Source organism: Pandoraea aquatica, from assembly GCF_902459565.1.
In the GTDB taxonomy this organism is placed as follows: Bacteria; Pseudomonadota; Gammaproteobacteria; order Burkholderiales; family Burkholderiaceae; genus Pandoraea; species Pandoraea aquatica.
The window spans coordinates 1-57,671 of record NZ_CABPSN010000014.1; the positions used below are offsets into that span (position 1 = coordinate 1).

A 57,671-nucleotide genomic window follows, 5' to 3' on the forward strand; every position below is an offset into this window, starting at 1 on the left:
ATCAACGACAGCGCATCAACGACAGCGCATCAACGACAGCGCATCAACGACAGCGCATCAACGACAGCGCATCAACGACAGCGCATCAACGCGACGTCTCCGGCACGAGATGCAGACGCGACTCTGTCGCCGCTTCTACTGCCTCGCGTGAGTACGGCAGCTTGAAGTACTCGCCATCAAGCCACTTCTGCGCCAGATCGCGATAGTGCGGGCTGTCGGGGTTGCCCGATTCCCCCGGCAAGTTCATCGCACGCGTGTTGTCCCAGTTCCCCACGTCGACCACGATCCGGAACGACGGCCCGTTCGTCTGACGGAAATCGCTCACGCGATACGTCGACTGGTTCGGCGTGAACGGACTGCCGCCCTTCGGCAACGGACCGACGTTGAGCTTGGCGCGCATGTCGGCGTCCACGGCGTCGGCGAGCGGGTGGGCATTCAGGTTCGTCTGGAGCTTGCCCCACTGCCACGCGCCAGGGTCAGTGCCTTGCAGTTTGACCATCTCGTCCCACGCATCGCCAAGGCTCGCGAGCAGTACGGCATCGCGTTTGGCCGCAGCGTTCTCGCCGAAGCGGGCGGCGGGTTGTTCGAGGGCGTCCAGCATCGAGGCCGGGTCGGGCGCACCGAACGTGTCGGCTGCGGCCTTCGGCAGCACCGCGTTCTTATAGGCGCGACCCAGATGACGGCTGAACCAGACCTCTTCCAGCGCAGCCTGCGCCGAGTCCGCGCCCATGTGCGCGTCCCATCCCTTCAGGAGATTGAGCGCCGAAGACGTGCGCGGATCGTTACTCGACAGCGGTGCGAGCAGCGCCATCAGACGCCGCGCCGGAATCGACACGATGTCGTTCTGCAACTGCTCCGAGTCTTCCAGCGAGACCTTGTCCTTCGCCTTCAGGACTTCGTCGATGCGTGCGTGCCGTGACCCGTTCGTCCACTCGAAGCCGAGCTTGCGCTGTGCATACGGATATCCCGCAGGCATGTTCATTTCGTTGGACGTCGTGAAGTAACCGCTCGTCGGGTTGTACGCGGACGGCAACTGATCGCGACGCCAGAAGCCTGCCCACTCATAGCGTCCGTCGCCGGGCACGGGCATCAGGCCGTCCCAGTTCGGTCGAATCGGTGCCATGCCGCTCGGTACCCAGCCGATGTTGCCCGAGGTGTCCGCGTACACCTGATTGACGGTCGGCGCGCCCCATGTGTCGAGCGCTGTCTGGAATTGGGCGTAGGTTTTCGCACGCATGTAGCGCATGGCGTCGAAGTACGGCGACATGCCCGGCTCCAGCCACGCGGTACGCACCGCGTAGGCGCGATGCTTCGCGGCGTCCACATAAATCACCGGGCCGTGCTTCGTAAACTTGAGATCGGTCTGCACCGGTGCGCCGTCGCGGACGTCGATCGTCTCGTGCACGGTGCGCATCGGCACCCACTTGCCGCGGTAACGGTACTGGTCGGGGTTGGCCGGATTGAGTTCGTAGACGTAGAGATCTTCCTGATCGATGTTGAAGATCGTGAGACCGAAGGCGATGGTGCCGTTGTGTCCGATAGCGACGCCGGGAATCGCGGGCTCGCCCGCGCCGATCAGGTTCAGTGTGGGGGTGCTGACCTGCACGATGTAACGCAGACTCGGCGCGGCATAAGCGCGGTGCGGATCGTTGGCCATGATGGCGCGACCGGTGGCCGACTTTTGCGGCGAGACGACCCAGTTGTTGCTGCCTTCCGCCGATTCGGTGGAGACGTCGTAAGGACCGTTCTCGGCGAGCTGGACGATGTCGGCGTTGGCGTGTTGCAGCGAATCCTTCGTGATCTTCACGCCCTGCGTGGCGAGGTCGAAGACTTTGAGCAGATCGTCGGGCAGGCAGGGATCGAGTCCATCAGGCACCTGCGTCTTCCACGTGGGTTGCAGACCGACACGCACACTGTCGGCGTCGAGCGATGCGCGGCACACGACCTTGGCGCGCGCCACTTCGCTCTTGAGGTTGCGCGTGAGGCCGTGGCTGCGAATGCGCACAATGTCCTCGGCCGACCATTTAGCCGGCCAGTAGCCGACCTTGCGGAACTCGTACGGCATCTGATCGGGGTTGCGCGCGAGCCAGTCGATGTACGCGTTCACCCCGGCGGCGAACGCTTCTGCTGCCGGTTTCGCGTCGGGGCCGTAGCGACGCCACTCCGTCGCCATATCGCCCCGGTAGACGAAACGTCTCGCCGCATCGTCCTGCGCCACGTACGCGCGGCCGAACACTTCGGAGAGTTGGCCGAGCCCGCGGCGACGCCAGAGGTCGATCTGGAACAGACGATCGCGCGCGGCATTGAAACCTTGCACGAAGAAGCCGTCGCGCTCATTGGCCGCGAAAATATGCGGCACGCCGTTGCGATCGATCAGAATGTCGGCGGGTTGCGACAGTCCGGCAACGGTCAGCGTTTGCGAGGGAGATGAGGCGGATGATGCCGTAGCATCGGCAGCATGCAGGGACGCGCTCCACGTCGTGACGGCAAAGGCCAGCGCACCGGCGGCGTGAATGGCATTGGGGCGTTGCATTGTCTTCCTCCTGTTATTGGACGGCTTCTTGTTGTTGCGACATCTCACGTGGCATAGCTCGCGGAATACCTCGCAATCCTAGACGTCTCGTTCAGGTGCGCAACCCGAATTGCTCGGAAATGGCATAAATTCTTAATCGTCCAACCCTGACGGGCACATGCGCCGATGTTGCACTGCAAACTATTTGCAGGTTGAAGTGCTTGTGCTGGTATCGTCAGGCGAACCGCCTTCGTCGTCTTCCTCAGTGAGTCAGTCCCGATGCCGGATTTGCGTCAGACATCTTCCGACAGACGTGCGCCTGTAACGCGCGCGCAACGCTGGCGTGCGTCGCCATTCATGCGCACGCTGCTCGTGCCGCTCATGCGTTTCGGGGTCTCGGGGGTGATTTCGACGGCCGTGCACGTGATCGTGGCGATCACGCTCATCGAAGCGTTCGGCGTAGGTTCGGTGCCCGCAAACGCGGTGGCGTTTTGCGTGGCGACGCCATGCTCCTATCTGCTCAATACGCTATGGAGCTTTTCGGCGCGCGTGCATCGCACGAGTCTCGCGCGATTTCTGCCGGTGTCGATCTTCGGTTTGCTGCTCACGACATGCGTCGCACGAACGGTCGAGCACCTTGGCGGGAACCACTGGATCGGAATCGCGGCCGTGGTGCTGACTGTGCCGCCGACGACTTTCCTGCTTCACCGTTACTGGACATATCGAGGCGCGTGATCTTGCCAGAGAGATGGCGCCCACCCGAGCGCGCCGGCAGGTGACTGATCTTGACGCTGGATTGATAGCGTCGCCGTACGAGATAGAGCGGCCGTCCCTTCGATTCGTAATAGATGCGTCCCACGTATTCGCCGATGACGCCGATGCCGACCAGCTGAATGCCGCCGAGAAACAAGATACCGACGAGCAGCGACGCATAACCGGGCACGTCTACACCGTGAATGATGGTGCGCAGCGCGATGTAGCTACCGTAGGCGAGTGAGAGCAGCGCGAGAGAGACGCCGATGTACGTCCAGCATCGCAACGGGACCGTGCTGAAACTGGTGATGCCTTCGATCGCGAAATTCCACAACCGCCAGCCGGAGAACTTCGACTCCCCGGCGGTGCGAGGATCGCGCACGTACTCCACGATTTCCGTATGGAAGCCGACCCACGCGAACAGACCCTTCATGAAGCGGCGGCGCTCGGGCAGTCGTTTGATGGCGGTCACGACGCGCCGGTCCATCAACCGGAAATCGCCGACGTTCTCCGGCAACTTCACCTCCGACAGCCGGTTATGAACGCGGTAATACAATCCCGCCGCCACGCGTTTTGCGACGGTGTCGCTCGCGCGATTGGTGCGCTTGGCGAGCACGACTTCAGCGCCGTCGCGCCAGCGTTCGATCATCACGGGAATGAGCGCGGGCGGGTCCTGAAGATCGGCGTCGATGGGGATGACCGCATCGCCCTGCGCTTCGTCGATACCCGCGCTCAGGGCGGCTTCCTTTCCGAAGTTACGCGTGAAATCGATGATGCGGATGCGTGCGTCGGCACGTCGCAAAGCAAGCAGGCAACTGAGCGTGTCATCGGTGCTGCCGTCGTTCACGCACACGATCTCGAAGCGCGCGTTGGGCACGCTGTCGAGGACGGCGACGACGGCCCGGTAGAACTTGTCGAGCGCAGGGGCTTCGTTGTGGCACGGCACGACGAGGGAGATGAGTGGCGTGCCTGAAGTGCCCGACGCGCCTGATGTCCCGCGATGCGCGGTCGGCGAGTGGGAGATATCGGTACGGGGAGCGGCGGCGCGGGGCATGGCGATTACCTCGTGAACGCGGGCGTGGTGTCCGTGCGGGGTGCGCGGGCAGTGGCGGGGCGGTCGTCTCCCGACGACGTTGCGTCGTTGCCGTGATGGACGTCGGGCACGTGGGCGAGGCGACGGCGGCGTCGCCACAGCATCGCGAGTGTGCCGAGCGTGATGAACGGCAGGAACTGGAAACCGATCTGCAACGAGCCGAGCAGACCGAGCGCGGGCGTGATCCACAGCAGCACGAGCCATTCGCGCTCGCCGCGCAACCAGCCGCGTGCGATGCCGTCGCGCACGTACCACGCGATGACGAGCGCGAGCAGCGTGAGGTCGTAGTCGTAGAGGTACGGACTGACGAGCGTTGTTGCGCACACGAGGGTTGCCGCACGCAGGGCAAAGACGCCCGGACGCCGCCAGAAGTCGATCAGCACCGCGACCGTGCACAGCGCGATCACCCCGTGCACGATGGCCGCCACTTCGACGGAAGCGCCGAGCATGCGCGCCGTGATGAAGAACGTCGGCACGCGTGCGATCTGCGCCGTCCCGTTGACGATGCTCTGCCGCGCGAACTCCGAGGCGTGCAGGAAGGTCGCGTAGACATCGATGCCGAAGACTGCGGCGGCTAGCACCGTTGTACCGATCACCGTCGCGATGCATGCGCCGAGCGCGCGCCACTCGCGGGCGCAGAGGAAGGCCAGCGGGAAGAGCAGGGCGACATGCGGTTTGACGAAGAGCAGGCCCGCGAACACACCGGCCCACACCGGGCGTTTGCGCAGCATAACCAGAGAGAAGCCCGCGAGTGCGGTGGTGTAGAGCGCGATTTGTCCGGCGATGATCACCAGTAGCACGCCGGGGAAGCCTAGCGTCGGGAAGCGCGCGCCCGGCCACGGGGCGGTGCGTCGCAATGCGGCGTAGTAGAGCCCGAGGCCGACGCAGGCATACAACGTGTACGCGTAGGTGAACGGCAGGAGCGCGATCGGCGCGAGGAACACCATCATCACCGGCGGGTAGAGCCACGGGAGTACGCCGCCGATCTTGTCTGCCCACGGTTGTTCGGCGATCTGCACCTTCGTCATCAGATCGACGTTATAGGCGTCGAGCGCATGCCCTTGCAGTACGAAGTGCGACGCGCCCCAGAACGGCAGGAAGTCGAGACCGATGGGGCTGATGGTCGGGGTCGCGCTCCATGCATATCGGTATCCCCAGATGCCGAGCACGGCGAGCGCAAGCACGATGGCCGCCACGCTGTACAGACGAATGCGCGCCGGGTCTTCCGACCAGTGGCGTCGCGCGCGTGGCCGGCTGGATGCGACTTCGGCGACATTAGTGACGTTAGCGACGGCGGACGGCTTCGATGTCATGCAAGGTCCTCCCCCTGGCTGCATGAAACGGCGTTGCTCTATTGCGCTTCTACGATTTATTGATATTAGACGAGCCGTTCTCCGAAAGGATCAATGCGCACTATCCTGAGTAGCCAGCGTACGTCCGATGGTATCCCGCCGGGGATATCGCAAACCAGCGTTTGAAATAAAACCTCGGAATGTTAGGACTCGAAGAGGTGAATGAGACCGATGGCTTGCCACCACAGTGCGGTGAGCGGCACGACGGTGACGAGGGCGACGACGGCGGTCGCCAGGCAATAGCGCGTGGCATCTCGAATGCCGATGCCCGCCAGCGCCATCGCCAGCACAAGGGGGGGCGCTTGGTACGGTAGCGCGATGGTCGAGATGCCGACGGTCTGCGCGAGCAACACCGCCTTCACACTCAATGGTGCGCCCAGCGCGAGCGCAGGGACGAGGGGGGTGTAGAGCGCTGGTGCCGCGTTTGAGGTGACGAGGAACGTCAGCGCGATCGACAGCGCGACCAGTGTCAGAAATGCGGGCATCGTCGACATCTGCGCCAGATCGAGTCGTGCCAACACTGGACGCAAGGCGCTCGCTAGTCCCGCATGATCGACGGCAGCCGTCAGTCCGATGATCGCCGCCACGAACCACAACGGGGCGAGTTTGACCTGTTTGAGGAAGGCGTCCGGATTCACCAGTCGCAGCGGTCCGAGACACAGCAGCGCCACGCCAAGCCCCACCCAGCCTGCCGCGATGTGATGCCACGGTTCTGTGAGCCACAGTGCGAGCATCAGCGTGAGCGCGCCGAGCAGGCGCTTTTCGTCGGGGCGCATCGGGGTGTCCGCCACGGTTGACGTGTCCGTGCGCCCGCTGCCGAGCGTCGTCAGGCGATCCGGGAAGAGGCGGCTCGCCACGATCACGAGCACGATGCCGCGTGCGATGGCCAGTGTCGGCACCAGCGCCACGGCGTACTCGCCATAGCCGAGACGCAGACCGAGCACGGTTTCGGCCGTGCCCGCCATGACGAGATTGGGCAGATTGGCCGGAAGGATCGCCGTCGACAACTCGCAACTGGCGAGCGCGGTGGCGAGCATCAGACCGGTGCGTCCCGGGCGGCCCTGCACGAGACCGACACGGTCGCAAAAGCTCAGCACGATGGGCGTGAGAATGGCGATGCGCCCGAGCGTCGAGGGCATGACGATGCCCAGCGCGAACGCGATACCGACGAACCCCGCGAGCGCGAGACCGTACGCGTGACCGCAATGATCGGCGAGCCGGGAAGCGACCCGTTCGCCAAGCCCGGTGACGCTCAGGGACATACCGATGACCGCGCCGCTGAAGACCAGCCAGAACGCGCTCGATGTGAACCCCGAGAAGACGACGGTCGCGCCGAGCGAGGTGCACGTGGCCAGCAGGAACATCAACAGAAGCGAGACGAGGAAGTCCGGCAACCAGCCCGTCGCCCAGTAGCTCAGGCAGAGCAGAACGATGACGGCCACGGCGAGCGTGTCGTCACGCAGGCCGACGGCGTACAGCGCGAATCCGACGAGCAAGCTGATCGTGACCAACAACCCGTGTCGCCAGAGGTGGCTGGGATGAAAGGCGTCCGACGTAGAGACGGCGGAGTTCGAAGGGCCGACGGACGAGACAGCCGGGGGATGGAGGTTGGGCCGGTCGGGTGTCGGCGAGGGGCTGGCAGAAGTCATGGACGTCACCTGTCATCAAATAATATATAATTTTATTCAATTATATATAGTTAACGGAAGGAGCCAGTCAATGCGCCAGTTGATGCGGCCGGAAGCGGGCACGGGCACGGCGGTTGAGCGAACGTATGAGGCGTTGCGAGAGCAGATCGGACGTGGCGAGTTGAAGCCGGGTGAGGCGTTGCGTCAGGACCATCTCGCGGCGGCGCTCGGGGTTAGTCACGTGCCGGTGCGCGAGGCGCTGACGATGCTCGCGTCGGACGGGCTGGCCACGAGCCGGACGAATCGCGGCACGGTCGTGACGGCGCTCACGGAAGACGACGCGCTCGAACTGGCCGACTTTCGTGCGTTGCTGGAAGGGCGTCTGATGGCGCTGGCGATGCCGAATCTGTCGCGCGCGGATCTGACGCGGGCTCGGGCTGCGCTGGATGCGCTGGAGGCGGCCACCGATCTGACGGACATCGTCACGCGTAACGCGGCCTTCCACGGCATGCTGTATGCGAAAGCGGAGCGTCCGTACTTTCAGCGGGCGGTGGCAACGGCGCGACTGAATCTCGGCCGTTATCTGTTCCTGACGTGGCAGCAGAAGGGCAACGCGACGCGCTCGCACGACGAGCATCGCGAGTTGCTGCGTCTGTGTGAGGCGGGTGACGATGCCGGTGCCGTAGCGCTGGTGCAGGCCCACAACCGCGCGACGGGTGAACAGATCGCGCGCATCATCCGCGAAGGGTGGGAGGGATGACAGGGCGCCCGATCGTCATTGCGCCCGCGACGCCGAACGACGTCCCGACGCTTGCCCGCATTTACTACGAAGTCCGTCTTGCGACGATGACGTGGGTCGATCCGTCGATGTACCTGACGGATGATTTCGCCTCGCACGCGGCGGGCGAAGACGTCCTGACCGCGAAATCTCTAGACGGCCAAATCCTCGGTTTCATCTCCGTCTGGCCTGCCGACGACTTCATCCACATGCTCTACGTCGAACCGTCGTCCCAAGGTCACGGTGTCGGCACGCGTCTGCTGCAAGCGCTCCCCGATTGGCCAACCCGCCGCTATTCGCTCAAATGCCTGATCCGAAACACGCGAGCGAAGACGTTCTACGAACGCCGCGGCTTTCGTGTGGTCGGCAGCGGTGTGTCGGAGGAGGGGGAGTATGAGGAGATGGCGAATGTGGTTTGAACAGAATTTCGCACCGCGCACATTCTGATAATTCTAGTTTGCTGTTCGTGAGCGACTTCGCTCTTTGCAACGCTCGACGGGGTTTGCTGAGCAATAGACGGTCCCGCCATTTCTTCCCTGAAGCAACCAAGCCGACTCCTGTCGCCATACTTCGCGTTCAGTGTTTTGAACAAGCGCGATTTCTAGCGTAGCTCTTTGGAGTTGGCATGAAGCCGAAGGAAATGAATAGCAGTAAGCGAAGGTGGGTCACTGACAACGACGAGGCACTTGCCTTGCTGCACATACTGGCGTGTGGGGAGCAGGAAGTCGCGATGGGCAAGGTTGTATCGTTAAGTGAAGTTTCTCTTCGACTTAGGAATGCGGTGCGAAAGAATGTTGCGGATCGACGCGCGACGAACGCACGCAGGTAAGAACGCGCAATTGGCGCGGCTTGAATCCGCGCTTTCCAACACCCCAAAACAAAACACCCCAGCACATCGGCTGGGGTGTTTGTCGTTTTGGCAGACGGTGGCGTCAGACGTTGAACAGGAAGTTCATCACGTCGCCGTCGTGCACCACGTATTCCTTGCCTTCGGCGCGCATCTTGCCGGCTTCCTTCGCGCCTTGTTCACCCTTGTACTGGATGTAGTCGTCGAAGGCGATGGTCTGCGCGCGAATGAAGCCGCGCTCGAAGTCGGTGTGGATCACGCCGGCCGCTTGCGGTGCCGTGTCGCCCACGTGGATCGTCCAGGCCCGCACTTCCTTCACACCTGCCGTGAAGTACGTCTGCAAGCCGAGCAGCTTGAAGCCCGCACGGATCACGCGGTCAAGGCCCGGCTCGTCCATGCCCATGTCGGCCAGGAACTCGGCCTTGTCGGCATCGTCCATGTCGCCGATTTCGGCTTCGATAGCAGCACACACCGCCACGACCGGCGCGTTCTCGGCTTCAGCGTACTTGCGCACCGCTTCCAGATGCGGGTTGTTCTCGAAACCGTCGTCCTTCACGTTGGCGACGTACATCGTCGGCTTGGCCGTGATCAGGCAGAACGGCTTGATGAGCGCCAGTTCGTCTTCGGAGAGCTTGAGCGAGCGCACCGGACGGGCTTCGTTCAGCACCGGCACCACCTTCTCCAGCACCGCCACGAGCTTCGCCGCTTCCTTGTCGTTGCCCGACTTGGCCGCCTTCGTATAGCGTTGCAGCGCCTTCTCGACGGTGCCCAGGTCAGCCAGCGCCAGTTCGGTGTTGATGACTTCGATGTCCGAAATCGGATTCACCTTGCCCGCGACGTGGATGACGTTCTCGTCTTCGAAGCAGCGCACGACGTGCGTGATGGCGTCCGTTTCGCGGATGTTGGCGAGGAACTGGTTGCCCAGACCTTCACCCTTCGAGGCACCGGCCACCAGACCGGCGATGTCCACGAATTCGACCGTCGCCGGCATGATGCGCTCGGGCTTCACGATCTCGGCAAGCTTGCCCAGACGCGGGTCCGGCACTTCCACCACGCCGACGTTCGGCTCGATGGTGCAGAACGGGTAGTTTTCGGCCGCAATGCCCGCTTTGGTCAGCGCGTTGAAAAGGGTCGACTTGCCGACGTTGGGCAAACCGACGATGCCGCATTTGAGGCTCATGCTAAATCCTGTGTGGCTTGGTAAATGCGCGCCGTCAAATGCACCGGAGATGCCGGCTAACCGGCCAGTGCGGCCAGTGATTGCGTCGCGGAAAGTCCGCTATTGTACCCGTTCTGCCGCCAAAAGCGCCTGAACGGGACGCCCGCCGACATCGGCTCAGCTCAGTTGCTTGGCCGAAAACGTGTCGCACTTGCGCATGTCGCCCGTTTGCAGCCCCTGACGCAGCCAGTACACCCGCTGCGCACTCGTGCCGTGGGTGAACGACTCCGGCACCACGCGTCCCTGCGACTGCTGTTGCAGACGGTCGTCGCCGATGGCGGCTGCCGCCTTCAGGCCTTGTTCGGCGTCGCCCGGCTCAAGCAACTGGTCGTTCGCCTTGGCCGCGTTGGCCGCCCAGACACCCGCGAAGCAGTCCGCCTGCAACTCCAGCCGCACCGACAGCGCGTTCGCCTGCGCTTCGCTCACGCGGCGGCGCGTCTCGTCGAACTTCTGGGAGATGCCGAGCAGATTCTGGATGTGGTGGCCGACTTCGTGCGCGATGACGTACGCCTGCGCGAAATCGCCGCCCGCGCCGAAACGTTGCCGCAGCTCGTCGTAGAACTGCAAGTCGATGTACACCTTGCTGTCGCCCGGACAGTAGAACGGGCCCATCGCCGTCTGGCCGGTGCCGCACGCCGTGGGCGTCGCGCCCGAGAACAGCACCAGCTTCGGCGGCACGTACTGACGGTTGATTTGCTGCGGGAAGACCGTCGTCCAGGTGCGCTCGATGTTGCCGAGCACCTTGCGGGTGAAAACAGCTTTCGGGTCGTTGATCTGCGCTTGCGTGGGCGCAGATTGGGGCTGGGACTGCGTCTGCCCCTGAATCATCTGCGAGCCCTGAATGATGACGCGCGGGTCGATCCCGAAGAAGTAGGAGGCGGCGAGGGCGACCACGATCGTGCCGATGCCGATGGTCGTACGTCCGCCAAATCCACCGCCTCGGCGGTCTTCGACGTTCTGGCTTTCTTGTTCGTTGTCGAGGCGCACGGTGTCGGGCTCCGCATGAGATATGTCTGAATCGGCGCGGGCGGCGGACGCCGCCTCGCTTCGATTGGGAGTATAGCAACGGCGCGACGGCGCATTCAGACCTTCCCGACGTGAGGGGACGGCACCGCAGTGGCTTCCCCTGAACGGTGTTTCCCGTTGCCCTTTACGCTCGCTCCCGCCCGCTTCCGCCTACTCCCGGTACAACTCCGCCGTATTGATCGGGAAGGGGTGGCTGACTGGCAACATTCCGCCCACGATGAGCACTTCTCCGGTGTCCAGCGCCGTTGCCGCGTGCGCGAATCGCCCCTGAAGCAGATCGGCACCGACGGTCCACTGGCCGGTCTGCGGATCGTAAAGCTCAGTGACCCGGGCCGACACCGGCGACGCCGTGCTGGCGCTCCCGACGACCAGCACCCGTCCGGAAGGCAGCACCGTCGCCGTGTGGCCTTTGCGGCCGTAGGTCAGCTCGGCCGCCGTTTCCCACCGGTTCGTAGCGGGGTCATAGACTTGCGATGACGCGTGTCCCTGTTCGAACGGTGCCAGCGCCCCCCCGACGATGAGCACCTTGCCAGATGCCAGCAACGTCGCCGTGTGCTGCATGCGGGCATACGGCAGCGGGGCGGCATCGATCCACACGTCGCGCGACGGGTCGTATAGCTCGGCGCTATCGGTCGCCGCCTGATCGGACGCGCCGGGATACCCGCCGACGACCAGTACCATCCCGGACGGCAGCACGGTCGCCGTGTGGTTCATGCGCGCGTGATGCATGGGTGCCGCCGGCCGCCAGGTGGCGTTCGTCGCGTTGTAGATCTCGGCGGCGCTCAGTACCTGTCCCTGCTCGTCCTGAAGATTGTTACCTCCGCATACCAGGAGCTTGCCGTCTTTCAGCGTCACGCCGCTGTGCGAGAAGCGGGGCGTGGCCATGGGGGCGACGGCCGTCCACTGGCCGGTCACCGTGTCGTAACGCTCCACACTGCGTTGAGAGCCAATGCCGTTGTCGCCGCCAACGACCAGCAGATCGCCCGAAGTCAGCACCGCCACGCAGTGCCCGCTTCGACGGCTGAGCATCGGTGCCAGCATTCCCCATCGGTGCGTGTCGGGCAGGTAGATTTCGGCCGTATCGAGAACGGCGTTGACCGTACCCCGCAGGCTCCGTTGCGTTGTATCCAATGCCGCGAGGTCGTTGACGCCACCGGTCACGACCACTCGCCCATCCGCCATGCGGGTTGCGCAATGATTGGACCGTGCATGTGTCATGGGACCGGTTTCGACAACGTCGTCGGCGTGATCGGAGATGTTTGACAGTGACATGATGTAAGCCCCCATTTCGTAACTGGCCCAGTTGCCCAGTGATATTTCGAACGAAGCAACGGATCGTCGGATGCCGTTCGCACCGCAACGTCCCCCCACGCTAGCGCGCAGGCTATCGACCAACAACTGTCATCCTTGACAGTTGCGCGTGACGGTCGGACTGCGACGGGCCGTCGCGTCGTGCACCCGGCGTCACGGCGCATGCGACAATACGGCTTCTCGACATGAACACGGATCGTGCGCGCCCTGTCGCCGCCGATTGCCTCGCATGCCCCAAACTCTGACCCACGACACAGTCGTCGTCGGTGGCGGTCTGGTCGGAAAGGCCGCCGCCTTGCTCCTTTCTCAGGCGCGCCTGTCCGTCGCGCTGCTCGCGCAACCCGCAGCCCCCGCGCCGACGGGCGGTGACATGTGGGACGCTCGCATCTACTCCCTGTCGTCCAGCTCGCAAGCGCTTTTTGAGCGCATGCGCGTGTGGCAGGCCGTCGATCCGGCACGCGTCAATCCCGTCTATGACATGGAAGTGTTCGGCGACGAGCGCGGCAGTCTGCATTTCTCCGCCTATCAGGCCGCAGTACCGCAACTCGCCTGGATCGCCGAATCGTCGAATCTGGAACGCGCGCTGGACGCCGCCCTGCGTTTTTCCCCGCAAGTGCAATGGCTCGACGCCCGCGCCGAAGCGCTCGAAGTCGACGCCGCCGCTGCATCGGTGCGTCTGTCGGATGGCAAGACGTTGCGGACCTCGCTGGTGGTCGGCGCCGATGGTGCGCACTCGTGGGTGCGCAGCACGGCAGGCCTCGACGGCACGGTGCGTCCTTACGAGCAACTGGGCGTTGTGTGTAACTTCCGCGCAGAACGTCCGCACCGCGATACCGCATTCCAGTGGTTCCACGACGGCGAGATCATCGCGTTGTTGCCGCTGCCCGATCAGCACGTCTCGCTGGTCTGGTCCGCGGCCGACGATCACGCGAAGCATCTGCTTGCGCTTGATCCCAAAGAACTCGCACAACGCGTCGGAACGTTCTCTAACAGTGAACTTGGTCAACTAACGCCTGTCTCAGCGCGCGCTCAGGGTTTCCCGCTTGTACTGGCGCAAGCCAAGCGTCTGATCGCGCAGCGCGTGGCACTGATCGGCGACGCGGCGCACGTGGTGCATCCGCTCGCCGGACAGGGCATGAACCTCGGTTTGCGCGACGTGGCGTCGCTCGGCGACGCGCTCGCCGGACGCGAATCGTTCCGCGACTGTGGCGACGCTGCGGTACTGCGTCGTTACGAGCGCGCTCGCAAGGAAGACATCGGCAGCATGGCGTTCACGACGGACGGCCTGCATAAGCTGTTCTCGACGAGCAGCCCGCTTGCGAAGTTCGTTCGCAACGCGGGTCTCGACAGCGTGAACATGCTGCCCTTCGTCAAGAAATTCCTGATCGGCCGCGCCCTGGGCTGACCCTTCGGCGCAAGCGCCGGCAACGCCTGCTTCATGCGTGGCACGCCGGTCGCGCCTCTCGATCGTCACATTTCTGGAGATATTCGATGTTGCAACGTTATCGCGCCGCGGCGTCCGCCGGATTGGTTCTCGCCGCCGTCTGCGCAGCCACCATCACGACGTCCGCCGTCGCGCAAAACAAGCCCGACGCAACCCTCGACCGTGTGAAGGCCGCCGTGCAGAAGACGCTCGGTGCCGATGCGCCGGTCAAAGCGGTAGCGCGCACGCCGATCCCCGGCCTCTTCGAAGTGTCCGTCGGTGGCGAGATCATCTATGCCGATGAGAAGGCGCAGTACGTGATTCTCGGCGGCAATCTGGTCGACACGAAAACGCGTCAGAACCTGACCGAAGCGCGTCAGTCGGAACTCAACAAGGTCGACTTCGCCAAGCTGCCGTTTGAGCGCGCGTTCAAGTACGTGAAGGGCAACGGTAGCCGCAAGATCGCTGTCTTCTCCGATCCGAACTGCCCGTACTGCAAGCGCTTCGAAGAAACGCTCAAGGGCTCGAAGATCGACAACATCACCGTCTACACCTTCCTGTACCCGGTGCTCGGCGAGGACTCGGACAAGAAGTCGAAGGCCATCTGGTGCGCGCCCGATCAGTTGAAGGCGTGGCATGACTGGATGCTCGACAAGAAGGCGCCGCCGACCCCGACGGCCAAGTGCGACGACAAGCCCGTCAAGGACAACTTCGCGCTGGGTCATCAGCTCAACATCACCGGCACGCCGACGATCATCCTGTCCGACGGCCGCCGTCTGCCGGGGGCCGTGCCCGCCGAAGAACTGGAAAAGGCGCTGGCTACGGTCAAGTAAGTTACCGCCCGCTCGCCCCCTCCGAGAACAAGAAGCCGCTCACTCATGAAAGCCACGTCTGCACCGTCTGCCCCGTCTGCCATTAGGTACGCGATCGTTCCGAAGTCGCCCGCCGCCCATCTGTTCGAAGTGACCGTCACGGTCTCGAATCCCGCGCCCGACGGCCAGCGTTTCACGCTGCCGGCGTGGATTCCGGGCAGCTACATGGTGCGCGAGTTCGCCCGCAACATCGTGACCATCGGCGCGACGTGCCGGGGTCGCAAGATCGCGCTCGACAAGCTCGACAAGCACACGTGGCAGGCCGCGCCCTGCAAGGGCACGCTGATCGTGACGTATGAGGTGTACGCGTGGGATCTGTCGGTGCGCGCCGCGCATCTGGACGACACGCACGGCTTCTTCAACGGCACCAGCGTGTTCCTGCGCGTGGAAGGGCAGGAACACGCGCCGTGCGAGGTCGACGTGTTGCGCCCGCGCGGTGCCGCGTTCAAAGCGTGGCGGGTCGCCACGGCGCTGGCGCCGGCAGAAGGCACGGCGGCGCTCGACTTCGGACGCTATCTGGCCGTGGATTACGACGAACTCATCGATTCGCCGGTCGAGATGGGGACGTTCGTGCACGGCACGTTCAAGGCCTGCGGCGTGACGCACGAAGTCGCCATCACCGGGCCGGTGCCGAACCTCGATCTGGATCGTCTGCTGCGCGATATGAAGAAGATCTGCGAAGCGCAGATCCGTCTGTTCGAGCCGGGCGCAAGTTCGCGCTCGCGCGTGCCGATGTCGCGCTACGTTTTCCTGCTGATGACAGTCGGCGACGGCTACGGTGGGCTGGAGCACCGCGCATCCACCGCGCTGCTCGCGAGCCGTAACGACTTGCCGGTGCAGGGGCAGGCGCGCATGAGCGACGCGTATCGCGGCTTCCTCGGACTGGTGAGCCACGAGTACTTCCACACGTGGAACGTCAAACGCATCAAGCCAGCGGTGTTCGCGCCGTACACGCTGGATCAGGAGAATTACACGCGCCTGCTGTGGCTGTTCGAGGGCTTCACGTCGTATTACGACGATCTGATGCTCGTGCGCAGCGGTGTGATCGCCCCGAAGGACTATTACGAACTCGTGGCGAAGACGGTCGCGAACGTGCTGCGCGGCAGTGGCCGTCTCAAGCAGACGGTGGCCGAGAGTTCGTTCGATGCGTGGACGAAGTACTACCGTCAGGACGAAAACGCGCCGAACGCCATCGTCAGCTATTACACGAAGGGCTCGCTCGTGGCGCTGGCGCTGGATCTGACGATCCGTGCGCAGACACGCGGCCAGAAGTCGCTCGACGACGTGATGCGTGCGCTGTGGCAACGCTACGGCCGCGACTTCTATCGCGGCACGCCCGAGGGGATTGCGGAAGACGCCGTTCAGCCGTTCTTCGAAACGGTCTCGGGTCTCGATCTGTCGGAGTTCTTCGCGACGGCTATCAACGGCACGCGCGACTTGCCGCTGGCGACGCTGTTGGCGCGTGTCGGTCTGACGCTCGAACCGGTGACGCCGGAAAACGGTCGTCCTGGCATGGGTGTGAAGACGGGCAAGCGCGGCGACGAGGTCACGCTGGCGCAGGTGCTCGACGGCGGCGCGGCGCAAGCGGCGGGTCTGTCGGCCGGTGACTCGCTGGTCGCCATCGACGGCTTGCGTGTGACGTCGGGCAATCTCGACAAGCTGCTGGAGCGCTATCGTCCGGGCGACCGGGTGACGCTGCATGCGTTCCGTCGCGACGAGTTGCGCGAGACGTCGCTCACGCTCGATGCGCCGGAGGTCTCGCAGTACCGCATCACCGAAACACGCGATCGCGCCAGCGCGCAGCGACGCGAGAAGTGGCTGACGGCCTGAGCGGCCGTCGATCCTTCCCTGTGATCGTCCCGCGCCCGTTTCTTAGCGCGGGATTTCAACGTCGCCCTCAGCTCTGTGCCGGACCCGGCACCGACGGGTCGCGATTCTCCTCCGGACACGTTCGTGCCACCGCGAGCATGTGCTCGATGAACGCCTGCGTCTTGCGCGGCAGGAAGCGTCGCGACGGCGTGACCAGATGGACCGAACTCTCGGGCAACGACCAGTCGGGCAGGACCTTCACGAGGCGTCCGGACTTGAGCGCGTCTTCCGCAAGAATGTCCGTAAGCGCGGCGATGCCGCTGCCTGCGAGCGCCATCTCCTTGACCATCCCCATGCTGTTGGCTTGAATCGCCCCGTGCATGGTGATGTCGACGCGTTGACGCCCCTTGTGCAGCGTGTCGGAGTTGAACAGACGTCGCGCGCCTTGCAGGATGATGAAGCGATGGCCCTCCAGTTCGTCCGGGCTGCCCGGCAGCCCCGTCGCGGTGAGATAAAGCGGGCTCGCGTAAAGGCTGCGGGTGAGCTTGAGGAGCGGGCGCGCCACCAGAGTGGAATCGGAAAGCTGACCGGCGCGAATGGCGACGTCGACGCGTTCGGCAATCAGATCGACGTGACGCGAACTCAGGTCCACGTCGACAGTGATTTCGGGGAATGCCGCGCAGAAGGTCGCGAGCGGCACGGCAAGCCATTGCGTGGCGAAGTCGGCCGGCGCGGTGATGCGCAGACGGCCGCGTGGCTTGCTCGACATCTGTGACGCGAAGTCCCGCGTCTCTTCCACCTCTTCGAGAATCGGCAGGCAGCGCTCGTAATACGCTTCGCCGACTTCGGTCAGTTCCAGCCGGCGCGTGGTCTTGTGGAGCAGCTTCGTGCCGAGGCGCGCTTCGAGCCGCGACAGACGCCGACTCACGGTCGCCTTGGGCAGATCGAGCCGCTCGCCGGCCCGCGTGATGCTGCCCGAGCGCACGACCTCCGCGAAGATCAGCATGTCATTCAGATCGTCAATCATCGCGCGCTCCCTGTGACGCGGTCATTCGGTATGAAGACGCGCCAGGATGCAGCGAAATGTCCAGGGTTGCCCCTCAATGCTGCGGCGCTTCTTCATTGTTCCAAAATAGGAACAAACAATTCGATTTTACCGGCTTGTTTCATTTTTGGGGGTAACTAGAATTCATCCCAAGCCGACGTGCAATTCAAGGCGACCCCAAACCGGGGGCCTGGCGCGAACGGATTTACGAACTTTCGGGAACACCCCCGGCTCTGGAGCCAGTGACATGACCACCATTCTGCAAATCAATTCCGCCGCCCGCTCGCAAGGCGCTAACTCGACCACGCTCGCTAACGAATCCGTGGCGCAACTCGTTGCCAAGAACCCGGGCGCGAAGGTCATTGTGCGCGACCTGCTCGCCGATGGCGTGCCCCACCTCGACGAAGCTGTGATCGGCGCGTTCTTCACGCCGGAAGAGCAACGTTCGGACGAACAAAAGGCCATCATCGCCCGCAGCGACGAACTGATCGCTGAAATCCAGTCCGCCGACACCATCGTCTTCGGCGTGCCGCTGTACAACTTCCAGGTGCCGACGCAACTGAAGGCGTACTTCGACTGGATCGCCCGTGCCCGCGTGACCTTCCGTTATCGCGAAGACGGCACCGTGGAAGGCCTGATTCAGGGCAAGAAGGTGATCGTGGCGTTCGCGCGCGGCGGCAACTACAAGGACACGCCGGCCGACAGCCAGACCCCGTACATCAAGACGATTCTTGGCTTCCTCGGCATGACGGACGTGACGTTCATCTACGCCGAAGGCCTCGCACGTGGTCCGGAATCGGCGGCTGCCGCATTCGCCGGTGCCCGCGAAGCCATCGCCGCGCTGTAATCGTCGAATCGCTGTTGCTTCTCCCGCACGCGCAGGTTCCCCCATGGCCAATCCGACGCCCCTGCATCCGCGTCTGACCAAGCGCCCGGCCGCCCATGCCGGTGCGAACGCCATCCCGCGCGTGCTTCCCGTCTCCCGTCCCGGCCGATGTGCGGCTGCGGCGGGGGCGGGTGTTTTCGATCAGGTCGAGCACACGGACCCGTTCCTGTCGATCGACCTCTTCCGTCGTTACGGCGCGTGCATTCCGCCGCATCCGCATGCCGGGTGTGTGGTGGCGACGTATCTCTTTCCCGAATCCACGACGTCGCTGCGCTGCCGTCACGCGCAGGGGGGCGACGACACGCTGCATCCCGGCGATCTGCTCTGGCTGGAAACGAATTGCGGCACGGTGCATGAAGACGTTCCGGAGAACGCATGCGCTTCGGTGCGCGGCGTGCGCATGGTCGTCAATCGTGCTGGACAGCATCCGCATGGCGCACCGGTGCAGACGGTCGTGCGCGCCGAGGCGATGCCGCGCTGGCGCGAGGGCGACGTCGAACTGACGTTGATCTGTGGACGTTGGGCGGAACACGCGGTGGAGCGCAACGACGGTGGTTGCACGACGCTGCTGCAACTCGACTGGCACGCCGACGCCGTTCGGACCCTCGACATTCCGTGCGATGGCCGCCGTTGGGTCGCGTTGATCGCGCAGGGTGATGCGGCGGTGGCCGGACACCCCTTACGTGCGGAAGGCAGCGTTCAGGCGTTGCTGTTACCGCCCGGCACATGGCAACTGGCGGGACGCAGCGGCGCACGACTGATGCTCGCCGGCGGCGAGCCGCTGGACGCCCCCGTGGTCTATCGCGGTAACTTCGCCGCACGCGACGAAGCCGATCTGGTCGGGCTCACGCGCCGCTATCAGCAAGGCGCGATGGGCGTGCTCACGCCCGTTTGCGTCGAGTCGAAGTAACTACTGCCTACGTAACTACTGAGTCACACCGGCATCGGCAAGCGCTTTGCGGATGCGGTCGACTTTGATGGCGTTGTTGTACGTCGCCTTTTCACTGTCTCCCCCATAGCCGCCGTAATGCAGCCCGACGATCATCCCGTCGGACAGGCGCACGACAGGCGAACCGGAATTGCCACCCCATGTCGAGGAGTCGTAGGAGAACTGTTGCGGGTCGAGACTCGGGTTCAACAGCAACATGCCCGGTGCGATGCGTTCGGCGGGGAACGGGATCTGACTATCCGGCAACCTGAACATCGTATCGATCTGCTTCTCCGACAGATAGGTGCAATCGTCCCCGGCATCGGCCCCCGCACAACTTACCGGACGCGACGGATATCCGATAACGGCAACACGCGAACCTTCGGTCAGATTGAAGTTGGGGGCCAGCGGAGCGGCAGGCGGCAGCGCATTGTCTTCCGTCCGAAGAATGGCGTAGTCGTTGTTCTCGCCGTCGCCGCCCACGGCTTCGATCGCGACGATGCGCACATCTCGCTGCGCAGAGCGCGTGACGCAACTCGAATACTCCAGCGGGAACGATACGACCAGCAACTGCTTGCCATAGAGACGCCACGCCCCCTGGTTGTCGATATAGGCATAGTTCTGCAGAACATGCCGATTCGTGATGATGTGAGACTTGCCTACGACGAACGCGGTCGCTCCCACGCTCATATAGGTCGGTTTCGCTGCGGCGTCCGGCTGGTAATACTGGAAGATCACGCCGACGCTTTTCGCCACCGTGGCGAGAGGCGACGACACGTCGCCGATGTAATCGCGCCAGCTACGCCACGCAGTCATCTGATCGTTGGCCCACGGTACGCCCGAGCACACGCCATAGACAGGGCGCGTGACGACGCGAATCGTCTCCGTCTTCTCCTTCAGATCCTTGAGCGATTGCGGCGGTTCGCCGTCGAGCAAGCGCGTGGCGGCGGCGATATTGCTGCGCGCCTGATCGATCTCCTGCACCTTCGCGGCGACGAGCGGCGTCTGTGAGTTCTTCAGCCACACCGCCTGCTCTTTCTTCAGCGCGAGATCCTGAAGCTGCAACTGCGATTTCACGTCGAGCGACACGGCTTCTTGCCGGGCCTGCGTGGCAGCAGAGGTGGCAACGTTCGGGGCCTGCGTCTGTGCCCCCGCGTGGAGTGCATAGCCGGCGATCAGCGCGCCGATTGCCCGCCCAAGATTGGACCGATTCATTGTTTCCATGCCTCCGGAACGGCGCGCACCGCAGCGTCGGCGGCGACGTACTGCGTCTTGGCCTTGTCGAAGTCGTCCTTCAGTTCCCTGAAGAATGCGACCAGCTCGGAGATCGAAACATGTTTGTCGTTGACCAGCGTGACCAACTGGCTCTCGGCCCCGATCAGCTTGTTACGTAACAGGACCGGTGACGGACTGGCGTGCAGGGCGTCGTATTCGGCGAGCTGTTCGTTGGCCAGCATGCCGAGCTCGCGAACACGAATGTCGTCATCGGCATTCTTGGCGGGCGTGAGCAACAGCTTAAGGAACGTCGCATAGGGACGTTGCAACGACGCGATCTGGCGACGATTCCAGGCGTCGGCCACGGTCGACTCCTTGAAGTCGTTGTTCATGACCGCTTCGAACTGGGGATGGAATTCGTTCACATACTTGACGAAGCGTTCCTTGGCCGCCATGTCGTTGTAGGCGGTCAATCCCGTTTGAATGAGCGCGGCGATGGCCTTATAGGCGGCGACAGCCACCGGAATGACAGCGGTGGCTGCTTCCGTAGACACGGCTGTCGACGGACGTCCCTGCTTCCAGTCGATCAGGCGTTTTTTCAGATCGGCAGCACAGGCGGCAACGGCGTTCTTGGGAAACGTGCCGTCAGGAATGCCGGGGACCGTGATCGGTTTGCGCAGCGCCTGAAAGCGCGACCATTGACCGCCGATCGAATTGTCGCCCTCGGCGAGCACTTGTTTGAGGCCGCTGGAATACGCCGTGTCGAACGACAGTGCGGCTTTCTCTCTGATGAAGTCGTCCGTGCCGGCGCAGACGAATCGGGCGAAAGAACCCTGAGGGTCGTCGGCATCGATGTCGAAGATACGAACCGCGGTTCCTTTCACTTGACGTGTTTGCACGTAGTACTCGACAGCTTCGATGCGTCGCACGCGGGGGCGAGATTTGAGTTCGGTATCGAATGCGTCGGCGGACGCTTTGACTGCCGCGTCGAAACCGTCGGCGGCGCTTTGCAGCGAGTCTTTGCTACGGAACTGAATCGCAGAGCATCCCGCGAGTGCGGCGACGGCGACAACGATAACGAACGACCGCGCGGCATTGGCACACGCGGTGACAGTGACTCCCCGATTTGCCATCTCGAACCCCCGTACGAATAGGCAAACTGCGTTATGACGAACGTCTTCTGATTGTTTTCCGTTGCGGGGACGCTCGGATGGCCTCCCGTCTGCAACGCGGCGTCATCATGTCACGCAGACTGGGGGCACACAATGAAACGGACGATGTGAGTCGGGTGTTTGAAATCAGGATTCGCTGTAACGACGAATCGAGGCCGGACAGGGGAGGGGCAGGTGAGGGACAGCGGGGCGCGGCGGAAGGAGCGGGAGGGATTTGCAGGAAACCCGGCAGTCGCCGGATTTCCTGCGTCAGCCCGATCAGCGAGGTGAGCGGGCCGGCAACAACACGATTACTGATGGAAGTTCAGCGTCAGCATGGCGGTACGGCCCGGTGCCCACGTGGCGTAGATCGGGTAAGCGCTGGCGTAGTACTTCTTGTCGAAGATGTTCTGCACGTTCAGTTGCAGATCGACCGAGCGCGACACGCGGTAGGTGGCGACCGCGTCGAAGCGGGCGTAGCCCGGCGTCCACTTGCGAACGGTAGACGACACCGACGCATAGGTCAGGCTCGAGAGCGTCATGCCTGCGCCGAGCGTGAGCTTCGGCATCACTTCGTAGTCGGTCCACAGCGTCAGGTTGTGCTTGGGCACCATCACCATCGGCAGACCGTTCGAACCCGGCGCAGCGGCCGGACCGGCGTCGGTCGTGATCGCGTTCAGGTGCGAGTAACCGCCGAACACACGCCAGTGGTTCGTCAGATTGCCTGCCCAGCCGAGTTCGGCACCGCGCACGCGTTGGCTACCGGCGTTGATCGTGCCGCCCAGACCGTCGGAGACGCGAGCGTTCGTCTTGTCCGTCTGGAACAGGGCTGCGGTCAGCGACAGGCGCTGGTCGATCACGTCCCACTTCGCGCCGACTTCGATGTTGCGGCTACGTTCGGGCGACAGATTGTTGTTGGTCGACGTGATCTGATCGGTACCGCCGCCCAGACCGCTGTTCGCGCCCGGCGGGTTGGCCGACGTGCCGTACGACGCGTACAGGCTCAACGACGGCAGCACCTTGTAGACCAAACCCAGCTGGAAGCTGAACAGGTTCGAGGTGTTGTTCAGGTTGGGTGCGCCCGCTTGCACGGCGCTCACGTCGAAGCGGTCGAAGCGCGCACCGGCGTTAAGGAGCCAGTGCTCCGAGAGCTTCACGCTGTCGAACAGATAGGCCGATGCGGTGTTCGTGCGCGTGTTGGTGGCCGCACCGGGGAAGGCCTTGTCGCCATTGAGCGTGAGGCTGCCGGTCCACGGATTGTCCGGGTTCCAGTTGCCGATGGTCGTGCAGTTGTACGCGACCGAGCACGGACCGCCCGAGCGGATGTTGTTCCCCGCGCTGTCCGCGACGAGATAGCCCTCGTAACGGCTTTGCTCGTTGCTGAACTCCAGACCTGTCGTGAGCGTGTGCTCGAAGCCGAACAGCGTGGCCTTGCCGGTCAGTTCCGTCTGGTTGGCGATGCTATTGGTGGCGTACTTACCGCTCTTGGCTTGCAGCGAGATGATGTTCGACGTGGCCGACTGGAACTGCGGGTTCGTGGCGACGTAGTCGAGCGTCGAGCGGCCGACCATCGTGGTGTTCTTGATCTTCCACGTGTCGTTGATGCGGTGCTCGACCTTGATTTCGCCCGTGTCCGTCTGACCGCGACGGTAATCGCGGTTGTTCAGACCGTAGAACTGGTTGCGCTGGAAGCCGCCGTCCGGCGTGCCGCCCGCCGAGCGGAACGGTGCGCTGAAGTCCGGCATGTCATACGAATTCAGGTGGTAGTAGCTGATCGTGACGGTCGTCGGGCTGTTCAGGCCGAACGCCACCGACGGGGCGATACCCCAGCGCTTGCTGTAGACGTTGTTGCGACCGGCCTGATCGGCGTCGTGACCCATCACGTTCAGGCGCACGGCGGTCTGGTCGTTCACCTGGCGGTTCACGTCCAACGTCAGACGCTTGTAGCTGTTGGTCCCGAGACCGAAGCTTGCATTGGTGAAGTCTTCCAGGCGCGGCGTCTTCGTGGTGATGTCGATGCTGCCACCCACGGCGCCACGTCCGGCGTAGACCGAGTCCGGGCCCTTGATGACGCTGATGTTCTCGATATCGAACGTTTCGCGATTCTGCACGCCGGAGTCACGCATGCCGTCGACGAAGATCGAGTTGCGCGATTCGAAGCCGCGAATGACCGGACGGTCGGCGGACGGGTTCGCAGCAGCGTCGCCACCGATGAACGTGATGCCGGGCACGGTCTTGAGCGCGTCGGCGAAGGTCGTGGCGTTCGTCTGCTTGATCAGCTCTTCGGGAATGACGGTGATCGAGCGCGGCGTGTCGCGCAGCGGGGCGACGAATTTGTACGACGGCAGCGTTTTCGTCTGCATGGCCGACGGTACGGCGCTGTCGTTGACCTGTGTTGTCGGCAGCGCGACGGCCGGGGCGTTGGTCGAGCCAGTGGCTTGCGGCGCAGCGTCGGCGGCACCCGTGGCACCCGAGGTGTTAGCCGGCGTTTGAGCGTGAGCGGATTGGGTGGCGAAGCTGCCAGCGACGACTAGGGCGCAGGCGACGGCGAGCAGACGCTCGCGCGTCTGAAAGGCGGTAGACATACGTGTGTTCCAGCTGCGGCGCCACCTTCGGACACTTCGCAGGCCAGGTAACGCACGGTTTAGTAGTTTTTGTTAATGAGATTGATAGGGATTCTCATTACGGAAAGGGAGTGTAATGGCATCACTTTTGTATGTAAATGCTTAAAAATGTATGCGGGATCGTATATTTCGATGGATGAAACCATCGAAACTTCGGTTCACTGCGGACTTTCGTCAGCTATAGCGATCATTTTCCAGAAAATCCGCAGGAATGATCGCTTTGACCGACATTTTGATGCGTGACGAACTACGCCGGTACCTGCCAGTCGATGGCCGTCTTGCCGTGCTTTTCGAGAAAGGTGTTGGCGGCGCTGAAGTGGCCGCAGCCGAGGAAGCCGCGATGGGCTGAGAGCGGGGAGGGGTGTGGCGCTTCGAGCAACAGATGGCCGTGACCGCCGAGCAGGGGCGCTTTCGCCTGCGCATGACTGCCCCACAGCAGGAACACCAGCGGGCCTTGCTGTTCTGCGAGGCCGGAAAGCAACGTATCCGTACAGGCTTGCCATCCGCCTTTCTTGAACGGCTTCGCGTGGCTTGCGGCATTGGCCGCTTCGACCGTGAGCGTCGTGTTCAGCAGCAGCACGCCCTGTTTCGCCCAAGCGTCGAGGTTGCCATGCGACGGCGGCGCGATGCCCAGATCCCGCTCGATCTCTTTGTAAATGTTGCGCAGCGACGGCGGTACGCGCACGCCGCGCTGCACCGAAAACGCCATGCCGTGCGCCTGCGCAATGCCGTTGTCGTCGCCGTGATACGGGTCTTGCCCGAGAATGACGACTTTCACGTCCTTCGGCGACGTCATGCGCAGCGCATGGAAAATGTCTGCCGGATAGACGGTCTTGCCCGCTGCGACTTCCGCGTCGACGTATTGGCAAAGCGGGGCGTAAGCGTTGCTCTGCACAAATGGTGCGACCAGCGTTTTCCACGCGTCGGGGAGCGCCGCGAACTGATCCTCGACGCGGCCCTTCAACGGACCGGCGACGATGTCGGGACTTTCGCCGCTGTCAGCCGGACGGGCGGGCGCAGTGCGAGCGATGCTCCCCTTGTCCTTGTCGTTCGTCTCGCCGAAGAGAGAGCCTTGTCGCGTCTCGTCAGAGTTCGGGGCGGTTGCCGTGCGTGAGCGTGATGCCATGCGTGATGTGTGCTGAGTCTGCTGACGGGGTTTGCTGAATGCGTCGGGTTTAACGAAGTAAGGGCAGTTGAGCCGTCAACCGCCCAGCACCTTTTGACGCAGACGATAGCCGCGCTGCGCTTTGCTGACGTTGTCGCTGTGCAATTCCGGTATCACCGCGCGCAGGTCCTGGGCGAGCGCTTGCAGAATGCGTTCGCCCTGACCTTCGTGGTCGTCGTCCGGAGCGTCCAGCAATTCCAGTTCCACTTCGATGAGCGGTTCCGTGTGACGCTGGCCGTTGGCCTGCACGGCGACTTCGCCACGATCGAACGCGATTTCCACGGCCGTGCCGTCACCCGCGATGTAGCGCCACAGGCGTCGCATGAAGTTCGTTTCGAACTGCGCCACGACCTTCGTGCCTTCGGCTTGCAATAGCGCGGCCGTCGCCGGGACATCGCAAGCGGCGATCAACGGCGCGAGTTCAAGCGCCTCGCCTTGTACGGCCTGTTCCCACTCGTGACGCACATGCAGTCCATCGCGCGCTTCACCCACCGACTTGAGCGTTTGCAACCACTGTCCGGCATGACCGTCTCGAGCGACGTAGCGCAGTCGCAGCGCAGCCTTGGCGCTTGCGAGCGCCAGATCCGGCGTATCGAAATAGCGATTGACGAGATGACGTTCGCCGCGCGCCTCGGCGCCGGACAAACGGTCGAGGTGCACAATCAGCGCGTCGGCGCGTGCTGCGGGGAGGTCGCCCGGAAGGGCTAGTTTGAGTTCGCGTTCGATGGCCATGGGTGTCAGTGCGATCAGCGGGGCATGTCGAACAGGGTGGCGAGTGCGTCGCCCGGCTCGGGCGCGCGCATGAAGGCTTCGCCGACGAGGAAGGCATTGACGTTGGCCGCGCGCATTCGCGTGACGTCGTCACGCGACAGGATGCCCGACTCCGTCACGACCAGACGATCCTGCGGGATATGTTTGAGCAGGCCGAGCGTCGTGTCGAGCGTGACTTCGAAGTTGTGCAGGTTGCGGTTGTTGATGCCCAGCAGCGGCGTGCGCAGTTCCAGCCCGGCGTCCAGCTCCTGACCGTTGTGCACTTCGACGAGCACCGCCATGCCCAGCTCGTGCGCCTGCGCTTCGAGATCGCGCATTTGCGAGAGTTCCAGCGCAGCCGCGATCAGCAGAATGCAGTCGGCCCCCATGTCGCGGGCTTCGTACACCTGATACGCGTCGATCATGAAGTCCTTGCGCAGGACCGGCAGATCGCACGCGGCGCGCGCGGCCTTGAGGTACTCGGGCGCGCCCTGGAAGAACTGCACGTCGGTGAGTACCGACAGGCAAGCCGCGCCGCCCTGCTGATACGACTCAGCGATCTGGGGCGGCACGAAATTCTCGCGAATCACACCCTTCGACGGGCTGGCCTTCTTGATTTCGGCGATGACACCGGACAGGCCGGCGTCGATCTTCGTGCGCAGTGCGCCCACGAAGTCGCGGGTGCGCAGCGCGCTGTCGCCAACGGTTGCTTCTGCGTCGCGGCGCAGGCTCGCGAGGTCACGCACGCGCTTTGCAGCAGCGACTTCTTCGGCCTTCACGGCCAGGATCTTGTCGAGAACGGTAGACATATCGGTAGATGACTCAGGGGCTGCTGAAGGTTACGCCTTGAAGCGTTGCGTGTACGTGACGAATTCGTGGAGCTTTTCGCGGGCCGCGCCGCTGGCGATGGATTCGCGTGCCATCTTGATGCCGTCCGCAATCGTCGGCGCGCGGTTCGCCGCATAGAGCGCGGTCCCGGCGTTGAGCGTCACGATCTCGCGGGCGGTGCCTTCGGTGTTGTTGAGCGCGTCGATCAGCATCGCCTTCGATTCCTCGGCGCTGCCGACCTTCAGGCTGCGATTGCTCACCATCTGCAAACCGAAGTCTTCCGGGTGAATTTCGTACTCGGTGACCTTGCCGTCCTTCAACTCGCCGACGAGCGTGGCCGCGCCGAGCGAGACTTCGTCCATGCCGTCCTTGCCGTAGACGACGAGCACGTGCTCCGCGCCCAGACGCTCCATCACGCGCACCTGAATACCGACCAGATCCGGGTGGAACACGCCCATCAGCTGATTCGGCGCGCCGGCCGGATTCGTGAGCGGGCCGAGAATGTTGAAGATCGTGCGCACGCCCATTTCCTTGCGGATGGCGGCCACGTTCTTCATCGCGGGATGATGATTCGGGGCGAACATGAAGCCGATGCCGACGTCGCGCAGACACTCGGCCACTTGCTCGGGCGAGAGCATGATGTTCACACCGAGCGCTTCGAGTACGTCGGCGCTGCCCGACTTGGAGCTGACGCCACGGTTGCCGTGCTTGGCGACCTTAGCGCCTGCGCCGGCGGCCACGAACATCGAGGCCGTCGAGATGTTGAACGTATGCGACACGTCGCCACCGGTGCCCACGATGTCGACGAAATGTTCGTCGGCGGGGGCGTCCACGTGATTGGCGAACTCGCGCATGACTTGCGCGGCGGCGGCGATCTCGCCGATGGTTTCCTTCTTCACGCGCAGGCCGGTGATGATCGCGGCCGACATGACCGGCGAGATCTCGCCCTTCATGATGAGACGCATCAGATGCAGCATCTCGTCGTGGAAGATCTCGCGGTGTTCGATCGTGCGCTGAAGCGCTTCTTGCGGGGTAATCATTGGTTGTCCTCTCCTCTGTCGTTTCGTATCCGGCGCGTCGGCTGATTCGCTGATTCAGGCGCGCCCTTGGGGATGTCTCAGGCGGCAATGGCCGCACGCGGCGCAGCTTGCACAAAGTTGCGCAGCACGGCGTGGCCATGCTCCGACAGAATCGATTCGGGGTGGAATTGCACGCCTTCGACGTCGAGCGTCTTGTGGCGCACGCCCATGATCTCGCCGTCGTCCGTCCATGCGGTGATTTCGAGACAGTCCGGCAACGAGGCGCGCTCGATGGCGAGCGAGTGGTAACGGGTGACCGTAAAGCGCTTGGGCAGATCCGCGAACACGCCTTGTTGCGTGGTTTCGATCTCGCTTACTTTGCCGTGCATGATCTGTTGCGCGCGAATGACCTTGCCGCCGAACGCTTCGCCAATGGCCTGATGGCCGAGGCAGACGCCGAGAATCGGGATTTCACCGGCGAAGCGCTTGAGGACGTCGAGCGTAATGCCTGCGTTGGCGGGGCAGCTCGGGCCTGGCGAGAGGCAAATGCGGTCGGGGGCAAGCTCGGCAATGGCGTCGAGCGAGATTTCGTCGTTACGGAAGACTCGAACGTCTTCGCCCAGTTCACCGAAGTACTGGACGATGTTGTAGGTAAACGAGTCGTAGTTGTCGATCATCAGCAGCATGATGGTCCCTGTTCGTCTGGTGACAAAGGATTGTCGAACGCATGGAATTTGCGCGTGTCCCCTGAGCGTGCCCCCACATTGACTTCGCGATCCGCGGGGGAGGGCGCTATGGGGATGAGATAGACGTGGCGGGTTACCGCCACCAGCGCAGGGCGGCGGTCAGGGGCGACCAGAGGAGGGAGGAAGACTGATGCGACTTCATGGTGATGCCGATTGTAGCAGCAACTCCGGCGCGCCGTGAACGGGTGTCGCAAAAAGCGGCCATTCGACGAAATTCGGGCGTCTTATGGTCGATTTCCGCAAGAATGTGCGCCTGACGGCGGTCAGTCTTAGACGATTCTGCGACGGTGCGCCGTCAGCCATGCCGGGGCGGACCGCCGTCGTTGTTGCCTCGCCGGTGAGCGTCAGGCGCTTGCAAACCCGCGCGGATCACTCCTTGGACGTGCTGGCCGTGCGGGATGTCGGCGTTTGCTCGAGATGCCGATGCAGCGTGTCGCGCAGACGCGCGGCCGTCAGTTCGCCGAGATGCGCTTCGACCAGACGGCCGGTCGTATCGAAGTACAGCGTGGTGGGCAGTGCCCGGGCCCCGGCGGCGTGCATCGCTTGCGACTGGGGATCGAGCAGCAGGTGGTCGAACGTCAACCCTTGCGATTGCACGAACTCGGCCACCGTCTGCGCCGACTCGCCCTGATTGATCATCAGGAAGCGCACGCCGGGATAGTCCGTCTGCGCCTGCGCCAGCACGGGCATTTCGCGTCGGCACGGCGGGCACCAGCTGGCCCAGAGATTCATCACGATGGGCTGACCTCGATGACTGTCCAGTGCGACGGCACGGCCGTCGAGCGTGGAGAGCGTGAGCGATGGCAGTGGCGGCGCGTCGCGCAGTGCAACGCTCAAGCCGGTGAGCATCACGCCCCAGATCGCGAGACCTGCGGCCATGCCCGCGAGCATCGGCCGCCGCTGCGTTCGATCACGGCGTGTGCGCCAGAGACCCCATGCAAGGGCGGCGAGGGCGCCGGCCCAGACGTTGAAACCGCCGTCGCCAATCGCCACGAACGACCATGGCCGCGCGGCGTATTCCGGCCACCAGCGGATGACGTAGGCCGCACGCGCGACGAACAGTCCGATGAAAAGCGCGTCGAGCAGCACGCTTGCACCGGCGCGTCGCGATGGCGCATCCGTCTTGCGCAGCAGATAGCGCGCGACGAGCCACGCAAGGACGGCCGCCGCCGCGAGGGCTGCCGTCTTCGCGGAGAACGGGCCGAGTCCGATCATGAAGCCTCCGTGTTTTGTGCCGCATCGAGCCGTTGCAGGAACGTCTGTGCGGTCATTTCACCGACCATGCGGTGCGCGCGCACCTCCTTGCCCGTCGCATCGACGAGGATGAGCGTGGGCGGCCCCATCACGCCCCAGCGCTTCATCAGCGCCTGATCGACGTCGTCATTCTTCGTGACGTCGGGACGCAGCACCTGCATGCGTGCAAGACGCGCGGCCACTGCCGGATCTCCGAACACGTTGCGCTCGATGACGTGGCAACTCACGCACCAGTCGGCGTAGAAATCGATGAGGGTCCATTGCCCTTGGGCGGCGGCTTGCGCGATGCGCGCGTCCACGTCCTGTGCGGATTTGACGCTGACGTAATCCACCGACTTCCCTGCGCGCTGCCCCGTTGCAGCGTTGGCGGCGAGCGCGGCGCCCGCCGGCCGCTCCAGCGGACGCAACAGCGACTCACCGCCCGAGGCCGCACCGACCAGCAGCAGTATCGACCAGAGTGCGGCGAGCGTCGAGGTGAACACGAGCGTCCAGCCCGCAGGCTTGCCGCGAAGCGCCCATGCCCAGCCGCCGATACCGACGGCCAGACCGACGCCAAGTGCGCCCCACAGCGCGAGGGTCACGTGTCCGGGCAGGAAACGGCTGAGCATCTCGATGGCCATCCCCGCCATCACATAGCCGAAGGCGATACGTACGCGCACCATCCACGGTCCCGGGCGGGGCAGGACGCGCGCGCCGAACAGCGAAATCGCCAGTAGCGGCATGCCCATGCCGAGGCCCATTGCGAAGAGTGCGCTACCCCCCAGCCACGCATTGCCCGTCTGGCTGATGTAGAGCAGTGCGCCCGCCAACGGTGCCGTCATGCACGGGCCGACGAGCAGGGCGGAGAGGAAACCGAGCGCGGCCGCGCCGGCGAGACTGCCGCCCGTACGGTTGCGCCCGGCGGCGTCCAGGCGATCCATGATGAACGCGGGCAGGCGCAGTTCGAACAGCCCGAACAACGACGCAGCCAGGACCAGAAAGAGGGCGGCGAATGCGCTCAGGAGCCACGGCGCTTGCAGCGTCGCCTGGAGATTGGCCCCGGCCAAGGCGGCGGCGACACCGACGCTGGCATAGGTGAGCGCCATCGCGACGACATACGACGACGAGAGCGCCAAAGCGCGCCACGGCGACGGACGGTTGCCGACGATCATCGTCGAGACGATGGGCACCATTGGCAGCACGCACGGCGTGAACGCCAGCAGCAGACCGAAGCCGAAAAACAGCAACTTCGCGGCGATGGGATCGAGCGCTGCAAGTTGGGCGGCAGCGGCCTGATCGGCGGCCAGCGACTCGGTGTCACCTGTCGTTTCAGGGGTAGTCGCCGTGGTGGCCGCGTTGACGGCGACGTCGTCCGACGTCTGCTCTGACACCGCCGAACCTGAGGTTTCGGCCGGGGAAGTGAGGGCCGCCAGCATCGACGAAGCATCCCTCGATTCGGCAGCCGGGGTATCGCCGGACAGCGAAATTCTCATCTTCTGCGGGGGGTAGCAGACGCCAGCCTTCGCGCAGCCTTGCCAATGAAGGATGACGACATCCGACGTCGCCGACGGCAACTTCAGTTGCAGATCGTCGTCATAGTAGATCTCGCTCTCCCCGAAGAACTCGTCGACATGCTTCGTGCCGTCGGGCAGCGAGAACGGGACCGGTTTGCCGTTGGTGTCTTCGACGCGAATCGAATGACGATAAACGTAGTGATCCTTAGCAATCTTGCCGCCGATGACAAAACCGTCGCCTTCGCGACGCGGTGGATCCAGACGCAGTACTTGGGAGACGTCGAGCACCTGATCGCCGGACTGCCACGGCAGCGCGGCAGAGGCGGGCGTCACGAGGGTGACGCGAAGCGCGCCGAGCGCACTGAGCAAAATCACAAAGATGAAAACTATTCGACGAAGCAATCTGTCCTCCTCGGGTCGGTCGAAGCAAGACAGAGCGTGGCGGAGGACGATTAAGCGAGAGTTAACACGTCCTCTCACCGTCCACCTTGCATCAACACGATGCGCGATATACGTAACATGTTCCGATGCGTGAAAGTGGCGTCGGAGACGCTTAGGAGAGGCGTGAATCCATGCGAGTACTGTTGGTAGAGGACGATCCGCTGATTACAAGCGGCATCGTTGCGGGGCTTTCGACTTTGGGAATACACGTCGAGGCGACCGCCTGCGGCGAGGCGGCCATGGCGGCGCATGCCGAGAACAGCTTCGACGCGCTGGTGCTCGATCTCGGCCTGCCCGATGGCGACGGCCTTGACCTGATCGCCAGCGTTCGCGCCGTCGAGCCGGACGTACCGGTGTTGATCCTCACGGCACGCGACGGCATCGAACACCGGATCTCGGGGTTGAACGCCGGGGCCGACGACTACATGAGCAAGCCCTTCGACCTGCGCGAACTGGCGGCGCGCTTGCACGCCTTGGTGCGACGCACGCATGGCCGCGCCGCGCAGATCATCGAGGCCGGTCCTTTGATGCTCGATCCAGCGAGCGGGTTGGCGTGGCTCGACGGCGCGCCCGTCGAGCTGTCGCGTCGCGAAGTCGATCTGCTCGCGTATCTGGCGAGCAGCCGGGGTCGGTGGTTGTCGCCCGACATGTTGCACGTGCGGCTTTACGGCATGACGGAGCGCGTCAACAGCAACGTGCTGAACGTTCACATACATAACGTGCGTCGCAAGTTGGGGTGCGACGCCATCCAGACCGCACGCGGCCTGGGATACCGGTTGGGATGGACCTTGTCATGAGTCTTCGACTTCGGGCGGTGCTGATCGCTGGTGTGGCGCTGATCGCGCTGTGGATGGCGGCGGCGGGATGGATGATGCGTGGTGTGCGCGCGAGTCTTGACGAAGCGCTCGACGAGCGTCTGGCAATGTCGGCCAACATGGTGGCGGGGTTGATGGCGCGTGCGGCATTCTCGCCGCATCCTGAACCGAGAGATTGGGGCGAGGTCATTCGTGCGGGGGGTAACGACGGCATCGCTTGCGAAATCCGATCGTTGCAGGGCGCGGTGCTGGCGCAGACCGACGGCAGTCCGAAGACGTCGGCGATGACGTTGCCGACGGGCTTCAGCACGAGGGAGATAGACGGCCGCAGCTGGCGCATCTATGTGTTGCAGGACGCGGGGGGATATCAGGTGATGACGGCGGACCTCGTCAAGCGTAGGGCTGTGTTGACGAATGGCATGTTGCGGGCGGCGGGCATTCCGTTCCTGATTGCGGTCATTGGCGGATTATTCGCGTTATGGATCGGAATCGGAAGGGGCCTGAAGCCTTTGGAGACATTGCGCGCAACGTTGCGCGGGAAGCGCACTGACGACACGACGCCAGTGGATATTGGCAAAGCGCCGAAGGAATTGAAGCCGGTGGTAACGGCGCTGAATGGTTGGCTGGAGCAGTTGGCGCAGACGTTGGCGGGTCAGAGGGCGTTCACGGATGGTGCGGCGCATGAGTTGCGCACGCCGTTGACGGCGATCGACACGCATTTGCAGGTGGCGGCGTTGACGCAGGGGAGTGCATCGAAGCAGGCGTTGCAGCAGGCGAGCAATGGTGTGAAGCGATTAGGCCACACGTTGGATCAATTGATGACGTTGGCGAGGACGGAAGCGCCGATCCATGAGCACGACATTTGCGAGTCGGTGACGGAGGTAATCGAGGAGGTGTTGACTGAAATGGGAGAGACGGATCGGGGCGCCTTTTCAATGCGAGTTGGGTCAATGTCTGAGCAGGGGAAAGGTGCCCCGGTCCGTCGTCGAAGTGGCAGGATCATGATTAGCATTTCAGCGATAGACACGGGATCGGTGTTACCGCGTTCAATGCTGGCGACGGCGCTAAGAAACCTGCTAGACAACGCCATGCGCTATTCCCCGGAGAGCAGCGAGATCACGTTATCGGTGACGGCGGACGAGCCGAACCGAAGCTACTGCATTGAGGTAAGGGACCGGGGCCCGGGCCTTGCTGCTGCCCATACGGCGCAACTGGGTCGGCGGTTCTGGCGAGGTGATCAGGGACGTCAGCGGGGCGAAGGTGCCGGGTTGGGTATTTCCATTGTGCAGGCGATTGCGAGGCGTTTCGACGCAACGCTTGAGTTCGAGCCACGCGAGGGTGGGGGATTGGTGGCGCGATTGTTCGTGCCTGCGGGCGATGGAGTGCATGGCGGCGACGCGTCGCGCATCGCCGCCATGTCGATGGCTAAGTTGTCTTCTTCGCTCGCGACGTCCGCGTAGTTTTGGCGGCTACCGTCGTGGTGACCTTCTTCGCGACGGGGGTTCGCTTGCGCGGTGTTGTGGCAGGTGTTGCCACACGTGGCGTCGCCTTGCGACTCGCCGTGGCGCGGGGCTTGGCCGCTGCGCTCGTCGGTCGTGCTTCTCCCACGTCGGCCTCGCGCTTTTGCGCGGCCCGTTCGAAGACGGCGAGCACGCGTTCCAGATCGTTTTGTTCGCCATCCTCCAGCGGCACCGCGAAACTCAGATCCTTCACGGCCTTCGCCACCAACCGAATCGACGTGGGTGACGCATGCGCCAGCATGCCCGGAATGGCTTCCATCGCAGCATTCGGGGCCATGCGCAGCAAACCGGCCTGACGTCGAATGATCTCGCGGAAACGCTCAATCGAAATCTCGGCATCGCCACGTGGCAACGAACGCGCGAGATTGAACTGCCGCTCGTCCGCTTCGCCATGCAGACGGTGCACCCAGAGCAGCGCGCGAATCCCCGCTTCCAGCACACCGCACTGACGCACCTCGTGACGGCGCAGCTCCAGCGCTTCCTTCACGAATGCCACATGCTCGGGCGACGTGCCCGGATGCACTCGCACCGCCGTGCCGTCGCTGCCATGCAACCCGGCGAGTGCCTGCACCCACGGCTGGCCGTAGATCGTCTCGAACGCCTTCTCGTAGCCGTCGTCGCGTATGTCGCGGTAGAAGTTCAGCGACTGCTCGATCGCCGTCGACACCGCCGTTTCGAACGCGAGGAACGGATTGTCGGGCGACACCGTATGACGCGTCTCCCGCACCCGTTCCGCTTTCTCGGCGAACGGCACGGCAAACGGATTACGATCCGACCAAAGCTCGTAACTCACCCGCAGGGGATGCAGCACCCGCAGCCAGTACGCTGACGTCGGCGTCACCGCGGCACGCACCCACGGCTGCACGAGACTGCGATACAACCCCAGATGAATGTCGGACAGATGCGCCACCGCCGCGAAACGGCGGTCGCTCTGCGTGTCCGGTTGGACGATGGCGCGCACGTCCTCCACGCTGCGGCGCTGAATCGACATCACGTAATCGCCTTCGGCCAGCTCGCCGTGCAGCGTGTCGTCCGTCTTGTCGGCGATCTGCGCCTGATAGATGCCCGCAGGCAACACGTCGATCAGATCGATGTTGTTGACGAACTTTCGGTGCTCCTTGCGGCCCGTGCTGCCCGACACGAAGATGCCGAGATGGCCGATGCTGTCGTGCGTGGCGTAGACGATGGTCTGATCGTGACTGAGCACTTCCGCGTCGTCGCGATACATGTCCGTCACGAAGCCGAGCGCCTGCGGGGGCGGCGTAATGTTGTCGCCGTACGAGCAGAACACCACGATGGGCGAACGGATGTTGCGCAGATCGAGCCGGATGCCGTCGCTCGTGATCAGCTCCGCGCTCGTGAGCCGGTTGCCGACGAACAGGTTGTCGACGATGTACTGCATCTCCTGCGCGTTCAGGAAGACGTGCCCGCCCCAGTACTTCTCGAAGCCGAGATAGCGCGGCGCTTCCGTATCGACGTTCGCGTACAGGTGGTACTTCTTACGCCAGAGCGTGTTCGCCGGATCGAGGTTCTCGAAGTTCTGCACCAGCCACGCGCCGTCGAAGCGGCCGTCGCCGAGATCGCTCGTCAATGCCGTGAGCCAACTGCCGCCGAGCAGACCGCCGGAATAGCGCATCGGATTGCGTCCGCGCCAGCCGGCCCAGTACGACACCGGTGCACCCGCCACGATGATCGGACCGAACAGCTCGGGGCGCATCGCGGCCGTCATCAGAATCTGCCATCCGGCCTGACAGTTGCCGATGACCGCCGGCTTGCCTGCGCTTTCCGGGTGCATCGAGATGACCTTCTCGAGAAACGCCGCTTCGGCGCGCATCACGTCCTCGACCGTTTGGCCGGGCACGGGGTCGGGCAGGAAGCCGACGAAATAGCACGGATGACCCGCGCGCAACGCCGCGCCGATCTCGCTGTCGGGCTTGAAACCGCCGATGCCCGGGCCGTGTCCCGCGCGTGGATCGACCACGACGAACGGACGCGCGTTGGGCAGCGTGGGCGTGTCCTTCGGTGGCACGATGCGCATCAGGCAATAGTTGCAGGGACGCGGCAGGTCGTGGGCGTCGAGAATCACCTCGGCGTCGAAATCGAGCACGTTGGGGGCGGATTCGGCCAGATGTTCCTGATACTGATTGCCGCGCTGACGCATCACATCGGCAAACAGCACGCTGCGTTGCCACGCGTCGACGGCGTACTCGGCGGCGGCCGACATCCACGGCAGATTCGCGAGCCACGGATTGGCGGCCAGCCACGGGGCTTCTCCTGTGGCGGCAGACGAGGTGGCGCGAGCGCTTCGAGGGGACTGAGACGAGCGGCGTTCCAGTGCGGCAGACGACTTGGCGGGCATGGCAATGACCTCACAAATCCGGCATGGCGGGGGTGGCGAGCGCCGCGTTGCGACGTGATGCCAGCGCTATGCCATCGAACTGAGCGTGCGACGAAAACGTCGCAGCGAGAAGGCGAAGAACACCGCGCCGATGACTGCGAGCGCTGCGAACTGCACCCATACGACGCCGATCCCGGCGCCACGGAACAGGATCGCCTGACCCAGTTCGACGAAGTGCGTCGTGGGCGCGGCGAGCATGACGTCCTGCACCAGCTTCGGCATGCTTTCGCGCGGCGTGTTCCCGCCCGAAAGCATTTGCAGCGGCAGCAGCACCAGAATCAGCAACATGCCGAACTGTGGCATCGAGCGCGCGAGCGTCGCGAGAAAGATGCCCATCGACGTCGTGGCGAACAAATGTAGCGTCGCCCCCAGCAGGAACAGCGCCACCGAGCCGCCAATCGGCACATGCAGCGCGCCGCTCACGATCAGCCACAGCGACATGGCTGCCGCCATCAGCACGACCAGCCCCATCGACCAGACCTTCGCCAGCATGATCTCGGTCGGTGTCACCGGCATGACGAGCAAATGCTCGATAGTGCCGTGCTCGCGCTCCCGGATCAGCGCCGCGCCCGTCAGAATGATCGACAGCATCGTGATGTTGTTGATGATCTGCATGAGCGCGCCGAACCACGCCCGCTCCAGCGTCGGGTTGAAGCGCACGCGCAACGCCAGATCGACGGGCAGCTCCGGCGTGGATCGGTATCGCTGAAGGAATTCGCGCACTTCCGCCGACACGATCTGCTGCACGTAGCCGCTGCCGGAGAACGCCTGGCTCATGCGCGTGGCGTCCACGTTGAGTTGCACTTCGGCGGCGCGGCCCGCCAGCACGTCGCGCTGGAAGTTCGGCGGGATGTTCAGCGCAAACGTGTACGCGCCTTCGTCCATGCCCCGGTCGACGGCGTCTGCCGTAATCATCTGCGGCGGGGTGAACTGCGGCGGGTAGAACGCCGAGACGATGCGCTGCGAGAGCGGCGAGGCGTCTTCGTCCACGATGGCGATGGGCGCCATGTGCAACGTCTCGGGTTGCGCCGTGGCCGACGAGTAGACCGATGCCGTGAACGTGTAGATGATGAGCACCAGCATCATCGGGTCGCGCACGAGACTCCATAGCTCCTTCACGCCGAGCCGGTAGATGTTCGCGACGTGCCGCAACCACGGATGCTTGCGACGCGGCGGTGTAGCGCTGACGTCGTGCGCGGTGGATGGGGAGGCTTGCGGTGCGTTCGGGCTAGCCATCACTTGTCCTGTTTCTTGAGCAGCAGGACCGTCGCGCCCAGAATTACGGGCACGGCAATGAGCATCGGCCAGAAGGCGTTGCCGAGATCGCCGAAGCCGAGCGCCTTGTTGAAGACGCCGCGACTGATGATCAGCATGTAAGTCGCCGGATAGATCTCGCCGATGAACCGGCCCGAGCCCTCCATCGACGGCACCGGCGTGAGCATGCCGGAGAACTGAATCGCCGGAATCATCGTGCCGATCATCGTGAAGAACAGGGCCGCGATCTGACTGCGGGTAAAGGTGGACGCGAGCAGGCCGATGCCCGTGGCGACCACGTTGAAAATGAAGACGGCGGTGATGAGCGTCAGGAAACTGCCCTTGATGGGCACGCCGAAGAGCGTCACGGCGATGAGCGCCATGAGCAGAAAGTTCAGCATGGCGAGCGCCACATACGGGATCTGCTTGCCGATCAGGAATTCCGTGCGCGTCACCGGTGTCACGTACAGGTTCAGGATCGAGCCGAGTTCCTTTTCACGCACGACCGACAGCGCGGTGAGCATCGCGGGCAGCATCAGCAACAGCAGCGGAATCACCGCCGGGACCATCGCCGGAAGACTCTTCACGTCGGGGTTGTAGCGAAAGCGCGTCTCGATGTCGAGCGACGCGGTCGGTCTCACCCCGAGTCGTCGCAACGACTGATCGGCCAGCCAGTTCTGATGCATCCCCTGCACGTAGCCCTGCACGGTTTCGGCACGCATCGGCATCGCGCCGTCGATCCACGCGCCGATCTGCACGGCTTTGCCGCGCGACACGTCGCGGGCGAAGCCCGGCGGAATCTCGATGGCCAGCGCCAGTTCGCCGTCGCGCAGACGGCGGTCCATATCGTCGTAATCGCTGATGGGCGGCTGTTCGATGAAGTACCGTGACCCCGCAATATTCAGCGCGTAGTTCTGACTCATCGTGGTCTGGTCGCGGTCGAGCACGGCGTAGCGCAGATCCTCGACGTCCATGCTGATGCCGTAACCCATCACCAGCATGAGCACGAGCGAGCCGACCAGCGCCAGCGTGGCGCGCACCGGATCGCGCTGCAACTCCAGCGTCTCGCGCCAGAGGTAGCTGATCATCCGTCCCAACGAGAAACCCTTGAGCTTGCCGTGTGACGGTGCCGCAGCAGTGGCGCCCGCTTCTGCGCCCGCTTCCGCCTTCGGTGTCTCGGGGGCTTCCGGCGTGCCGCCACCGGCCTCCACCAGGTATTCGATGAACGCCTGTTCGAGCGTGTCTGCGCCTTTGTCCTTCGTGATTTTCGCGGGCGGATCGGAGACGAGCACCTTGCCCGCATGCATCAGCGAGATGCGGTCGCAGCGGTCGGCCTCGTTCATGAAGTGCGTGGAGATGAAGATCGTCACGCGGTCGCGCCGGGACAACTCCACCAGTAGACGCCAGAAGTTGTCGCGCGCGACGGGATCGACGCCGGACGTCGGTTCGTCGAGGATCAGCAGTTCGGGCTTGTGCACCATTGCCACGGCCAGCGACAGGCGCTGACGCATGCCGAGCGGAATGCTGTCGGGCAATGTGTCGAGTACGTCGGCCAGTCCGAAGCGCTGCACCATCTCGTCGACGCGCGCGCCGACTTCGGCCTCGGGCACGTGGAACAACCGCGCGTGCAGCACAAGGTTCTGATGCACCGTCAGTTCGGTGTAGAGCGAGAACGCCTGCGACATGTAGCCCACGCGACGCCGCGTGTCGATGTCCTTCGGGTCGACTTCATGCCCGAAGAGCCACGCCTGTCCTTCGCTCGCTTGCAGCAGGCCCGTGAGCATCTTCATCGTGGTCGACTTGCCGCAACCGTTCGAGCCGAGAAAGCCGAAAATTTCCCCGCGACGAATCCGGAAGTCCACATGATCGACCGCGACGAAATCGCCGAAGCGCATCGTCAGCCCCTTGGCTTCGATGGCGATCTCGGTGTGCTCGTCGATATGCAGCGGCGGGATCACGACCGGCTCGTAGCCGCGTTTCTTTTCCTCGGGTAGCAGATCGATGAAGGCGGCTTCGAGGTTGTCGCGATGCGTGCGGGCGAGCAGTTCGGCCGGTGTGCCGGTGGCGAGGATGTTGCCCGCGTCCATGGCGACGAGCCAGTCGAAGCGCTGCGCTTCGTCCATGTAGGCGGTCGCGACGATCACGCTCATCGCCGGCCGTTCGCGTCGAATACGCGCGATCAGATCCCAGAACTGCGCGCGGGCGAGCGGGTCCACGCCCGTGGTCGGCTCGTCGAGAATCAGCAGATCGGGGTCGTGAATCAGTGCGCAACACAGGCCGAGCTTCTGCTTCATACCGCCGGAGAGCTTGCCCGCCGGACGCGCGAGAAACGGATGCAGACCGGTGCTGCGCGTGAGGTCGTCGATACGGCGGCGTCGCTCTGCGGCGTCGTGACCGAACAGGCGCGCGAAGAATTGCAGGTTCTCCTCGACGGAGAGCGTCGGATACAGGTTCTTGCCCAGCCCCTGCGGCATGTAGGCGATGCGCGGGCACACGAGGTCGCGGTGCGCTTTGCTCGCCATATCGCCGCCCAGCGCTTCGACGGTGCCCGTCTGCACGGCACGCGCGCCCGCGATGAGCGAGAGCAGCGTCGATTTGCCGACGCCGTCCGGACCGATCAGCCCAACCATGCAATTCGCCGGGATGTCGATGGAGACGTCATCGAGCGCGACCGTCTTGCGGCCGTACTTCAGCGTGACGTCAACGACATGCACGACAGGCGGTGCGCCGTGTCCCGGTGGAGGCGAGAGGGAAGCCGTCATGATGCGCGGCTCACTGCGGCAGCTTGGTCTGCAACTGGGCCGGCCATTCGGCCTTACTGTCGGTCTTCACCCATGCCACGCCGGGCAGGCCGGTCTTCACGAGCTTCAGATGCTGTTGCAGCAACTCGGGCGCGATTTGCGCGCGTACACGGAACATCAGCTTCTGACGCTCGCTCTCGGTCTCCACCGTCTTCGGTGTGAACTGCGCCGTGCTGGAGACGAACGAGATGCTGGCGGGAATGACGAACTGCGGCGCGGCGTCGAGCACGATGCGGGCTTCGGCACCCATCGCGAGGCGTCCTGCGACGGCTTCGGGCAGGAAGAACGTCATGTACACATCCGACAGGTCAACGAGGTTGAGCACCTTGCCACCGGCCGCAAGCACTTCGCCCGGCTGCGCGACGCGATACTGCACACGCCCGTCGCGTGGTGCCTTGAGTTCGCTGTCGGTGATGTCGGCTTCGATCCGGCTGATGGTGGCCTGCGCGGCTTCGACCGTCGATTTCGAGCCGGTGACTTGCGCGTTGGCGGCTTCCACGGCCGATTGTGCGGCGGCGACCTGCGCCTTGGCCGCAGTGACGGCGGCGCGGGTGCTGCGCACGCGTGCACGGTCATCGTCGAGTTCCTGCACCGACGATGCCCCTTCCTTCGAGAGCGTTTCCGAGCGCGAGAGACGGCGTTGTGCGGCGTCGAGTTCGGCTTCGCGCGCGGCGACATTGGCTTCGGCCGTCGCTTTGTCGGACAGACGTGCTGCCGCCTGTGCCTGAATTGCGGCGACGTTGGTCACGGCTTGTTGGTACTGCGCACGGGCTTCGTCGCGTTGCGCGTTGAGCGTGTCGATCTGCATCTTCGCGAGGACTTGTCCCGCCTTCACGAAGTCGCCTTCGCGCACGTAGATCGCTTCGACGCGTCCGGCCATCTTCGTCGCGATATCGACTTCGGTGGCTTCGATGCGTCCGTTGCCGCTGGCGAAACCGTCGCCCGGGCCGGTGTGGCTGTAGGTCTTCCATCCGTACCATCCCAGCCCGATCACGACGAGCACGATCAACGCTGGGACGAGTTTCTTAATGTTGGGAAGTGCCATGTTTGCTGACCTCTTGAATTTATTGAACGGTCTGCGCAGCGTTCGCCGTGCCCGGCGATGGCTCGACGACGCGGGGCGTTTGTCCGAACAGTCCCGAGGGTGTGTCGGCCGCAGGCATCAGACGGCTGCCGCCGCCGAGCGCCGTGTAGAGCGACACGCGGGCGGAGAGCAGCGCGCGTCGCGTCTGCACCGTGGTTTGTTCGATGGCGAGGAGATCGCGTTGGGCGTCGAGCACTTCGAGGAACGCGGCTGCGCCGTGGTCGTAACGCAGCTTGGCGAGACGCGCACGTTCCGCCTGTGCGTCCTGCGTCGCTTGCAGGATCGTGACCTGCTCGGCGAGCCAGCGGCGTGCGCTCAGCGCATCGGCGACGTCGCGGAATGCGCCCTGAATCGTCTTCTCGTAATTCGCCACCGACTCCACGCGACGCGCTTCGGCCAGATCGAGATTATTGACGAGACGTCCGCCCTGGAAGATCGGAATGTTGATGCTCGGCGTGAAGGTCCACGCGGCGCTGCCTGCTTTGAACAGACCGTCGAGCGCGCTGCTTGCTGTGCCGACGGAGCCCGTCAGCGTGATCTGCGGGAAGAACGCTGCGCGGGCTGCGCCAATGTTGGCGTGCGCGGCACGCAGCTGATACTCGGCGGCGATGATGTCCGGACGATCCTCCAGCAACGACGACGGCAAGCCGGGGTCGAGATCGCGCATCAGGCCGGCATCGTCGACGGTGCGATCGAGCGCCTGCGGCGAGGTGTCGATGGGCACGCCGACAAGCACTTGCAATGCGTGTGCCTGCGCCGCGCGCTGCTGTTCGAGCTGCGTGACGAGCGCCCGCGCCTGTTGCCATAACGTGGTGACTTCGGTGAGGTCGAGCTTCGACGTCGAGCCGACTTGCTCGCGTCGCGTGAAGATGCGCAGCGACTCGGCACGGCTATCGACCGTTTGCTGCGCGAGCGCGATGCGTTCGTCGAATTCGCGCAGACTCAGCCACGTCTGCGCCACTTGCGAGATCAGGCTGAGTTCGAGGGCACGACGAGAGGCGTCGGATGCGAGGTAGTCGTCGAGCGCGGCGTCTTTCAGATTGCGGATGCGGCCCCAGAAGTCCAGCTCCCATGTCGACAGGCCAAGGCCCACCTGGTACTGACTGCTGATGTAGGGATTGCCGGTCAGGCTCAGGTCGCCGGGCAGACGTTGCCGTGTGCCGCTCGCGCCGATGCCTGCGGAGGGGAATAAATCGGCGCGTTGAATGCCGTACACCGCGCGCGCCTGTTCTACACGCGCTAACGCGACGCGCAGATCGCGATTGTTCGTGAGTGCGGTGTCGATGAGGCTGCGTAGCTGCGGATCGGCGAAATACTCGTGCCAGTCGAGCGCGGAGGCTGGCTGAGCGGTTGCCGTTGCGGGTGAGGCGCTGACGTCCGGCGTCCACACATTGGCGACAGGGGCGGCGGGGCGCTCGTACGTGGGCGCCATCGAGATACAGCCACTGAGCACGGCAGCGGTGAGCGCAGCCGTGATCGATATGAGGGACCTGGGCCTAATGGGCCTAATGTGTCTATTGAGCCTGCTAGGCCTGACGGACGTTGGGGACATCGCTGGGGTATTCGCGATGTCGGAACGCATACGTGGATTGCATGGTTTCGCCATAGAAGCTTCGACCTCCCGACGGACACCTAACTATATCGTGGGTGACGTCAATCGGCGTATACCAAAGAGGTCGAAAAAAGCGAACGGTTGTGCTAAATCAAGAAAGGCCTCGAATCGACTAGAGCGTCAATTCGAGGCCTTTCCGGGTGAAGCGTCACCGACATGCAATGTAGGGAAGCGTGTTGCGTTTCAAACGGCAATTCGCTTCATATTGGTGCGGCGGTGTGAGGATGTAGGGATCAGTACTCGGCGTCGAGTCCGTCCTGCACCTGCTCGGCCGCGCGCAGCACGGCGCGCGCCTTGTTCTCCGTCTCTTGCCATTCCGATTCGGGCACCGAGTCCGCCACGATGCCAGCGGCGGCCTGCACGTACAGATTGCCGTCCTTCACCACGCCGGTGCGAATCGCGATGGCGACGTCCATTTCACCGCCAAACGACAGGTAGCCCACCGCGCCGCCGTAGAGGCCGCGCTTGACCGGTTCGAGTTCGTCGATCAGTTCCATCGCGCGAACCTTCGGTGCGCCGGTGAGCGTGCCGGCCGGGAAGGTGGCGCGCAGTACGTCGATGTTCGACAGGCCCGGTTGCAGACGGCCTTCCACCGAACTCACGATGTGCTGCACGTGCGAGTACTTCTCGATGACCATCTTGTCGGTGACTTCGACGGTGCCCGTTTGTGCGATGCGGCCCACGTCGTTGCGTGCCAGATCGATCAGCATTACGTGCTCGGCAATTTCCTTCGGATCGCAAAGCAATTCCTTCGCAAGCTCTGCATCGCGCTCAGGCGTCGCGCCGCGCGGACGCGTGCCTGCGAGCGGACGAATCGTCACGATTTCGTGTTCGCCGTCGGGCGTCTGACGACGTTCCTGACGCACCAGAATCTCCGGCGATGCGCCCACGACCTGGAAGTCGCCGAAGTTATAGAAGTACATGTACGGCGACGGGTTGAGCGAGCGCAGCGCGCGGTAGAGCGACAGCGGGGCGTCGCGGTACGGCTTGATGAGGCGCTGACCGACCTGCACCTGCATCAGTTCACCGGCGGCGATGGCTTCCTTCGCTTTCGCGACGGCGGCCAGATAGTCGGGCTTGGCGAATTCGCGGAAGGTCTCGGTACGCACGCTGCCGGACGTGACGGGCGCGTCGACCGGCGCTTTCAGGCGTGCGCGCAGTTCGCGCAGACGCAGACGCGCTTTCGAATAGGCTTCCGGCTGCGTGGGGTCGGCGTAGATGATGAGGTAGAGCTTGCCGGTCAGGTTGTCGATCACGGCGAGTTCTTCGGTGAGCAGCAACTGAATGTCCGGCAGATTCAGGTCGTCGCGCGGCGCGGTGTGCGCGAGCTTCTTCTCGATGTAGCGCACGGCGTCGTAGCCGAAGTAGCCGGCGAGGCCGCCGCAGAAACGCGGCATGCCCGGGCGCAGTGCCACTTTGAAGCGCGCCTGAAACTGGGTGATGAATTCGAGCGGGTCGCCTTCATGCGTTTCGACGACGGTGCCGTCGCGCACGACTTCGGTCTTCGGGCCGAAGCTGCGCAGCAGGGTGTGGGCGGACAGGCCGATGAAGGAGTAGCGGCCGAAGCGCTCCCCCCCGACGACGGACTCCAGCAGGAAGGTGTTCGCACCGCGACGATCGCCCAGCGCCAGCTTGAGATAAAGCGACAGTGGCGTGTCGAGATCGGCAAAGGCTTCTGCGATCAGCGGGATGCGGTTGAAGCCCTGATTGGCCAGCGATTTGAATTCGAGTTCGGTCATGTTGCACTCTGCCTGCAAGTTTGCCGGCGGGCGGTCCCGCAAAATCGGCGTGGATTGGCGTTGAGAATACCTGAGTCGTGTCGGGGTGGGATGTGCTGACCCACGTCGGGGCACATCGGTTCGCAGCAACCCCTGCGCGTCGGCGGGGACCGCGACGGCTCGGAGAAAGCTGAGGAAACGATGCGTCTCGACGAATCCGCACGCCGTACAGGACGGCGCGCCGATTGATGACTTCTTGGGAACAACAACGATGCAAGAAACGGGTTGTCGAAGACGAGCTTCGACGGTCCCGGCCACCCCTTTGGGAAGGGTTCAGCAGGACCAGCGTCGCCAGGGCCAGGCCCCCCGGTCGATCACGCTAAGACTCCGTTTCTTGTTCAGGAACATTGCTTGAATGCAGTGTGGAAGATGACGAATTCAGTTCGCCAGTGTGGACGTTGCCTTGGGCAGGATCGCCCGGGCAGCGCCCAGAATTGAGGCGACTATACCATCCGTGTCGATCGTTTGTATAGATTCGCCATGGTTGTAGCCGTACGGCACCGTGAGCGAGCGGCAGCCTGCGGCACGCGCGGCCAGCGCGTCGTTGCCCGAGTCGCCGACGAGCACCGTTTGAGCGGGCGAAACGCCGAACGCTTCACACGCTTTGACCAGCGGCATCGGGTCCGGCTTACGCTTGGGCCACGAGTCGCCACCGTACACGAGGTCGAACTGATCGGTCAGACCATAGTGTGCGAGCAGATCGACCGCGAAACGATGCTGCTTGTTCGTGATGCAGGCCACCGGCAGACCGGCTTCGCGCAACGCGGCCAGCCCTTCGCGCACTTCCGGATAGAGCACGGTGTTCTCGCCGTTGATCGACGTGTAGACCGCTTCGTACTTGTCCTGCGCACGCTCGAACAGCGCGTCGATGTCGGACTCGGGGAAGCGCTCGGCAAGCGTCTTGCGAACGAGATTGGCCGTGCCCTTGCCCACGAACGTCATCAGACGCTCGACCGGCACCGGCTCGGCGCCGAGATCGGCGAGCATGGCGTTCAGTGCGACGCCGAAGTCGCCGGCCGTGTCGACGAGCGTGCCGTCGAGGTCGATCAGCACCGCGCGGATGCCGTCCAACTGGAGATGGGGATTCTGGATCATGCGACGCTCGCGAGTTGGGCGCGCATCTGGTCGATTACCGCCTTGTAGTCGGGTTTGCCGAAGATGGCCGAACCGGCGACGAACGTGTCCGCGCCTGCCGCCGCGATTTCGGCGATGTTGTCGACCTTCACGCCGCCGTCGATCTCAAGACGGATCTCGCGGCCGGTCTCGGCGGTGTACGCGTCGATACGGGCACGCACGGCGCGCAGCTTGTTGAGCGCTTCCGGAATGAACGACTGGCCGCCGAAACCGGGGTTGACCGACATGATGAGCACCATGTCCAGACGATCCATCACGTGATCGAGGTAATGCAGCGGGGTGCCCGGGTTGAAAACGAGGCCGGCCTTGCAGCCGTTGTCGCGAATCAGGCTCAGCGTGCGGTCCACGTGCTCCGAGGCTTCCGGGTGGAACGTGATCAGATTCGCGCCGGCCTTGGCGAAGTCGGGCACGATGCGGTCGACCGGGCGTACCATCAGGTGTACGTCGATGGGCACGTCCACGTGCGGGCGAATGGCTTCGCAGACCATCGGGCCGATCGTCAGGTTGGGAACGTAATGGTTGTCCATCACGTCGAAGTGAATCCAGTCGGCGCCCGCCGCCACGACGTTACGGACTTCTTCGCCCAGCCGGGCAAAGTCGGCGGACAGGATGCTGGGGGCGATACAGAATTGCGTCATGGCAGGGCAGGGGGAAGGCGTCAAAAGCGCTATTTTAAAGCTTTCACATGACGCCTGCCCGTTGTGTGCCGCAGGCCCCGGCCCGAAAGCCTTTCCGAGGGATACTGCGCAGGATTCGGCGCGGGGGCGTTGAGGGGGCATTTGGAAGACATTCGGCGGGCGTTTGCTGGTTGCGACCCGCGACGACTTGCCGCAGAATGCCTTGCAAAACGGGACAGCTCTTGTGTTTTGCGACTGTCACGCTGCTGGAACCCGCCGCCGTCCCATAAGCATCAGACCAGAACGACATCAGAGAGCACGCATGCGCTACAGGAACACCCGATGAGCCAGTACGAATTTACCGTCACCGTGCGTCCGCAGTACCTCCCGGAGCAATCGGAACCGGACCGTCGGCAGTTTGCCTTCGCCTACACGATCACCATCCGCAACAGCGGCGAGGTGCCGGCACAGCTGATTTCGCGTCACTGGGTGATTACCGACGGCGACAACAAGGTGCAGGAAGTGAACGGGTTGGGCGTGGTCGGACATCAGCCGTTCCTCCAGCCGGGCGAACAGTTCGAGTACACGAGCTGGGCGATGGTCGCCACGCCGGTGGGCACCATGCGCGGCGAGTACTTCTGCGTGGCGGAGGACGGTACGCGCTTCGAAGCGCCCATTGCGGAATTCGCGCTGACCATGCCGCGCACGCTGCACTGAGCCGGGCATGCGCGCACCGTTGGCGTGGTTCGACAGGCTGGCGCGTCAGCGACGGTCGTCGGACCAGTCTTCCTTCTTGAGCGGATCGCCGGACGCGTCGCGTGGATCGACAGGATCCACGCCGTCCACCGTATCGCTTGGCATCGGTCGGGTGGCGCGCATCTGGCGAACCCTGCGTCCGGGCGACGGCTTGCGTCGCAAGATCACGATAGCGGCGACGATCACGATCGCCAGCAACACCTCCGGCAACACCAGCAAGGCCGGATATTCATCGAACAGATTACTCATGACGCTCTTCCTGAATGTGTTCGGGCCGTGGCGCGCCGGCCGAGGCCTGGCGCTCGCCGCGTTTGCCGCATTGCTCTATGGTTGTTCGAGTGTGCCTCCGTCGACCCCGTCGCGTCCAGGCGTTCCGCCGTCGAATGTGGCGACGCCCCCGTCCGGCGCGGGTCGGATGCAGGCCGTGACATGGGCCGATGTCGACGGCTGGCAGGACGATTCCCTGATCGGCGCACGCCTTGCCCTCGCGCAAACCTGCGTGAAGCTGGGCCGTCAGGCGAAGTGGCAACCGGCCTGCCGGGCCTCCGAGCAGCTCGACGACCTCGACGCCGCCTCCGTCCGCCAATTCTTTGAGCAGTACTTTACGCCGTTTCGCATCGCGAACTCCGATGGGACACAGACGGGGCTGATCACCGGTTACTACGAGCCGCTGCTGCACGGCTCGCGCGTGCGCACCGGGGTCTACCAGACGCCGCTCTACAAATGGCCCGCCGGACGCAAGGCCGGATCGCTCCCCGCCCGCGCCGAGCTGATGCGCAGCGGCATGTTGCGCGGCTACGAACTGGTGTACGTCGACGACCCCATCGAAGCGTTCTTCCTGCAAGTGCAGGGCTCCGGCCAGGTCGTACTCGACGACGGTTCGATCATGCGCGTGGGCTACGGCGGCAACAACGATCAGCCGTACAAGTCGATTGGCCGCTGGCTGATCGATCGCGGCGAGATCACGGCGGCGCAGGCGACGATGCAGGGCATTCGCGCGTGGGCGCGGGCGAACCCGTCGCGCGTCGATGCGTTGCTCGACGTGAATCCTCGCTTCGTCTTCTTCCGTGAAATGCCGAACCACGGCGTGGGTGGCATCGAAGGCCCCATCGGCGCGCTGGGCGTACCGTTGACGGCAGAGCGTTCGATTGCCGTCGATCCGGCGTCGATCCCGTTGGGCAGCCCCGTGTTCCTGTCGACGACGCGTCCGCCGTTCGGGCCGCAAGCCAATTCGCCGATCAACCGGCTGATGTTCGCGCAGGACACCGGCAGCGCAATCAAGGGCGGTGTTCGCGCCGACTTCTTCTGGGGACTGGGCGACGACGCGGGCGATCTGGCCGGGCGCATGCGTCAAAGCGGCAAGATGTGGGTGTTTCTGCCGAACCAGTAAGCCTGATGGCTTTCGGCAAGTGCTGACGGCAAAGAAAAAGCCCGCGAATGTCGCGGGCTTTTTTCATGCTGACGAGAGGGGGGCGATGCCACCCGCGCTTCAGCGCGGGCGCTTGTCCACGACCCGGCGGGCCTTGCCGACAGAGCGCTCGATACCACCGACCGGCTTCACGCGCACGGCGCACGACACGCCGATGAGCGTCTTGATGTCGCGTTTGAGTTCGCCGCCGGCCGCTTGCAGGGCAGCCGCGTCGTCGCATCCGACAGCCGCTTCGACGTCCACCGCCATCGTGTCCATCGGACCTTCCTTGTCCAGAATGATCTGGTAGTGCGGGGAAAGCACCGGCTGACGCAGCAGCAATTCCTCGATCTGCGACGGGAAGACGTTCACGCCGCGAATGATCATCATGTCGTCCGAGCGGCCGGTGATCTTTTCCATGCGACGCATCGTGCGCGCCGTGCCCGGCAGCAAACGCGTGAGATCGCGCGTGCGGTAACGGATGATCGGCAGCGCTTCCTTGGTGAGCGAGGTGAACACCAGTTCGCCGAACTCGCCGTCGGGTAGCACTTCACCCGTCTCCGGATCGATGATTTCGGGATAGAAGTGATCTTCCCAGATGGTCGGACCGTCCTTCGTCTCGGCGCATTCGCACGCCACGCCCGGGCCCATCACTTCCGACAGACCGTAGATGTCGACGGCATCGATGCCCATGCGCTTCTCGATGGCCGTGCGCATGTCGTTCGTCCACGGCTCCGCGCCGAAGATACCGATACGCAGCGACGATTCCGCAGCCACGATGCCCTGACGCTCCAGTTCGTCGGCAATCGCGAGCATGTAGCTCGGCGTCACCATGATGATGTCCGGCTTGAAGTCCTGAATCAGTTGCACTTGCTTCTCGGTCTGTCCGCCGCCGAACGGAATCACCGTCAGGCCCGCACGTTCTGCGCCGTAATGCGCGCCGAGACCGCCCGTGAACAGGCCGTAGCCATAGCTGATGTGCACCTTGTCGCCGCGACGCGCACCCGAGGCGCGGATCGAACGTGCGACGAGATCGGCCCAGGTGCTGATGTCGTTGGCGGTGTAGCCCACGACCGTCGGCTTGCCCGTCGTGCCCGAAGACGCATGCACGCGCGAGACCTGCTCCATCGGCACCGCGAACATGCCGAAGGGATAGCTGTCGCGCAGATCCTGCTTCGTCGTGAACGGGAACTTGGCCAGGTCGGCCAGCGAGGTCAGTTCGTCCGGGTGGACGCCGGCCTCTTCGAACTTCCGGCGATACACCGGCGAATTCTCATAGGCATGCCGCAGCGTCGTCTTCAGCCGGTCGAGCTGAAGGGCGCGCAGTTCGTCGAGGCTCGCTTTCTCGATCGGCTCGAGCGGCAAGGCGGTGGTCATGACTGTCTCCTTGGGGTCTTGCTTCTTACGCTGATACGTTGATTACATCTCGCGCGCCCGAGCCCGGACACGCGTATTACCGAGTATTCCCGGACGTCGTCAGACGACGCTGCCCTTGATCTGTGCGGACTTGCCGCGGAACATCGCCACCACTTCGCCAGCGCTGTTCGTCAAACGAATGTCGTAAATGCCATGACGTCCCGAGAGCACCTGCTCCTGCGCTTCGGCGGTAAGCGTGTCGCCGCCCGAGACCGGCTTGAGGAACTCGATGCTGCAACCGGCCGCCACCGTCACGACGTTGTAGCTGTTGCAGGCGAATGCAAACGTCGAATCGGCCAGCGTGAACATCAGGCCGCCGTGGCAGATCGCATGACCGTTGAGGAATTCGTCGCGAATGCGCATCGTCATACGGGCATAGCCCGGACGCACTTCCTTCAACTCCATGCCCAGCCATTGGCTCGCTCGGTCGGTGCTGTACATCGCTTCGCCCGTCGCGTGGGCGAGTTCTTCCGGTGTCATGTCACTGACGGCTTTGGCGGCGGAGGTTTGGCTCATCGGGGGTTCCTCTTTTGTCTCGTCTAATCTTGTTATGTCGTGGTCTCTCGCGCGGCGCGTTTGGTTTTGGCGTTCGGTGTGCGTCGCTGCTTGTGCTGCTTTTCCTTGGTCCTGCGTGCCTTCAGCTTGTGTTGTGCTTCGGTGGTGCTTCGTTGGGGCTTCGTCGGTGATCAGCGGCCTTCGAACTTCGGCGCGCGCTTTTGCAGGAACGCGTTCACGCCTTCCGCATAGTCGTAGGACGCGCCCAGTGCGCGTTGTCCGTCGCGTTCCAGATCGAGTTGCTGATCGAGCGTGTTGGTCGCCGAGGCGTAAAGCGCTTCCTTGATGGTGGCGAGCGCCTTCGTCGGTTGCGTGGCCAGTTGCGTGGCGAGTTTTTGGGCTTCGGGCAGGAGCGCGTCGTCGTCGACACAGCGCCAGATCAGGCCCCACTGTTCGGCCTGCTCGGCCGAGAGCTTGTCGCCGAGCATCGCGAGTCCCATCGCGCGGGCCATGCCGATGCGCTGCGGCAGGAACCACGTGCCGCCGGTATCCGGGACGAGGCCGATCTTCACGAACGCTTGCACGAAGTTGACCGACGCGCTGGCCAGAACGATGTCGCACGCCAACGCCAGATTCGCACCCGCCCCTGCGGCGATGCCGTTCACCGCTGCAATCACCGGCATCGGCATAGCGCGCAGCTTACGCACGAGCGGGTTGAAGTTCTCGTCGATCAGCGCGCCGAGATCGGTCGATGCGCCCGGCGTGAAGTCCAGATCCGCCAGATCCTGCCCGGCGCAGAAACCCCGGCCGGCACCCGTCAGCACGATGGCGCGTGCGCCTTGTGCCTGCGCGGTGTCGAGGGCGTCGCGCAGTTCCGCATGCATCTGCCGCGTGAAGCTGTTGAGCTTCTCGGGACGGTTGAGCGTGATCGTGGCGACGTTGTCTTGCAGCGTCAGTTGAATCGTGGCGGTCATCGGGGGCTGTCTCCGGGGCGTCTCTATATAGAAGGGGCGTCGCTCAGACGCGCTCGATGGCGATGGCGATGCCCTGACCCACGCCGATGCACATCGTGCACAGCGCGAAGCGGCCGCCGGTGCGATGAAGCTGATACATCGCCGTCGTCACCAGACGCGCGCCCGATGCACCCAGCGGATGGCCCAGCGCGATGGCGCCGCCATTCGGGTTCACGCGGGCGTCGTCATCGGCGAGGCCGAGTTGACGCAGCACCGCCAGGCCCTGGCTGGCGAACGCTTCGTTCAGTTCGATGACGTCGAACTGGTCGAGCGTCATGTTCAGTTGCTTGAGCAGCTTGACCGTGGCCGGGGCCGGGCCGATACCCATGATGCGCGGTGCAACACCAGCGGTCGCCATGCCGAGTACGCGGGCACGTGGCGTGAGGCCATGCAGCTTGGCGGCGCTCTCGCTGGCCAGCAGCAGGGCGCACGAGCCGTCGTTCACGCCCGATGCGTTGCCGGCGGTGACGGTGCCGTCAGCGCGAACCACACCCTTGAGCTTGCCCAGCGCTTCCATGCTCGTCGCGCGCGGGTGTTCGTCATGTTCCACGACGATGGCGTCGCCCTTCTTCTGGGCGATCGACACCGGCGTGATTTCCTGTGCGAGCGTGCCGTCGGCTTGCGCACGCGCGGCCTTCTCCTGGCTGCGCAGCGCGAAGCGGTCCTGATCTTCGCGATTGATCTTGAAGTCGTCAGCCACGTTCTCGGCCGTCTCCGGCATCGAGTCGACGCCGTACTGCGCCTTCATCAGCGGGTTGATGAAGCGCCAGCCGATGGTCGTGTCGAAAATGGCGGCCTGACGCGAGAACGCGCTGTCGGCCTTGCCCATCACGAACGGTGCGCGGGTCATCGATTCGACGCCACCGGCGATCATCAGACCCGCTTCGCCCGCCTTGATCGCGCGTGCGGCAGTACCGATGGCGTCCATGCCCGAGCCGCACAGGCGGTTGAGCGTGGCACCCGGCACGTCGATGGGCAACTCGGCCAGCAGCGACGCCATGCGGGCGACGTTGCGGTTGTCTTCACCTGCCTGATTGGCGCAGCCGTAAATGACGTCGTCGATCAGCGTCCAGTCGACGTTCGGGTTGCGCGCCATCAGCGCCTTGAGGGGGATTGCACCGAGGTTGTCGGCGCGAACGTCCTTCAACGCACCGCCGTAACGGCCGATGGGAGTGCGGGTCGCGTCGCAGATGAAGGCTTCGGTCATGGTGTCTCGTTCCTGTCTTGGCTGGGGGCGGGAAGTTCGGTCGCAGGCGTCGGTGCGCCTAAGCGCGGAGGCCGCGTGCGACGGCGAGTGACTATGGTAGTGACTTACCGTCGCAATTGCGTGAGGGGTTTCCCGTCCTCTCTCTATATATAGATGTGACTCAGATGGCCGCGCGTCAGGCAGCGCCTGCGTCGGACTTGGCCGGCACGTGGTGGCGGCTTTGCACGACACGGAAACGGTTGGCGACGAAAGCGGCGTCGGCCAGGCTGGCGTTTGCTGCCGGGTTGCCGCCCGTGCCGTGGTAGTCCGAGTACGCCGCCGATTGGTTGACGAACACGCCACCGGTCAGATTGAGCGACAGGGCGACGCGGCCTTCGATGGCGGCGTCGAGCGCCAGTGCTTCGCCTTCCGGCGTCGTCGTGTAGGCAGACAGCGTGAGGGCGCCGTGTTGCGCAGCGGTGCGTCCGGCCAGTGCGAAAGCCTGTTCGCTGCTGTCGACCGCAATCACGAACGTGACTGGGCCGAACCATTCGCGGGTGTAAGTGGCTTCGTCGGCGACATCGAGCGCGACGATCAGCGGAGTGCGCACGCGTGCGCCAGCAAAGGCCGGGTGTTCGAGCGTTTGGCTGTCGAGCACCACGCGGCCAACCTTGCGGGCTGCGTCGATGCGGGCGAGCACGCCTTCGTTCTGGATTGCGCCGAGCAGTTCGACGGCCTTGGCCGGATCGCTGCACGTCTTCGCGACGCTGCCGGCAATGGCGGCCACAACTTCGTCGAACGAGACCTTGCCGTCCGGCGTCTGAATGCCGTCGCGCGGGATGTAGATGTTCTGCGGCGCGGTGCACATCTGACCCGAGTAAAGCGCGAGCGAGAAACCGATGTTGCGGGCCATGCCCTTGAGGTCGTCCGTCGAGTCGATCACGATCTGGTTCACGCCGGCCTTCTCGGTGTAGACCTGTGCCTGACGTGCGTTGATCTCCAGCCAGTCGCCGTTAGCGGTGCTGCCGGTGAAATCGATCACGCGCACTTCGTCGCGCTTCGCGAGTTGCTGGACGATCGCGCCGTCGTTCGGGTTGGTCGCGGCGAGCGTGACGACATCCGGATCGAAACCGGCTTCCTTGAGCACTTCACGCGCGATCTTCACGGTGATGGCGAGCGGCAGGATCGCGCCCGGATGCGGCTTGACGACGACAGCGTTGCCGGTCGCGAGGCTGGCGAACAGGCCGGGATAGCCGTTCCACGTCGGGAACGTGCAGCAGCCGAGCACCAGCGCCACGCCGCGCGGCACGACGGTGTAGCGCTTTTCCATCGCCAGGGGCGGGTTCTTGCCCTGCGGCTTTTCCCAGTAAGCGTCAGCCGGAATGCGGCGCAGTTCGTCCCATGCGTAGGCCACGGCTTCGAGACCGCGATCCTGCGCGTGCGGGCCGCCGGCCTGGAACGCCATCATGAACGCTTGCCCCGTCGTGTGCATCACGGCGTTGGCCATTTCGAAGCTACGTGCGTTCAGGCGCTTGAGGATTTCGAGCGAGACACCGACCCAGGCGTCCGGCGTTGCGGCGCGCCACGACTTGTGGGCGTCCTTCACGCGGGCGAGCAGGGCGTCGATTTCGAATCCGGGGTAAGTCGTGCCGAGCGCAAAGCCGAACGGCGAGGCTTCCTGGCCGACGCTGCCTGTGCTGCCTTGTTGTTCCAGCGGGAAGGCGGCGTTCAAATACTGTTTGAAAGCGGCTTCGCCATCGGCGGCGGCCGTCTCGCCATAAGCACGCGGGCTCGGCATTTCCGTGAACGGGCTCCAGTAACCACGCGTGGCGATGGCCTGAAGGGCGCGCTCGAGAGTCTCTTGGTGTTTGGCGAAGAGGGGATGAGTCATGGTTGTGGATCTGTCCGTGTCGGGATGCGGCTGGCGGATTCGCTGTCTTGCGAGCAAGTTCGTGGCTCGCGCGGCAAGACGCAGGTTCGGCACCGGGTCGTCTGACTAATACTTGTCGTCGGTTCGACGTCAACATTAATTAACCGACCGGTTGGTTTGTTAATATAGCATCAAATCTTCCGGGCGTGGCACACGATGATGCCGGGTTTTCCCCGACGGATCCGGGCAGGCGAGCTGTGTCGCGTAAGCGGACGAGGCGAACGCTGGGCGGGTGGCCGGTTCGGCGGATTCACGGTCGGGCGCAGGCGGCTTCTGAGTCCAATTTCTCGGATTTTGTCCCGACTTTGAATGGCTTGCGGTCCCCGATCTGCGTTGCGGAACGAATGGTGCGTGCCCAGGGGATCGATGGCATCATGCCTAACCACTGCAGTCGACGCCCCGCGAGCCGCATACCCTGGCCCGCCGAGAGCGCCGCAGCGCCGTTGCGAACCGATGGCGCGCCCATCGCCTTATTTGTTTCTGGCGGTTGTCCGAGCGTCATGTGAGGGCAAGCGCTGACCCCCGAATCACAAGACGAGACTTTGACTGGAGGAATAAGAGGATGACGTACGAGAACATTCTGGTGGAGACGCGCGGCCGCGTCGGTCTGATCACGCTGAATCGTCCGAAAGCGCTCAACGCGCTGAACGATGCGCTGATGGACGAGCTGGGCGCTGCGCTCACCGCTTTCGATGCCGACGAAGCCATCGGTTGCATGGTGATCACCGGGAGCGAGAAGGCGTTCGCCGCTGGCGCCGACATCGGCATGATGTCCAAGTACACGTTCGCCGATGTCTTCAAGGGCGACTACATCACGCGCAACTGGGAGACGGTGCGACGCATTCGCAAGCCGGTCATCGCCGCGGTGTCGGGATTCGCGCTGGGCGGCGGCTGCGAACTGGCCATGATGTGTGACTTCATCATCGCTGCGGACAACGCAAAGTTCGGTCAACCCGAGATCAAGCTTGGGGTGATTCCGGGCGCGGGCGGTACGCAACGTCTCACGCGTGCCGTGTCGAAAGCCAAAGCCATGGACATGTGCCTGACCGCGCGCTTCATGGACGCCACCGAAGCTGAGCGCGCCGGCCTCGTGTCGCGCATCGTGCCGCTCGATAAGCTGCTTGAAGAGGCCATCGGCGCGGCCAATACCATCTGTGAATACTCGCTGCCGGTTGTCATGGCGGCGAAGGAAGCCGTCAACCGCGCTTTCGAATCGACCCTCGACGAGGGTGTGCAATTCGAGCGTCGCATGTTCCATTCGCTCTTCGCACTGGAAGACCAGAAGGAAGGCATGGCGGCGTTCGTCGAGAAGCGCAAGCCGGTTTTCAAGCATCGCTGATCTGTTGTGAAAAGCCGGGACGGCCGCCGTTGGGGAGGTCGTCCTATGATAGTCTGCCGGTTTTTTCAGCAAGGGACGAAACGATGTCGATGAAACGACGTGCATTTGCGCTGGCCTTGGTGGTGGCCTCGGGGCTGCTGTTGAGTGCCTGCGGGAAGAAGGAAGAATCGGCTGCGGGCCGGTCGGTCGGGCCGGATGGCTCGCAACCTGTGTACGTCGTCGGATCGGACGCGGCTTATGCGCCGTTCGAATTCGAAACCGATACCCGGCAGATCGCCGGTTTCGATATCGATGTGATGAAGGCTGTCGCCGATAAGGCGGGCATCTCCATCCGCTTCATCAATACGCCGTTCGAAGGTATCTTCAATTCGCTTGTGCAGGGCGACCGCGACATCCTGATCTCCGCGATCACGATTACGGACGAACGCAGCAAGCAGATGGATTTCTCGAAGCCTTACTTTGAGGCGTCGCAGTTGATCGCCGTGCCCGCGAACTCGACCGTGCAGAAGTTCGACGATCTGAAGTCCATGAAGGTGGGCGTGCAGACCGCGACGACGGGCGACGAAGTCGTGCAGAAGCTGATGGGCAAGAACAATCCGTCGGTCAAACGTTTCGAGGGCACGCCGCTGGCGATGAAGGAACTCGAAGCGGGTGGTGTTGATGCGGTGGTCGCAGATAACGGTGTCGTGGTGAATTTCATTGCGAATAATCCGAATGCCAAGCTTCGTACGGTTGCTGACAGCAGCTTCCCGAAGGAGTACTACGGCATTGCGGTGCGCAAGGGTGACGCCGAACTTCTGGCCAAGATCAACAAGGGTGTCGACGCGATCAAGGCGGACGGTACGTATGACGCTATCTACGCGCGGTACTTTGGCAAGAAGTAGTCCTGAAGTCGCGTGGCATACAGCGCCGAGAGGCGCTGTATGAAATGAAAAAGCCCCGTCGTG

General features: G+C 63.8%; 46 protein-coding genes and 1 pseudogene. 14 read left to right on the forward strand and 33 right to left on the reverse strand.

The window, feature by feature from the left end; genetic code table 11:
* Positions 1–85: 85 nt before the first annotated feature.
* Both PAQ31011_RS25985 and PAQ31011_RS26820 read right to left on the reverse strand, forming a co-directional pair.
* Positions 86–2,533, reverse strand: coding sequence for a penicillin acylase family protein (locus tag PAQ31011_RS25985; RefSeq protein WP_150578515.1), 2,448 nt, complete (start codon positions 2,531–2,533; stop codon positions 86–88).
* Positions 2,534–2,805: 272 nt separating this feature from the next.
* Complete coding sequence (locus PAQ31011_RS26820) at positions 2,806–2,958, reverse strand: hypothetical protein (protein WP_174990272.1); 153 nt, start codon at positions 2,956–2,958, stop codon at positions 2,806–2,808.
* On the opposite strand from PAQ31011_RS26820, the pseudogene PAQ31011_RS26590 reads away from it, so the two are divergent.
* Positions 2,894–3,172: pseudogene (locus PAQ31011_RS26590) on the forward strand (GtrA family protein); the annotation flags it as partial. The gene PAQ31011_RS26820 and the pseudogene PAQ31011_RS26590 overlap by 65 nt on opposite strands.
* On the opposite strand, the gene PAQ31011_RS25995 reads toward PAQ31011_RS26590, so the two are convergent.
* The 3 genes from PAQ31011_RS25995 to PAQ31011_RS26005 form a co-directional block, all read right to left on the reverse strand.
* The gene (locus PAQ31011_RS25995) at positions 3,117–4,319 is read right to left on the reverse strand and encodes a glycosyltransferase family 2 protein (RefSeq protein WP_174990273.1); all 1,203 of its coding nucleotides are present in this window, start codon (positions 4,317–4,319) and stop codon (positions 3,117–3,119) included. The pseudogene PAQ31011_RS26590 and the gene PAQ31011_RS25995 overlap by 56 nt on opposite strands.
* Positions 4,320–4,324: 5 nt before the next feature.
* Positions 4,325–5,671 carry a glycosyltransferase family 87 protein gene (locus PAQ31011_RS26000; protein ID WP_150578517.1) on the reverse strand — a complete coding sequence of 449 codons (1,347 nt, stop codon included), beginning with the start codon at positions 5,669–5,671 and terminating at the stop codon, positions 4,325–4,327.
* A gap of 182 nt (positions 5,672–5,853) precedes the next feature.
* Entirely contained in the window at positions 5,854–7,359 is a 1,506-nt protein-coding gene (locus PAQ31011_RS26005) for an SLC13 family permease (RefSeq protein ID WP_150578518.1), read from the reverse strand.
* A gap of 70 nt (positions 7,360–7,429) precedes the next feature.
* On the opposite strand from PAQ31011_RS26005, the gene PAQ31011_RS26010 reads away from it, so the two are divergent.
* Both PAQ31011_RS26010 and PAQ31011_RS26015 read left to right on the forward strand, forming a co-directional pair.
* On the forward strand, positions 7,430–8,098 hold the full coding sequence (locus tag PAQ31011_RS26010; protein ID WP_174990274.1) for a GntR family transcriptional regulator: 669 nt from the start codon (positions 7,430–7,432) through the stop codon (positions 8,096–8,098).
* Complete coding sequence (locus tag PAQ31011_RS26015) at positions 8,095–8,535, forward strand: GNAT family N-acetyltransferase (RefSeq protein WP_150578520.1); 441 nt, start codon at positions 8,095–8,097, stop codon at positions 8,533–8,535. Before PAQ31011_RS26010 ends, PAQ31011_RS26015 begins: the two co-directional genes overlap by 4 nt.
* A 513-nt stretch (positions 8,536–9,048) precedes the next feature.
* On the opposite strand, the gene ychF is transcribed toward PAQ31011_RS26015, so the two are convergent.
* The 3 genes from ychF to PAQ31011_RS26030 form a co-directional block, all read right to left on the reverse strand.
* Positions 9,049–10,143 carry a redox-regulated ATPase YchF gene (gene ychF, locus PAQ31011_RS26020; RefSeq protein WP_150578521.1) on the reverse strand — a complete coding sequence of 365 codons (1,095 nt, stop codon included), beginning with the start codon at positions 10,141–10,143 and terminating at the stop codon, positions 9,049–9,051.
* A gap of 156 nt (positions 10,144–10,299) precedes the next feature.
* Complete coding sequence (gene ypfJ, locus PAQ31011_RS26025) at positions 10,300–11,169, reverse strand: KPN_02809 family neutral zinc metallopeptidase (RefSeq protein WP_150578522.1); 870 nt, start codon at positions 11,167–11,169, stop codon at positions 10,300–10,302.
* A 189-nt stretch (positions 11,170–11,358) separates the two neighbouring features.
* Complete coding sequence (locus PAQ31011_RS26030) at positions 11,359–12,480, reverse strand: Kelch repeat-containing protein (protein WP_174990275.1); 1,122 nt, start codon at positions 12,478–12,480, stop codon at positions 11,359–11,361.
* Positions 12,481–12,748: 268 nt separating this feature from the next.
* On the opposite strand from PAQ31011_RS26030, the gene PAQ31011_RS26035 reads away from it, so the two are divergent.
* The 3 genes from PAQ31011_RS26035 to PAQ31011_RS26045 all read left to right on the forward strand — a co-directional run bounded on the left by PAQ31011_RS26035 (position 12,749) and on the right by PAQ31011_RS26045 (position 16,644).
* Positions 12,749–13,924 carry a UbiH/UbiF family hydroxylase gene (locus tag PAQ31011_RS26035; protein WP_150578524.1) on the forward strand — a complete coding sequence of 392 codons (1,176 nt, stop codon included), beginning with the start codon at positions 12,749–12,751 and terminating at the stop codon, positions 13,922–13,924.
* 86 nt (positions 13,925–14,010) lie between these two features.
* Complete coding sequence (locus PAQ31011_RS26040) at positions 14,011–14,775, forward strand: DsbC family protein (protein ID WP_150578525.1); 765 nt, start codon at positions 14,011–14,013, stop codon at positions 14,773–14,775.
* A 45-nt stretch (positions 14,776–14,820) separates the two neighbouring features.
* Positions 14,821–16,644 (forward strand): M61 family metallopeptidase, encoded by a 1,824-nt coding sequence (locus tag PAQ31011_RS26045; RefSeq protein WP_150578526.1) that lies wholly within the window; start codon positions 14,821–14,823, stop codon positions 16,642–16,644.
* Positions 16,645–16,711: 67 nt separating this feature from the next.
* On the opposite strand, the gene PAQ31011_RS26050 is transcribed toward PAQ31011_RS26045, so the two are convergent.
* Positions 16,712–17,650, reverse strand: coding sequence for a LysR family transcriptional regulator (locus PAQ31011_RS26050; RefSeq protein ID WP_150578527.1), 939 nt, complete (start codon positions 17,648–17,650; stop codon positions 16,712–16,714).
* A 265-nt stretch (positions 17,651–17,915) separates the two neighbouring features.
* Between PAQ31011_RS26050 and PAQ31011_RS26055 the strand changes: the two genes are divergently transcribed.
* A complete protein-coding gene (locus PAQ31011_RS26055; protein ID WP_150578528.1) occupies positions 17,916–18,515 on the forward strand; it encodes an FMN-dependent NADH-azoreductase in 600 nt (199 codons plus the stop codon).
* 43 nt (positions 18,516–18,558) lie between these two features.
* Positions 18,559–19,464, forward strand: a complete 906-nt coding sequence (locus PAQ31011_RS26060; RefSeq protein WP_150578529.1) for a pirin-like C-terminal cupin domain-containing protein — start codon at positions 18,559–18,561, stop codon at positions 19,462–19,464.
* Between the two features lie 15 nt (positions 19,465–19,479).
* On the opposite strand, the gene PAQ31011_RS26065 is transcribed toward PAQ31011_RS26060, so the two are convergent.
* The 10 genes from PAQ31011_RS26065 to dsbD all read right to left on the reverse strand — a co-directional run bounded on the left by PAQ31011_RS26065 (position 19,480) and on the right by dsbD (position 32,129).
* Entirely contained in the window at positions 19,480–20,697 is a 1,218-nt protein-coding gene (locus PAQ31011_RS26065) for a trypsin-like serine peptidase (RefSeq protein ID WP_174990276.1), read from the reverse strand.
* On the reverse strand, positions 20,694–21,830 hold the full coding sequence (locus tag PAQ31011_RS26070; RefSeq protein WP_150578531.1) for a hypothetical protein: 1,137 nt from the start codon (positions 21,828–21,830) through the stop codon (positions 20,694–20,696). The genes PAQ31011_RS26065 and PAQ31011_RS26070 overlap by 4 nt, the downstream gene beginning before the upstream one ends.
* 329 nt (positions 21,831–22,159) lie before the next feature.
* Entirely contained in the window at positions 22,160–24,433 is a 2,274-nt protein-coding gene (locus tag PAQ31011_RS26075) for a TonB-dependent receptor (RefSeq protein WP_150578532.1), read from the reverse strand.
* 286 nt (positions 24,434–24,719) lie between these two features.
* Positions 24,720–25,598, reverse strand: coding sequence for a uracil-DNA glycosylase (locus PAQ31011_RS26080; protein ID WP_150578533.1), 879 nt, complete (start codon positions 25,596–25,598; stop codon positions 24,720–24,722).
* A gap of 75 nt (positions 25,599–25,673) precedes the next feature.
* Entirely contained in the window at positions 25,674–26,369 is a 696-nt protein-coding gene (locus tag PAQ31011_RS26085) for a CYTH domain-containing protein (protein ID WP_150578534.1), read from the reverse strand.
* Positions 26,370–26,383: 14 nt separating this feature from the next.
* On the reverse strand, positions 26,384–27,196 hold the full coding sequence (trpC, locus tag PAQ31011_RS26090) for an indole-3-glycerol phosphate synthase TrpC (protein ID WP_150578535.1): 813 nt from the start codon (positions 27,194–27,196) through the stop codon (positions 26,384–26,386).
* A gap of 30 nt (positions 27,197–27,226) precedes the next feature.
* A complete protein-coding gene (gene trpD / locus PAQ31011_RS26095; RefSeq protein WP_150578536.1) occupies positions 27,227–28,255 on the reverse strand; it encodes an anthranilate phosphoribosyltransferase in 1,029 nt (342 codons plus the stop codon).
* 77 nt (positions 28,256–28,332) lie between these two features.
* Positions 28,333–28,920: an anthranilate synthase component II gene (locus tag PAQ31011_RS26100; protein ID WP_150578537.1), complete on the reverse strand. Its 588-nt coding sequence runs from the start codon at positions 28,918–28,920 to the stop codon at positions 28,333–28,335.
* Between the two features lie 429 nt (positions 28,921–29,349).
* On the reverse strand, positions 29,350–30,195 hold the full coding sequence (locus tag PAQ31011_RS26105) for a TlpA family protein disulfide reductase (RefSeq protein ID WP_150578538.1): 846 nt from the start codon (positions 30,193–30,195) through the stop codon (positions 29,350–29,352).
* Positions 30,192–32,129 carry a protein-disulfide reductase DsbD gene (gene dsbD, locus PAQ31011_RS26110; RefSeq protein ID WP_174990277.1) on the reverse strand — a complete coding sequence of 646 codons (1,938 nt, stop codon included), beginning with the start codon at positions 32,127–32,129 and terminating at the stop codon, positions 30,192–30,194. Before dsbD ends, PAQ31011_RS26105 begins: the two co-directional genes overlap by 4 nt.
* A 170-nt stretch (positions 32,130–32,299) precedes the next feature.
* On the opposite strand from dsbD, the gene PAQ31011_RS26115 reads away from it, so the two are divergent.
* Together PAQ31011_RS26115 and PAQ31011_RS26120 are read left to right on the forward strand one after the other, a co-directional pair.
* On the forward strand, positions 32,300–32,965 hold the full coding sequence (locus PAQ31011_RS26115; protein WP_150578539.1) for a response regulator transcription factor: 666 nt from the start codon (positions 32,300–32,302) through the stop codon (positions 32,963–32,965).
* Positions 32,966–32,982: 17 nt separating this feature from the next.
* Complete coding sequence (locus tag PAQ31011_RS26120) at positions 32,983–34,443, forward strand: ATP-binding protein (protein ID WP_246179802.1); 1,461 nt, start codon at positions 32,983–32,985, stop codon at positions 34,441–34,443.
* On the opposite strand, the gene PAQ31011_RS26125 is transcribed toward PAQ31011_RS26120, so the two are convergent.
* The 8 genes from PAQ31011_RS26125 to rpe all read right to left on the reverse strand — a co-directional run bounded on the left by PAQ31011_RS26125 (position 34,409) and on the right by rpe (position 47,202).
* The gene (locus tag PAQ31011_RS26125) at positions 34,409–36,727 is read right to left on the reverse strand and encodes a DUF3141 domain-containing protein (RefSeq protein ID WP_150578553.1); all 2,319 of its coding nucleotides are present in this window, start codon (positions 36,725–36,727) and stop codon (positions 34,409–34,411) included. The two genes, PAQ31011_RS26120 and PAQ31011_RS26125, sit on opposite strands and share 35 nt — an antisense overlap.
* Positions 36,728–36,928: 201 nt before the next feature.
* Positions 36,929–38,053: an ABC transporter permease gene (locus PAQ31011_RS26130; RefSeq protein WP_150578554.1), complete on the reverse strand. Its 1,125-nt coding sequence runs from the start codon at positions 38,051–38,053 to the stop codon at positions 36,929–36,931.
* Between the two features lie 83 nt (positions 38,054–38,136).
* On the reverse strand, positions 38,137–40,917 hold the full coding sequence (gene rbbA, locus PAQ31011_RS26135; RefSeq protein WP_150578540.1) for a ribosome-associated ATPase/putative transporter RbbA: 2,781 nt from the start codon (positions 40,915–40,917) through the stop codon (positions 38,137–38,139).
* Between the two features lie 10 nt (positions 40,918–40,927).
* Entirely contained in the window at positions 40,928–42,001 is a 1,074-nt protein-coding gene (locus tag PAQ31011_RS26140; protein ID WP_150578541.1) for an HlyD family secretion protein, read from the reverse strand.
* Between the two features lie 19 nt (positions 42,002–42,020).
* Positions 42,021–43,472, reverse strand: coding sequence for an efflux transporter outer membrane subunit (locus PAQ31011_RS26145; RefSeq protein ID WP_246179803.1), 1,452 nt, complete (start codon positions 43,470–43,472; stop codon positions 42,021–42,023).
* Between the two features lie 413 nt (positions 43,473–43,885).
* On the reverse strand, positions 43,886–45,391 hold the full coding sequence (trpE, locus tag PAQ31011_RS26150) for an anthranilate synthase component I (RefSeq protein WP_150578543.1): 1,506 nt from the start codon (positions 45,389–45,391) through the stop codon (positions 43,886–43,888).
* A gap of 417 nt (positions 45,392–45,808) precedes the next feature.
* The gene (locus tag PAQ31011_RS26155) at positions 45,809–46,525 is read right to left on the reverse strand and encodes a phosphoglycolate phosphatase (protein ID WP_150578544.1); all 717 of its coding nucleotides are present in this window, start codon (positions 46,523–46,525) and stop codon (positions 45,809–45,811) included.
* On the reverse strand, positions 46,522–47,202 hold the full coding sequence (gene rpe / locus PAQ31011_RS26160) for a ribulose-phosphate 3-epimerase (RefSeq protein ID WP_010808649.1): 681 nt from the start codon (positions 47,200–47,202) through the stop codon (positions 46,522–46,524). The genes PAQ31011_RS26155 and rpe overlap by 4 nt, the downstream gene beginning before the upstream one ends.
* A 321-nt stretch (positions 47,203–47,523) precedes the next feature.
* On the opposite strand from rpe, the gene apaG reads away from it, so the two are divergent.
* Complete coding sequence (gene apaG / locus PAQ31011_RS26165; RefSeq protein ID WP_039393382.1) at positions 47,524–47,898, forward strand: Co2+/Mg2+ efflux protein ApaG; 375 nt, start codon at positions 47,524–47,526, stop codon at positions 47,896–47,898.
* 45 nt (positions 47,899–47,943) lie between these two features.
* On the opposite strand, the gene PAQ31011_RS26170 is transcribed toward apaG, so the two are convergent.
* A complete protein-coding gene (locus PAQ31011_RS26170; RefSeq protein ID WP_150578545.1) occupies positions 47,944–48,186 on the reverse strand; it encodes a hypothetical protein in 243 nt (80 codons plus the stop codon).
* Here PAQ31011_RS26170 and mltA point away from each other — a divergent pair.
* Positions 48,185–49,327 (forward strand): murein transglycosylase A, encoded by a 1,143-nt coding sequence (mltA, locus tag PAQ31011_RS26175; RefSeq protein WP_150578546.1) that lies wholly within the window; start codon positions 48,185–48,187, stop codon positions 49,325–49,327. The two genes, PAQ31011_RS26170 and mltA, sit on opposite strands and share 2 nt — an antisense overlap.
* A 99-nt stretch (positions 49,328–49,426) precedes the next feature.
* Here mltA and paaK read toward each other — a convergent pair whose 3' ends face one another.
* The 5 genes from paaK to paaN all read right to left on the reverse strand — a co-directional run bounded on the left by paaK (position 49,427) and on the right by paaN (position 55,346).
* The gene (gene paaK / locus PAQ31011_RS26180) at positions 49,427–50,722 is read right to left on the reverse strand and encodes a phenylacetate--CoA ligase PaaK (protein ID WP_046289894.1); all 1,296 of its coding nucleotides are present in this window, start codon (positions 50,720–50,722) and stop codon (positions 49,427–49,429) included.
* Between the two features lie 99 nt (positions 50,723–50,821).
* The gene (gene paaI / locus PAQ31011_RS26185) at positions 50,822–51,277 is read right to left on the reverse strand and encodes a hydroxyphenylacetyl-CoA thioesterase PaaI (RefSeq protein ID WP_425495143.1); all 456 of its coding nucleotides are present in this window, start codon (positions 51,275–51,277) and stop codon (positions 50,822–50,824) included.
* A gap of 170 nt (positions 51,278–51,447) precedes the next feature.
* Positions 51,448–52,230, reverse strand: coding sequence for a 2-(1,2-epoxy-1,2-dihydrophenyl)acetyl-CoA isomerase PaaG (paaG, locus tag PAQ31011_RS26190; protein WP_150578547.1), 783 nt, complete (start codon positions 52,228–52,230; stop codon positions 51,448–51,450).
* 43 nt (positions 52,231–52,273) lie between these two features.
* Positions 52,274–53,476, reverse strand: coding sequence for a 3-oxoadipyl-CoA thiolase (pcaF, locus tag PAQ31011_RS26195; protein ID WP_150578548.1), 1,203 nt, complete (start codon positions 53,474–53,476; stop codon positions 52,274–52,276).
* 175 nt (positions 53,477–53,651) lie between these two features.
* Positions 53,652–55,346, reverse strand: a complete 1,695-nt coding sequence (gene paaN, locus PAQ31011_RS26200) for a phenylacetic acid degradation protein PaaN (RefSeq protein WP_150578549.1) — start codon at positions 55,344–55,346, stop codon at positions 53,652–53,654.
* A gap of 601 nt (positions 55,347–55,947) precedes the next feature.
* On the opposite strand from paaN, the gene PAQ31011_RS26205 reads away from it, so the two are divergent.
* Together PAQ31011_RS26205 and PAQ31011_RS26210 are read left to right on the forward strand one after the other, a co-directional pair.
* On the forward strand, positions 55,948–56,724 hold the full coding sequence (locus tag PAQ31011_RS26205) for an enoyl-CoA hydratase (protein WP_039393368.1): 777 nt from the start codon (positions 55,948–55,950) through the stop codon (positions 56,722–56,724).
* An 83-nt stretch (positions 56,725–56,807) separates the two neighbouring features.
* Positions 56,808–57,608, forward strand: coding sequence for a basic amino acid ABC transporter substrate-binding protein (locus PAQ31011_RS26210; RefSeq protein WP_150578550.1), 801 nt, complete (start codon positions 56,808–56,810; stop codon positions 57,606–57,608).
* The last annotated feature ends 63 nt before the right edge of the window (positions 57,609–57,671 follow it).

Bases quoted from the DNA above. Each gene is read 5' to 3' on its own strand.
- PAQ31011_RS25985 (WP_150578515.1), bottom strand. From the start codon at position 2,533: ATGCAACGCCCCAATGCCATTCACGCCGCCGGTGCGCTGGCCTTTGCC.
- PAQ31011_RS26820 (WP_174990272.1), bottom strand. From the start codon at position 2,958: ATGAGCGTGATCGCCACGATCACGTGCACGGCCGTCGAAATCACCCCC.
- PAQ31011_RS25995 (WP_174990273.1), bottom strand. From the start codon at position 4,319: ATGCCCCGCGCCGCCGCTCCCCGTACCGATATCTCCCACTCGCCGACC.
- PAQ31011_RS26000 (WP_150578517.1), bottom strand. From the start codon at position 5,671: ATGACATCGAAGCCGTCCGCCGTCGCTAACGTCACTAATGTCGCCGAA.
- PAQ31011_RS26005 (WP_150578518.1), bottom strand. From the start codon at position 7,359: ATGACTTCTGCCAGCCCCTCGCCGACACCCGACCGGCCCAACCTCCAT.
- PAQ31011_RS26010 (WP_174990274.1), top strand. From the start codon at position 7,430: ATGCGCCAGTTGATGCGGCCGGAAGCGGGCACGGGCACGGCGGTTGAG.
- PAQ31011_RS26015 (WP_150578520.1), top strand. From the start codon at position 8,095: ATGACAGGGCGCCCGATCGTCATTGCGCCCGCGACGCCGAACGACGTC.
- ychF (WP_150578521.1), bottom strand. From the start codon at position 10,143: ATGAGCCTCAAATGCGGCATCGTCGGTTTGCCCAACGTCGGCAAGTCG.
- PAQ31011_RS26030 (WP_174990275.1), bottom strand. From the start codon at position 12,480: ATGTCACTGTCAAACATCTCCGATCACGCCGACGACGTTGTCGAAACC.
- PAQ31011_RS26035 (WP_150578524.1), top strand. From the start codon at position 12,749: ATGCCCCAAACTCTGACCCACGACACAGTCGTCGTCGGTGGCGGTCTG.
- PAQ31011_RS26040 (WP_150578525.1), top strand. From the start codon at position 14,011: ATGTTGCAACGTTATCGCGCCGCGGCGTCCGCCGGATTGGTTCTCGCC.
- PAQ31011_RS26045 (WP_150578526.1), top strand. From the start codon at position 14,821: ATGAAAGCCACGTCTGCACCGTCTGCCCCGTCTGCCATTAGGTACGCG.
- PAQ31011_RS26050 (WP_150578527.1), bottom strand. From the start codon at position 17,650: ATGATTGACGATCTGAATGACATGCTGATCTTCGCGGAGGTCGTGCGC.
- PAQ31011_RS26055 (WP_150578528.1), top strand. From the start codon at position 17,916: ATGACCACCATTCTGCAAATCAATTCCGCCGCCCGCTCGCAAGGCGCT.
- PAQ31011_RS26060 (WP_150578529.1), top strand. From the start codon at position 18,559: ATGGCCAATCCGACGCCCCTGCATCCGCGTCTGACCAAGCGCCCGGCC.
- PAQ31011_RS26065 (WP_174990276.1), bottom strand. From the start codon at position 20,697: ATGAATCGGTCCAATCTTGGGCGGGCAATCGGCGCGCTGATCGCCGGC.
- PAQ31011_RS26070 (WP_150578531.1), bottom strand. From the start codon at position 21,830: ATGGCAAATCGGGGAGTCACTGTCACCGCGTGTGCCAATGCCGCGCGG.
- PAQ31011_RS26075 (WP_150578532.1), bottom strand. From the start codon at position 24,433: ATGTCTACCGCCTTTCAGACGCGCGAGCGTCTGCTCGCCGTCGCCTGC.
- PAQ31011_RS26080 (WP_150578533.1), bottom strand. From the start codon at position 25,598: ATGGCATCACGCTCACGCACGGCAACCGCCCCGAACTCTGACGAGACG.
- PAQ31011_RS26085 (WP_150578534.1), bottom strand. From the start codon at position 26,369: ATGGCCATCGAACGCGAACTCAAACTAGCCCTTCCGGGCGACCTCCCC.
- trpC (WP_150578535.1), bottom strand. From the start codon at position 27,196: ATGTCTACCGTTCTCGACAAGATCCTGGCCGTGAAGGCCGAAGAAGTC.
- trpD (WP_150578536.1), bottom strand. From the start codon at position 28,255: ATGATTACCCCGCAAGAAGCGCTTCAGCGCACGATCGAACACCGCGAG.
- PAQ31011_RS26100 (WP_150578537.1), bottom strand. From the start codon at position 28,920: ATGCTGCTGATGATCGACAACTACGACTCGTTTACCTACAACATCGTC.
- PAQ31011_RS26105 (WP_150578538.1), bottom strand. From the start codon at position 30,195: ATGATCGGACTCGGCCCGTTCTCCGCGAAGACGGCAGCCCTCGCGGCG.
- PAQ31011_RS26115 (WP_150578539.1), top strand. From the start codon at position 32,300: ATGCGAGTACTGTTGGTAGAGGACGATCCGCTGATTACAAGCGGCATC.
- PAQ31011_RS26125 (WP_150578553.1), bottom strand. From the start codon at position 36,727: ATGTCGGCCGCCGCCGAGTACGCCGTCGACGCGTGGCAACGCAGCGTG.
- rbbA (WP_150578540.1), bottom strand. From the start codon at position 40,917: ATGACGGCTTCCCTCTCGCCTCCACCGGGACACGGCGCACCGCCTGTC.
- PAQ31011_RS26140 (WP_150578541.1), bottom strand. From the start codon at position 42,001: ATGGCACTTCCCAACATTAAGAAACTCGTCCCAGCGTTGATCGTGCTC.
- PAQ31011_RS26145 (WP_246179803.1), bottom strand. From the start codon at position 43,472: ATGGCGCCCACGTACGAGCGCCCCGCCGCCCCTGTCGCCAATGTGTGG.
- trpE (WP_150578543.1), bottom strand. From the start codon at position 45,391: ATGACCGAACTCGAATTCAAATCGCTGGCCAATCAGGGCTTCAACCGC.
- PAQ31011_RS26155 (WP_150578544.1), bottom strand. From the start codon at position 46,525: ATGATCCAGAATCCCCATCTCCAGTTGGACGGCATCCGCGCGGTGCTG.
- rpe (WP_010808649.1), bottom strand. From the start codon at position 47,202: ATGACGCAATTCTGTATCGCCCCCAGCATCCTGTCCGCCGACTTTGCC.
- apaG (WP_039393382.1), top strand. From the start codon at position 47,524: ATGAGCCAGTACGAATTTACCGTCACCGTGCGTCCGCAGTACCTCCCG.
- mltA (WP_150578546.1), top strand. From the start codon at position 48,185: ATGACGCTCTTCCTGAATGTGTTCGGGCCGTGGCGCGCCGGCCGAGGC.
- PAQ31011_RS26170 (WP_150578545.1), bottom strand. From the start codon at position 48,186: ATGAGTAATCTGTTCGATGAATATCCGGCCTTGCTGGTGTTGCCGGAG.
- paaK (WP_046289894.1), bottom strand. From the start codon at position 50,722: ATGACCACCGCCTTGCCGCTCGAGCCGATCGAGAAAGCGAGCCTCGAC.
- paaI (WP_425495143.1), bottom strand. From the start codon at position 51,277: ATGAGCCAAACCTCCGCCGCCAAAGCCGTCAGTGACATGACACCGGAA.
- paaG (WP_150578547.1), bottom strand. From the start codon at position 52,230: ATGACCGCCACGATTCAACTGACGCTGCAAGACAACGTCGCCACGATC.
- pcaF (WP_150578548.1), bottom strand. From the start codon at position 53,476: ATGACCGAAGCCTTCATCTGCGACGCGACCCGCACTCCCATCGGCCGT.
- paaN (WP_150578549.1), bottom strand. From the start codon at position 55,346: ATGACTCATCCCCTCTTCGCCAAACACCAAGAGACTCTCGAGCGCGCC.
- PAQ31011_RS26205 (WP_039393368.1), top strand. From the start codon at position 55,948: ATGACGTACGAGAACATTCTGGTGGAGACGCGCGGCCGCGTCGGTCTG.
- PAQ31011_RS26210 (WP_150578550.1), top strand. From the start codon at position 56,808: ATGTCGATGAAACGACGTGCATTTGCGCTGGCCTTGGTGGTGGCCTCG.